The organism is Apilactobacillus pseudapinorum, assembly GCF_040369555.1.
In the GTDB taxonomy this organism is placed as follows: domain Bacteria; phylum Bacillota; class Bacilli; order Lactobacillales; family Lactobacillaceae; genus Apilactobacillus.
Window position 1 is genome coordinate 1 of the sequence record NZ_BAABVU010000018.1, and the last position, 57,671, is coordinate 57,671.

52 protein-coding genes and 2 tRNA genes are annotated in these 57,671 nt (G+C 34.6%); 22 read left to right on the forward strand and 32 right to left on the reverse strand.

Features of this window, described 5'->3' with window-relative positions; translation table 11 throughout:
• Both ABWU86_RS03250 and scrK read right to left on the reverse strand, forming a co-directional pair.
• The coding region (locus ABWU86_RS03250; protein WP_353321391.1) for a zinc-dependent alcohol dehydrogenase family protein at positions 1-792 on the reverse strand (792 nt) is incomplete at its 3' end.
• Between the two features lie 262 nt (positions 793-1,054).
• The gene (gene scrK / locus ABWU86_RS03255; protein ID WP_353321393.1) at positions 1,055-1,939 is read right to left on the reverse strand and encodes a fructokinase ScrK; all 885 of its coding nucleotides are present in this window, start codon (positions 1,937-1,939) and stop codon (positions 1,055-1,057) included.
• 211 nt (positions 1,940-2,150) lie between these two features.
• Between scrK and ABWU86_RS03260 the strand changes: the two genes are divergently transcribed.
• Together ABWU86_RS03260 and ABWU86_RS03265 are read left to right on the forward strand one after the other, a co-directional pair.
• Positions 2,151-2,534: a fluoride efflux transporter FluC gene (locus ABWU86_RS03260; RefSeq protein WP_053950606.1), complete on the forward strand. Its 384-nt coding sequence runs from the start codon at positions 2,151-2,153 to the stop codon at positions 2,532-2,534.
• The gene (locus ABWU86_RS03265; RefSeq protein WP_353321395.1) at positions 2,531-2,881 is read left to right on the forward strand and encodes a fluoride efflux transporter FluC; all 351 of its coding nucleotides are present in this window, start codon (positions 2,531-2,533) and stop codon (positions 2,879-2,881) included. Before ABWU86_RS03260 ends, ABWU86_RS03265 begins: the two co-directional genes overlap by 4 nt.
• Positions 2,882-2,906: 25 nt before the next feature.
• Here ABWU86_RS03265 and ABWU86_RS03270 read toward each other — a convergent pair whose 3' ends face one another.
• The 3 genes from ABWU86_RS03270 to ABWU86_RS03280 form a co-directional block, all read right to left on the reverse strand.
• On the reverse strand, positions 2,907-3,626 hold the full coding sequence (locus ABWU86_RS03270; protein ID WP_353321397.1) for a hypothetical protein: 720 nt from the start codon (positions 3,624-3,626) through the stop codon (positions 2,907-2,909).
• A complete protein-coding gene (locus ABWU86_RS03275; RefSeq protein WP_353321399.1) occupies positions 3,619-4,518 on the reverse strand; it encodes an XRE family transcriptional regulator in 900 nt (299 codons plus the stop codon). The genes ABWU86_RS03270 and ABWU86_RS03275 overlap by 8 nt, the downstream gene beginning before the upstream one ends.
• Before the next feature lie 299 nt (positions 4,519-4,817).
• Positions 4,818-6,413 carry an ABC transporter ATP-binding protein gene (locus ABWU86_RS03280; RefSeq protein WP_353321401.1) on the reverse strand — a complete coding sequence of 532 codons (1,596 nt, stop codon included), beginning with the start codon at positions 6,411-6,413 and terminating at the stop codon, positions 4,818-4,820.
• A gap of 212 nt (positions 6,414-6,625) precedes the next feature.
• On the opposite strand from ABWU86_RS03280, the gene ABWU86_RS03285 reads away from it, so the two are divergent.
• Positions 6,626-7,729 carry an MFS transporter gene (locus tag ABWU86_RS03285; RefSeq protein ID WP_353321403.1) on the forward strand — a complete coding sequence of 368 codons (1,104 nt, stop codon included), beginning with the start codon at positions 6,626-6,628 and terminating at the stop codon, positions 7,727-7,729.
• 54 nt (positions 7,730-7,783) lie between these two features.
• On the opposite strand, the gene ABWU86_RS03290 is transcribed toward ABWU86_RS03285, so the two are convergent.
• Positions 7,784-9,094: an NCS2 family permease gene (locus tag ABWU86_RS03290; RefSeq protein WP_293794474.1), complete on the reverse strand. Its 1,311-nt coding sequence runs from the start codon at positions 9,092-9,094 to the stop codon at positions 7,784-7,786.
• 177 nt (positions 9,095-9,271) lie between these two features.
• Entirely contained in the window at positions 9,272-10,204 is a 933-nt protein-coding gene (locus ABWU86_RS03295) for an aldo/keto reductase (RefSeq protein WP_293794471.1), read from the reverse strand.
• Between the two features lie 130 nt (positions 10,205-10,334).
• Between ABWU86_RS03295 and ABWU86_RS03300 the strand changes: the two genes are divergently transcribed.
• Positions 10,335-10,889, forward strand: a complete 555-nt coding sequence (locus tag ABWU86_RS03300) for an NAD(P)H-binding protein (protein ID WP_293794469.1) — start codon at positions 10,335-10,337, stop codon at positions 10,887-10,889.
• A gap of 15 nt (positions 10,890-10,904) precedes the next feature.
• Positions 10,905-11,261: a hypothetical protein gene (locus ABWU86_RS03305; RefSeq protein ID WP_293794468.1), complete on the forward strand. Its 357-nt coding sequence runs from the start codon at positions 10,905-10,907 to the stop codon at positions 11,259-11,261.
• A gap of 165 nt (positions 11,262-11,426) precedes the next feature.
• Here the strand turns inward: ABWU86_RS03305 and ABWU86_RS03310 are convergent, their stop codons facing one another.
• Positions 11,427-12,233: a manganese catalase gene (locus tag ABWU86_RS03310; protein WP_353318478.1), complete on the reverse strand. Its 807-nt coding sequence runs from the start codon at positions 12,231-12,233 to the stop codon at positions 11,427-11,429.
• Between the two features lie 340 nt (positions 12,234-12,573).
• Here ABWU86_RS03310 and ABWU86_RS03315 point away from each other — a divergent pair, with 340 nt between their 5' ends.
• On the forward strand, positions 12,574-16,143 hold the full coding sequence (locus ABWU86_RS03315) for a PD-(D/E)XK nuclease family protein (protein WP_353321406.1): 3,570 nt from the start codon (positions 12,574-12,576) through the stop codon (positions 16,141-16,143).
• On the forward strand, positions 16,143-19,865 hold the full coding sequence (gene addA, locus ABWU86_RS03320; protein WP_353321408.1) for a helicase-exonuclease AddAB subunit AddA: 3,723 nt from the start codon (positions 16,143-16,145) through the stop codon (positions 19,863-19,865). The genes ABWU86_RS03315 and addA overlap by 1 nt, the downstream gene beginning before the upstream one ends.
• Before the next feature lie 45 nt (positions 19,866-19,910).
• Here the strand turns inward: addA and ABWU86_RS03325 are convergent, their stop codons facing one another.
• Entirely contained in the window at positions 19,911-21,155 is a 1,245-nt protein-coding gene (locus ABWU86_RS03325; protein WP_353321410.1) for an ABC transporter permease, read from the reverse strand.
• The gene (locus ABWU86_RS03330) at positions 21,148-22,044 is read right to left on the reverse strand and encodes an ABC transporter ATP-binding protein (protein WP_353321513.1); all 897 of its coding nucleotides are present in this window, start codon (positions 22,042-22,044) and stop codon (positions 21,148-21,150) included. Before ABWU86_RS03330 ends, ABWU86_RS03325 begins: the two co-directional genes overlap by 8 nt.
• Positions 22,045-22,342: 298 nt before the next feature.
• On the opposite strand from ABWU86_RS03330, the gene ABWU86_RS03335 reads away from it, so the two are divergent.
• Complete coding sequence (locus ABWU86_RS03335) at positions 22,343-22,735, forward strand: YjdF family protein (RefSeq protein WP_353321515.1); 393 nt, start codon at positions 22,343-22,345, stop codon at positions 22,733-22,735.
• A gap of 27 nt (positions 22,736-22,762) precedes the next feature.
• Here the strand turns inward: ABWU86_RS03335 and ABWU86_RS03340 are convergent, their stop codons facing one another.
• Positions 22,763-23,782, reverse strand: a complete 1,020-nt coding sequence (locus ABWU86_RS03340; RefSeq protein ID WP_353321412.1) for a YeiH family protein — start codon at positions 23,780-23,782, stop codon at positions 22,763-22,765.
• 205 nt (positions 23,783-23,987) lie between these two features.
• Here ABWU86_RS03340 and ABWU86_RS03345 point away from each other — a divergent pair, with 205 nt between their 5' ends.
• Positions 23,988-24,233: a hypothetical protein gene (locus ABWU86_RS03345; RefSeq protein WP_353321414.1), complete on the forward strand. Its 246-nt coding sequence runs from the start codon at positions 23,988-23,990 to the stop codon at positions 24,231-24,233.
• A gap of 482 nt (positions 24,234-24,715) precedes the next feature.
• On the opposite strand, the gene ABWU86_RS03350 is transcribed toward ABWU86_RS03345, so the two are convergent.
• Both ABWU86_RS03350 and ABWU86_RS03355 read right to left on the reverse strand, forming a co-directional pair.
• On the reverse strand, positions 24,716-25,453 hold the full coding sequence (locus ABWU86_RS03350) for an amino acid ABC transporter ATP-binding protein (RefSeq protein WP_053950592.1): 738 nt from the start codon (positions 25,451-25,453) through the stop codon (positions 24,716-24,718).
• The gene (locus ABWU86_RS03355) at positions 25,450-26,892 is read right to left on the reverse strand and encodes an amino acid ABC transporter substrate-binding protein/permease (RefSeq protein WP_053950591.1); all 1,443 of its coding nucleotides are present in this window, start codon (positions 26,890-26,892) and stop codon (positions 25,450-25,452) included. The genes ABWU86_RS03350 and ABWU86_RS03355 overlap by 4 nt, the downstream gene beginning before the upstream one ends.
• A gap of 396 nt (positions 26,893-27,288) precedes the next feature.
• Between ABWU86_RS03355 and ABWU86_RS03360 the strand changes: the two genes are divergently transcribed.
• Together ABWU86_RS03360 and ABWU86_RS03365 are read left to right on the forward strand one after the other, a co-directional pair.
• Complete coding sequence (locus tag ABWU86_RS03360) at positions 27,289-29,385, forward strand: ATP-dependent Clp protease ATP-binding subunit (RefSeq protein ID WP_353321416.1); 2,097 nt, start codon at positions 27,289-27,291, stop codon at positions 29,383-29,385.
• A 103-nt stretch (positions 29,386-29,488) separates the two neighbouring features.
• Complete coding sequence (locus ABWU86_RS03365) at positions 29,489-30,256, forward strand: methylenetetrahydrofolate reductase (protein ID WP_353321418.1); 768 nt, start codon at positions 29,489-29,491, stop codon at positions 30,254-30,256.
• A gap of 63 nt (positions 30,257-30,319) precedes the next feature.
• Here ABWU86_RS03365 and ABWU86_RS03370 read toward each other — a convergent pair whose 3' ends face one another.
• On the reverse strand, positions 30,320-31,948 hold the full coding sequence (locus tag ABWU86_RS03370) for a malolactic enzyme (protein ID WP_293793933.1): 1,629 nt from the start codon (positions 31,946-31,948) through the stop codon (positions 30,320-30,322).
• A gap of 137 nt (positions 31,949-32,085) precedes the next feature.
• On the opposite strand from ABWU86_RS03370, the gene ABWU86_RS03375 reads away from it, so the two are divergent.
• Positions 32,086-32,970: a LysR substrate-binding domain-containing protein gene (locus tag ABWU86_RS03375; protein ID WP_293793930.1), complete on the forward strand. Its 885-nt coding sequence runs from the start codon at positions 32,086-32,088 to the stop codon at positions 32,968-32,970.
• A gap of 109 nt (positions 32,971-33,079) precedes the next feature.
• Positions 33,080-34,852: a lectin-like domain-containing protein gene (locus ABWU86_RS03380; RefSeq protein WP_293793928.1), complete on the forward strand. Its 1,773-nt coding sequence runs from the start codon at positions 33,080-33,082 to the stop codon at positions 34,850-34,852.
• 98 nt (positions 34,853-34,950) lie between these two features.
• Here ABWU86_RS03380 and ABWU86_RS03385 read toward each other — a convergent pair whose 3' ends face one another.
• The 5 genes from ABWU86_RS03385 to ABWU86_RS03405 all read right to left on the reverse strand — a co-directional run bounded on the left by ABWU86_RS03385 (position 34,951) and on the right by ABWU86_RS03405 (position 39,270).
• Positions 34,951-35,766 (reverse strand): transporter substrate-binding domain-containing protein, encoded by an 816-nt coding sequence (locus tag ABWU86_RS03385; protein ID WP_293793926.1) that lies wholly within the window; start codon positions 35,764-35,766, stop codon positions 34,951-34,953.
• 11 nt (positions 35,767-35,777) lie between these two features.
• Positions 35,778-36,521 carry an amino acid ABC transporter ATP-binding protein gene (locus ABWU86_RS03390; RefSeq protein ID WP_293793924.1) on the reverse strand — a complete coding sequence of 248 codons (744 nt, stop codon included), beginning with the start codon at positions 36,519-36,521 and terminating at the stop codon, positions 35,778-35,780.
• A 13-nt stretch (positions 36,522-36,534) separates the two neighbouring features.
• The gene (locus ABWU86_RS03395) at positions 36,535-37,236 is read right to left on the reverse strand and encodes an amino acid ABC transporter permease (protein WP_053950582.1); all 702 of its coding nucleotides are present in this window, start codon (positions 37,234-37,236) and stop codon (positions 36,535-36,537) included.
• A 238-nt stretch (positions 37,237-37,474) separates the two neighbouring features.
• Complete coding sequence (locus ABWU86_RS03400; RefSeq protein WP_353321423.1) at positions 37,475-38,344, reverse strand: mechanosensitive ion channel family protein; 870 nt, start codon at positions 38,342-38,344, stop codon at positions 37,475-37,477.
• A gap of 59 nt (positions 38,345-38,403) precedes the next feature.
• Complete coding sequence (locus ABWU86_RS03405; RefSeq protein ID WP_353321425.1) at positions 38,404-39,270, reverse strand: mechanosensitive ion channel family protein; 867 nt, start codon at positions 39,268-39,270, stop codon at positions 38,404-38,406.
• Between the two features lie 400 nt (positions 39,271-39,670).
• On the opposite strand from ABWU86_RS03405, the gene ABWU86_RS03410 reads away from it, so the two are divergent.
• Positions 39,671-40,225 (forward strand): TetR/AcrR family transcriptional regulator, encoded by a 555-nt coding sequence (locus ABWU86_RS03410; RefSeq protein WP_353321427.1) that lies wholly within the window; start codon positions 39,671-39,673, stop codon positions 40,223-40,225.
• A gap of 50 nt (positions 40,226-40,275) precedes the next feature.
• Here ABWU86_RS03410 and ABWU86_RS03415 read toward each other — a convergent pair whose 3' ends face one another.
• Complete coding sequence (locus ABWU86_RS03415) at positions 40,276-42,189, reverse strand: ABC transporter ATP-binding protein/permease (protein ID WP_353321429.1); 1,914 nt, start codon at positions 42,187-42,189, stop codon at positions 40,276-40,278.
• Between the two features lie 221 nt (positions 42,190-42,410).
• Between ABWU86_RS03415 and ABWU86_RS03420 the strand changes: the two genes are divergently transcribed.
• Positions 42,411-43,442, forward strand: a complete 1,032-nt coding sequence (locus ABWU86_RS03420; protein ID WP_293793908.1) for a GH25 family lysozyme — start codon at positions 42,411-42,413, stop codon at positions 43,440-43,442.
• A 198-nt stretch (positions 43,443-43,640) separates the two neighbouring features.
• On the opposite strand, the gene ABWU86_RS03425 is transcribed toward ABWU86_RS03420, so the two are convergent.
• From ABWU86_RS03425 to ABWU86_RS03435, 3 genes are all read right to left on the reverse strand, one after another.
• Positions 43,641-43,712, reverse strand: a tRNA-Asn gene (locus ABWU86_RS03425).
• Positions 43,713-43,839: 127 nt separating this feature from the next.
• Positions 43,840-43,911, reverse strand: a tRNA-Asn gene (locus ABWU86_RS03430).
• Positions 43,912-44,170: 259 nt separating this feature from the next.
• Positions 44,171-44,917, reverse strand: a complete 747-nt coding sequence (locus ABWU86_RS03435) for an SGNH/GDSL hydrolase family protein (protein WP_293793907.1) — start codon at positions 44,915-44,917, stop codon at positions 44,171-44,173.
• Positions 44,918-45,328: 411 nt separating this feature from the next.
• Between ABWU86_RS03435 and ABWU86_RS03440 the strand changes: the two genes are divergently transcribed.
• The 4 genes from ABWU86_RS03440 (at position 45,329) to ABWU86_RS03455 (ending at position 49,171) form a co-directional block, all read left to right on the forward strand.
• Positions 45,329-46,690, forward strand: coding sequence for an FAD-dependent oxidoreductase (locus tag ABWU86_RS03440; protein ID WP_293793905.1), 1,362 nt, complete (start codon positions 45,329-45,331; stop codon positions 46,688-46,690).
• A gap of 117 nt (positions 46,691-46,807) precedes the next feature.
• Positions 46,808-47,401, forward strand: coding sequence for a TetR/AcrR family transcriptional regulator (locus ABWU86_RS03445; RefSeq protein WP_353321432.1), 594 nt, complete (start codon positions 46,808-46,810; stop codon positions 47,399-47,401).
• Between the two features lie 4 nt (positions 47,402-47,405).
• Positions 47,406-48,473 carry an ABC transporter permease gene (locus ABWU86_RS03450; protein WP_293793903.1) on the forward strand — a complete coding sequence of 356 codons (1,068 nt, stop codon included), beginning with the start codon at positions 47,406-47,408 and terminating at the stop codon, positions 48,471-48,473.
• 2 nt (positions 48,474-48,475) lie between these two features.
• Entirely contained in the window at positions 48,476-49,171 is a 696-nt protein-coding gene (locus ABWU86_RS03455; protein ID WP_293793901.1) for an ABC transporter ATP-binding protein, read from the forward strand.
• Positions 49,172-49,201: 30 nt separating this feature from the next.
• On the opposite strand, the gene ABWU86_RS03460 is transcribed toward ABWU86_RS03455, so the two are convergent.
• The 3 genes from ABWU86_RS03460 to ABWU86_RS03470 form a co-directional block, all read right to left on the reverse strand.
• Entirely contained in the window at positions 49,202-49,657 is a 456-nt protein-coding gene (locus ABWU86_RS03460; protein ID WP_293793900.1) for a hypothetical protein, read from the reverse strand.
• 114 nt (positions 49,658-49,771) lie between these two features.
• On the reverse strand, positions 49,772-50,662 hold the full coding sequence (locus ABWU86_RS03465; protein WP_353321436.1) for a metal ABC transporter solute-binding protein, Zn/Mn family: 891 nt from the start codon (positions 50,660-50,662) through the stop codon (positions 49,772-49,774).
• A 91-nt stretch (positions 50,663-50,753) separates the two neighbouring features.
• On the reverse strand, positions 50,754-51,035 hold the full coding sequence (locus ABWU86_RS03470) for an ArsR/SmtB family transcription factor (protein WP_187291409.1): 282 nt from the start codon (positions 51,033-51,035) through the stop codon (positions 50,754-50,756).
• A gap of 174 nt (positions 51,036-51,209) precedes the next feature.
• On the opposite strand from ABWU86_RS03470, the gene ABWU86_RS03475 reads away from it, so the two are divergent.
• A complete protein-coding gene (locus ABWU86_RS03475; RefSeq protein ID WP_293793898.1) occupies positions 51,210-51,917 on the forward strand; it encodes a glycerophosphodiester phosphodiesterase family protein in 708 nt (235 codons plus the stop codon).
• A gap of 42 nt (positions 51,918-51,959) precedes the next feature.
• Positions 51,960-52,655, forward strand: coding sequence for a GPP34 family phosphoprotein (locus tag ABWU86_RS03480; RefSeq protein WP_293793897.1), 696 nt, complete (start codon positions 51,960-51,962; stop codon positions 52,653-52,655).
• 32 nt (positions 52,656-52,687) lie between these two features.
• On the opposite strand, the gene ABWU86_RS03485 is transcribed toward ABWU86_RS03480, so the two are convergent.
• The 6 genes from ABWU86_RS03485 to ABWU86_RS03510 all read right to left on the reverse strand — a co-directional run bounded on the left by ABWU86_RS03485 (position 52,688) and on the right by ABWU86_RS03510 (position 56,207).
• Positions 52,688-52,930: a hypothetical protein gene (locus ABWU86_RS03485; protein WP_293793896.1), complete on the reverse strand. Its 243-nt coding sequence runs from the start codon at positions 52,928-52,930 to the stop codon at positions 52,688-52,690.
• Between the two features lie 14 nt (positions 52,931-52,944).
• Positions 52,945-53,169 carry a hypothetical protein gene (locus ABWU86_RS03490; protein WP_293793895.1) on the reverse strand — a complete coding sequence of 75 codons (225 nt, stop codon included), beginning with the start codon at positions 53,167-53,169 and terminating at the stop codon, positions 52,945-52,947.
• 15 nt (positions 53,170-53,184) lie between these two features.
• Positions 53,185-53,412, reverse strand: coding sequence for a hypothetical protein (locus ABWU86_RS03495; protein WP_293793893.1), 228 nt, complete (start codon positions 53,410-53,412; stop codon positions 53,185-53,187).
• A gap of 50 nt (positions 53,413-53,462) precedes the next feature.
• Positions 53,463-53,897: an ACT domain-containing protein gene (locus tag ABWU86_RS03500; RefSeq protein WP_293793941.1), complete on the reverse strand. Its 435-nt coding sequence runs from the start codon at positions 53,895-53,897 to the stop codon at positions 53,463-53,465.
• Between the two features lie 309 nt (positions 53,898-54,206).
• Positions 54,207-54,578: an aggregation-promoting factor C-terminal-like domain-containing protein gene (locus tag ABWU86_RS03505; RefSeq protein ID WP_293793891.1), complete on the reverse strand. Its 372-nt coding sequence runs from the start codon at positions 54,576-54,578 to the stop codon at positions 54,207-54,209.
• A gap of 180 nt (positions 54,579-54,758) precedes the next feature.
• Entirely contained in the window at positions 54,759-56,207 is a 1,449-nt protein-coding gene (locus tag ABWU86_RS03510) for a catalase (protein WP_293793889.1), read from the reverse strand.
• 181 nt (positions 56,208-56,388) lie between these two features.
• On the opposite strand from ABWU86_RS03510, the gene ABWU86_RS03515 reads away from it, so the two are divergent.
• Positions 56,389-57,339: a Dyp-type peroxidase gene (locus ABWU86_RS03515; protein ID WP_293793887.1), complete on the forward strand. Its 951-nt coding sequence runs from the start codon at positions 56,389-56,391 to the stop codon at positions 57,337-57,339.
• The last annotated feature ends 332 nt before the right edge of the window (positions 57,340-57,671 follow it).

The following is a 57,671-nucleotide window of genomic DNA, read 5'->3' on the forward strand; positions in this document are numbered from 1 at the left end:
CATGCTGAATTTTTGATCAGGAGCACCTACACCGAACATTAATACTTGAGCACCTTTAACAGTTGCTTCGATAGCTTGTTCTTGAGTAGCTGGTTGACCTACGGCTTCGATAACGATGTCGTATTCAGCAGGAATTTCTTCTTTAGTAGTGTTGATAACACGGTCGATGTCTAGCTTTTCTTTTTCAGCAGCTAGCTTGTCGTCATGTCTACCAGTTAAGTCAACTGATTTAACACCGTATGAACGTAGTAATTGAGCAAAGATTAGACCCATGTAACCATCACCAATAACAAGAGCTTTTTGGTAAGGTTTGATGTTTAATAAGTCCATACCGTGAACGGCACATGAGATAGGTTCACATGTAGCAGCTGATTTTAAATCAACGTTGTCAGGTAATTTGTAAACTACTTGAGTAGGAGCAGTGAAGTATTCTTCTAGACCACCATTTCTAGTAACACCAACAGCTGATAGGTTGTCACATAGTTCTGGGCGAGCCGTACGACAGTATTCACACTTGCCACAGTAGATGTTAGGGTCAACTGTTACACGGTCACCAACTTTTAGGTCAGTAACGTCTGAACCAACAGCTGATACAACACCTGAGTTTTCATGTCCTAAAACGATTGGAGGAACAGCGTCAGCTGAACCTGGTAGACCGTTGTATAGAGCGTAGTCAGTACCACAGATACCAGCGTATTTTGCATTGATAACAACTTCATTTGCCTTTGGTTCTGGCATTTCAGTGTTTTGGATTTCTAATTTTTTCTTGCCTGTTAAAACTAATGCTTTCATAATTCAAGATCCTTTCCAAATTGAATTTTAAGTATTATTTGTTATGAAGTTGCGAAATAATTAATTCCTTCACAAACTTACAAGTATTATAATAACTCATTTTTTAAAAAAGAAAAGGGTTTTGAGTAAATTTTATAAAAACTTATCTTTTTAAAACACGTAAAAACGGCGTAAATCATTGATATTGTAATGATTTACGCCGTTATAATTTTTATAGTATTTTTTTAACTAACACACTCGATTATATTGTGCAAAACTGAACTTATTGAACTTCATGTTTGACTAAAGCATCGGCTAAGGCGAAGTTTCCGTAGGTTGCAGAGCCGTTTCCTTCAAGAGTTGGAGTCGAAATGTATTCCTCTAGATTTTTGATTTCAATATAGCCATTTAATTGCTTTGAAAATTCAAATCTAACCTTTTTGAGAAATTGTTCACTAACTACACCGCCACCGAAAATAATCTTGGCAGGTCTGAAAGTAAGTGTTGCTTGAATGGCTGCTTGAGCCACATAGTAAGCCATGATATCCCAAACATGGTTGCTTTGTGATACTTCTTGACCTTTTTTACCTAGACGTGCTTCAAAGGTAGGTCCAGCGACTAGTCCTTCTAAACAGTCTTTGTGATAAGGACAGATTCCATCGAAGTCTAGATCATCTTGATGACGTTTTAATTTAACATGACCTAGTTCTGGATGACCCATATCACCAATAAATTGACCGTTGATGATCACTCCGGCACCAACACCAGTTCCAATTGTGTAATAAACAAGTGAATCTAGACGGTGACCGTTATTTTTAAGATTAATGTATTCACCAAATACAGAACCATTAACATCAGTGGTCCAATACATTGGAATATCAAAATGTTCTTTAAATTCCCCTAAAAAGTTTACGTTAGACCATCCAAATTTAGGGGTATCGGTAATAAAACCGTATTTGGTGGAATCTTTTCTAATTTCAATTGGGCCAAAAGATGCAATACTTAATGCGGCTAAATCTTTGAATTGTTTAAAAAATTCAATTGCCTTACTAAATGTTTCATCGGGAGTAGTGGTTGGTACAACTAGAGTATCGATAACTTCATAGTCACTATTACCAACGGCACAAACAAACTTAGTGCCTCCAGCCTCAATGCTTCCCAGTAACATAGCGTGTTTCTCCTTGTTCATATTTATCTATAATTCGTTTTAATTGTTTTTAAATGTTCATTTTAATTTTTAATTTTAAAAGACGTACTCTAATTATGATAAGTTCTCATAGGATAAATGTCAAAGTAAAAATGCTAATTGGTATAGTAAAGATTTTGCTTGTGATATCATATTTAAGTAGAATTTTTCTGAATTGGGAAGGTGTTTATTAATGCGCAAGATATTATACATATTTATTCTAGCCTTTATTGGCGGCTGTTTGCGTGGCTACTTTACGTTAATTGCGGGAAACGATCACTTTATCGCAACCGTTTTTATTAATTTAATCGGAGCGTTTGTATTAGCTTTTATCACCGGAGCATTACCACATTTAATTGATATCTCAAACGATATTATGACAGGACTTAGCGTCGGATTAGTTGGTGGATTTACCACATTTTCTACTTTTTCTTATGATAGTGTGACACTTTTTGAAAATAATAAAATTGGTCTAGGTCTTTTATATATATTAGTGAGCCTCATCGGTGGTTTATTATTGGCTCATATTGGTACAAAACTAGGACAACAGTTTGAAAATAAGGAGGACCAACTATGATAACAAGTGTATTAATTGTTGGATTGGGTGCTTCGATTGGTTCTTTAATTCGATTTGGAATGACCAATCTATTGAAGGCGATGTTTAGTAAATCAGATTTTCCAGTTGCGACCTTTTTCATTAACATTACCGGATCATTCTTACTAGGATTGATTAACGCTAGATTGCCACATAATACTTTTACATTAGCGTTCTTTATCGCCATCTTAGGTGGATATACCACTTTCTCTACCTATATGAATGAAACGGTTCAATTAGGAATTAAAAAGAAGTTAATGGCATATAGTTATTATGTGTTAAGTGCGGTAGTTGGAATTGTTGCAGCGTGGATTGGCTTTATGATCTAAAAAAGACCTCGAGTGAGGTCTTTTTTTATTGGACGTCTTTTTTCATAGCTTTAAAGAATAGGAATAAAATGATTGCTACATGAATAACAAAAGTAAGTACAAATAACCAAATTAGTTTCTCATAGCTACCACTATTTTGAATAGCGTTAGCTAGTTTAATAACGTAATATCCCGGGAATATTTTTTGAATATCAGTAACGACATCAAAAAATTTGTTTTGGGCGAAAGTGTAAAAAGGCATTATTAAAAGAGCAACCACACACATAAATGGGAATCCTGCCATATCTAATAAATCGGTTTTAGCAACGACTCCAATCAAAAATCCGACAAAACTAAAGTAAATCCCCAATGGCAATAAAATAATTATTAATAATAATGTAGATAGGTTAAAGGGAATTGCGCCAAAGATTATTGCTTCCAATATCAATACACATAGGATAAGTAAATTTAGTAGAATTTGTTGCATCATCGAATCCATTATCCATCTAAACGGGGTATAAGGAGTGGTCTTAATCGCAATCAAATAATATTCCTTTGAATTTCCTATCCTTTTCCCAAAGGTAACGATTGAATTACCAATTATGCCCATAAGGGCACTAATAATGAACCATGTCATTGTTAAATTTTTCGCAAATGTGCCGATTCCTAAATCCATAAAAATAAACCAAATTGCAGGAAAAACGATTGTAAAAATAAAAAATCTTCTATTACGTAAAACTGTTTGTAAATTAATTGCATTAATCATGATTTAATCCTCCGTTATTAGTTCGATACCATTGTTCGACAGTTTGATTATGGCTGTGAATCTTATCAACTGACATATCGTTTTCAATTCTGCCGTCTTTTAACAATAGAATTCTTGAAAAGAATTTATCGATTTGGTTAAAGTCATGAGTCACCATTAATATTGATCCGGTAACATGTTCAAGATGGTTCCATAAAATATCAATGGTTTCCAAATCCATTCCTACTGTTGGTTCATCTAAAACTAGTAGCTTTGAAGGTGACATTAAACTTAATAGAAGAGATAGTCTACGTTTTTGTCCACCTGATAACGACCCAACATAATGGTTCATTAACTCAGTAAAATTAAATTCTTTTACTAGGGATTTGATGTGGTTATTGTCTTTTACTTTGTTTAGTAATTGGGTTAGTTTAAGTAGTTCACTAACCTTCATATCACTAATCAAAACGTCGTTTTGAGGCATTAGTTTTAAACCCTTTTTCTTGTTGAAACTAAATTTTACATCACCACTATCAGCATTTTTAAGCCCCGCCATAATGCTAATCATTGTGGTTTTACCAGATCCGTTTAAACCTAATAGAGCAATCCTTTCATTATCATAAATGTCTAGACTCAAATCGTTAAGTACTTGGTTGTCATATGATTTATTTATATGACTAATTGAAACTAATTTATCCTTATCTGACATGTTACCCATAATTAAGTTATCTAAGCTGGTGTTAAAAATTTCAGAAAGATTAATTAACTTATCGATGCTTGGTTCGGATTCGCCATTTTCCCATTTTGAAATTGACTGTCTAGTAACGAATAATTTATTAGCTAAGCCAGCCTGTGATAATTGATTTTTTCGACGTAAATCAATCAACTTTCTATTAAATATGTTTTTTTCCATTTAATAATTTCACTCCTTTTTTCGAATTACTTTTTATTATCACTAAAAAATTTTTTATGTATATAATATCCTGGCTAAAAGCAGATAATCCTATTTGACAACCTCGCAACCTAAAGTTGCATCGTTGTCATATCAACATTCATTATACATTTAATATGAGCAAAAAACTCTCTATATAAGCATTGTTTAGACAGATTATTTTTCTTTTTATATTTAAAAACTTTATTTTTATACTAAACAAAAAAGAACCCTTTAAGTTATTTCTCCAACTTAAGGGGTTCAGTTCATTGAGGTCTTTTTTATTTGGTCAATTCTAGAGATTCTTTAGATAGCTTATAGATTTGTAGGCTGTATTTTTGAACTAAATCTTTATCAATAACATGTGCAACTTCAACAATTGTGACAGGCATGTCATATATAATGTTTCTGATTTCATGAGCAGTATTTTCATCTAATTTAGATGTGATTTCATCTAGCAAGAATAAGCTACGGTTTCTGATTAAACCTCTAGCAATCGCAATTCGTTGTCCTTGTCCACCAGATATATTTGAACCGTTATTTTCTAACTTGTAATTTAGTGGATCCTTGCCGAATTCATCATTTAAACCAACCATTGTAAGAACTTTTAAAATTTCTTCATCCGAGAAATCTTCATACAATGAAATATTATTTCTTAGTGTATCGTTAAATATCCAAATGTCTTGTGAGATAAATGCGAAGTCGGTCGTATTGATTTTATGTCCGTTATAAGAAATTGTTCCGGACGTGGTTGGACTGATATTTGCTAGTGAGTTTAGGAATGTTGATTTACCCACACCTGATGGACCTGTAATAATAACCTTGCTTGAATCTTGGACATGTAAATTAATGTTTTGAAAAATACTATTCCCGTCAATATCAACAGATAGATTTTCCACTGATAGCCCAGAATTATCATTAGCAACGTTGTAAGAGTCTTCATCATTAATTTCTTTATACTCAATACTTCTAATGTCAGCACTACTATTAATGACATTTTGGTATGATGTAGCTTCTCTGATATTTCCGATTACTGAATCCGATGTTAAGACAAGTGAAACGATAACGCCGTTAGTAATACCTAAAACGGAAAATCTTGATAAATAAATACCAATTGCAATTGGTCCTAGAAAGCTGATCAGAGCAATCCCCCATGAAAATAATTGAATTTTAAATTGATACAATGACATTTCTCTATATGAGGATTCTTCAGAGTTTAGTTTGTTTTTAAATAATTTGAAGAATATTTTCTTTACGTTGAAATTTAAGATGTCTCTTTTTCCATTAATAAAAATGTTTGCAGAGTTAATCATCTCTCGATTATCATCTTTCCATTGATTAGTTCTAGCATTTAATGGCTTTTTACTAATATAGTTGGGGATTAATGAAAATGTAGAAAATAGTAGGTAAATAATACCTAGAACGATATTAGTATGCAGAATAAAAATAAGGGATGAAATAATGGTTATTCCCACTTGAAGGGTCATAAATAATGGTGAAAAATAGGTCTGTTCTAGTTGCTTAGACAAAGTTGTGACATCATTAATAACGTCAGAATTATCCACTTTAGAGTTAAATCCCTTATCTAAGAAGATGCTTTTTAATCTAATATTGATTATTTTGGTTGCTAAACTTTTAGCATTTAAGAATCCATAAATAGATACATATGTAATGGCATAGGCGAAAAAAGCTTTGATTAAAAACGTAGCAACTTCCGGGAAGTTATGTAAATTAATGGATACTATTTGGCCGATTATATAACCATTTAGAACAGGCTCAAAAGAACTAAAAATACATAGAAATAAAATTAATACTGATAACGATATGGGGAGGGTTTTTAAAACCCAAATAAAATTAATTTTTTCACTCTTTAGCATGCAACCACCTCTTCTTATAAATACCTTTAATATAATACTAATTAAATTATAATGCAATTTTAATGCAACGGTGTATACTGTTGTTTAAATGTTAGGAAAAGAGATGAGTAACCGTGGAAAAAAGGCAGAAAAGAACTTTATTAAAGTTACTGCTAGGACAATCACTTTTATTGGTTAGTTTCAGCGTCTTTAGTGTTGTATTGTTTTATCTGTTGGAAAAAGATTATTACGCAAATTCAATTATCCTGGGAACTTTCGGAATGATTACGGCCCTTCCGCCAGCTTTAATCGCTATCGGTGCACCGATGTTGGATAATATTAGCCATATAAAATTAAAATTAATTGTATTACAAATTGTTTCAAGTATCGGTATTTTACTGGGTGGATTAAGTTTACTGATACATTTTTCATTAGTAGTTGTGGGATTGTTTTACTTCATTATTAGTGTTACAACTACGGTTTCTGGTTCAATTGAAGTTAGTTTTATCCCAATGATCTTTGATCAAGATGAGGATAAAATCGAGCATTCAGTAGATTTACAATATTTTTTAGGCTCGGGAATAACGGTTTTGATAGGAATTATTGCTTCGATATCATTATTAAAAGTGGGGAGCTTTAATCTACTATTGATTAGTTTTATTTCAGCGCCGTTAGGAATTATTTGCTACATAAATATTCACCACAGTGAAAATCAGGTAGGGCTAAATGGTGATGAAAATGTTGATTTATCATATTTCAAGAAAATGATTAAGGAACTCAATCAATTTGTAACCACAATGCCAGCTTTTATAATTATTTTATTTGAAGCAATATTAGGTGGATTGAGTGGTTTACTAATGGATTTAATGCCACTAACAATGAAAGAGATTGGCGTTCCAATTGCCCTTTTTGCATTAGTATCATCAGTACAAAAAGCGGGTGATTTTATGGGTGGCTTTTTAGCACCATTAGTAAAAATGAAAGCCTCTAATTTCTTCATTTTAGATTATCTAGTATCTGGATTTTGTATTTATTTAATCTCGTTCAATTTACCCAATCCTGTGAGATTACTACTATTATTGGTTTCTGGAGTTGTAATGGGGATGTCTGGAAACGTCTTCGAGAAATTAATGTATAGATCCTACAATGTAGGGGATGTTTCATCAATGCATGCACTGACAACTAGTACCTTCTCCTTATTCTCTGTAATTGGATTATTCGCTGCCTGGATTAAGGTAGACACTTTAAAACTATGGCAAATTACTGGAATAGTCACAATTGTATTTGCTGTCTTATTGGTGTTAATTATGAAAAAGATTAGCCAAAAAGATATTTAGATGAGTTTAGACAAATAAAAAAAGACCTCAATTGAGGTCTTTTTATTTTTTTAATTATTCATTTAGTAACCAGAAGAAGATCACGAAGATTACTCCTAGTACGTACATTAGAGGGTGAACTTCCTTACCACGTTTAGCAGCAATCATTGAGATTGGGTAAACCACGAAACCTAAAGCAATTCCATCAGAAATACTGTATGAAAGTGGCATACCTAAAACAATCAAGAATGAAGGTGCAGCTAATTCGAATTTATCCCAGTGGATGTCACGTAGTGAGTTAGCCATTAAGATACCAATAACGATTAAAGCAGGTGCAGTAACTTGATCAGTAATAACACCCAATAGAGGTGAGAAGAATGTTCCAAGTAGGAAGAAGATACCAGTCACGATTACTGTGAAACCTGAACGACCACCGACGGCGATACCTGCAGATGATTCAACGAATGCACCCATTGGTGATGAACCTAGAACAGAACCACCAACCATGGCTAGTGAGTCAGAACCAAGTGCACGACCGATACGAGGAATCTTGTTGTCCTTGATGAAACCAGCTTGTTTAGCTAAACCAACTAAAGTACCAGTAGTATCGAAGAAAGTAACTAATAGGAATGTAAATACAACAATCCATAATTGTAATGTGTTAACAGATCCAACGTGAGTAACAGCAGCCATAAAGATTGGCTTGATGCTAGGAACGCTTGATACGACGTGAGTAGGTAAAGCGATTAAGTGGGTTACCATACCTAGAATAGTAGTAGCAACCATACTAATGAAAATAGCGGCTGGGACGCGGGCACTCATTAAAACGATAGTTAAGATTAAACCAAAGATAGTTAACCAAGTACTACCAACGTGTAGTGAACCTAAAGTAACTAAAGTTGATTTGTCGGCAACCACTAGACCACCTTGGTTTAAACCAAGAAAGGCAATGAACAAACCGATACCACCGGCAATGGCACTCTTTAAATCAGCAGGAATTGCATCAATAATAGTTTCTCTAAGTTTGAATGCAGTTAAAATCATGAAAATAACAGCAGCAATGAATGTACCTGCTAAAGCAGTTTGCCAAGGAACTTTCATACCCACACAGACAGAGTAAGCAAAGAAAGCGTTAGTACCCAAACTAGTTGATAAAGCGATTGGGTAGTTGGCGATAATTCCCATTAAGAAACAACCTAAAGCAGTTGCTAGGGCAGTAGCAGTAAACATAGCACCTTTATCAATTCCAGATGCACTCATAACGTTAGGGTTTACGAATAAAATGTAAACCATTGAAACGAAAGTAGTTAAACCAGCGATGAATTCAGTACGATAGTTAGTACCTAGTTCGTCAAAATGAAAGAAATTAGCAATTCCTTTTAACATGAAAACATTCTCCTTTAATGTTCGTATTTATTTATATTATACGTATATATTAACATATCTAGAATGAAAGTCCACTGAAAAGCGAACAATTTAATGAAAAATTAAACAAAAATCGCCTTTTTATGATAAAAAAACTCCAACGCAGGAGCAAAATCCGAACATTGAAGTTATGAATAATTAAATATTTTTAAAAGTATTATCTATTTCTTTGTATTCATCATCACTTAGTTGAACTTTTAATGCTTGAGCATTCTTTTCAACTTGTTCTGGGTGTTTAGCACCAGGGATGACAATGGAAATATTTGGATTAGCAATGTACCAAGCTAATACTAGTTGAGCAACATCAACACCATGCTTTTCAGCCATTGGTTTTAATGAGTTTACCTTTTCAACGATGCTTGCAAAACGATCACCAGTAAAGTCTGGATTACCATTTCTAATATCATTTTCAGGGAAATCAACTACTTCAGCATATTTACCAGTTAATAAGCCAGAAGCTAATGGGAAGAATGGAACAAATGAGATGTTGTTATCACGAAGATAATCGAACATGACATCTTCATTTTCACGATGGATTAGACTGTATTGATCTTCAACAACATCAACCAACCCATCTTTGTTAGCTTCTTTAATTTGATCTAATGAGAAGTTAGAAACACCGATGGCCTTGATTTTACCGGCTTCTTTTAATTCATTTAAAGCGGCAACGGCTTGATCTTTAGGAGTTTGATCATCTGGGAAGTGAATGTAAAAAATATCAATATAGTCAGTTTGAAGACGTTTTAGCGCATCTTCAACTGATTGTTTCAAGAATTCAGGGTTGTTGTTAATGGTAACATCACCATTGGAAGTATCTTGAGCTGCCTTGGTGGCAATCACGAATTTACTACGGTCATAACCTTGAATTGCTTGACCAATTAGTTCTTCTGAGTGACCCATACCATAAGCAAAAGCAGTATCTAATAGTGTAATACCATTATCTAGTGCAGTCTTTACGATTTGAATTCCAGTTTCATCTTTTAAGTTAGGGAATAAGTTATTACCGCCGACCGCGTTAGTACCTAAACCTAATGCAGTAGCGTTAACGTCTGATTTACCAATTTTAACCATGTTAGTGGCCTCCTTAAAGTTAATCTTACATCTGTAGTATGGACCTAAAAGATTAAAAATTAAACTATTTAACGTTAACGAAACGATTAATATTTGCTAAAATTAGTTACATAAACTAGGAGGACTCATGATGAAAAAAGTATTAATGATTGGCAATCAATTTGATTTGGCCAATAGAGTCAGCCAAGAATTATCAGATCAATATAATGTAGTTATTTTAGATAATATTGATTTTAATAATGAAAAAAAATACTTGGAAGCATTAGTCGATACCAATATTATCTATTTTTGGTTAAATCAATTTGACGCCGACTTAGCAATGGAATCGTTAATTGCGGCTTTGGATCAAGTTAATCCACCAATAGAACAGTTTGTTGTTTTATCAGTCGCTGGAATCGATGATGAATTGACCACCAATGCTGTTTATCCAAATATCGATAATGTAAAAGAATATTTGAATCAACAAAGATATGCAGTAAAATTGATAGATGAATACGAACTTCCGTATACCGTTTTAAGACCAGTCAAAATCGTTGATCACGCTGTGGGTGATTTAGATGTTATTGACGAAGGTCAACCAATGCCATTTGGCGAAGTATCTACAGATAGTATTGCCAAAACGGCGGCGAAAGTAGTAAAATATCAACAATTTATCAATCAATCAATCGGATTAATTGAAAGATAAGCGGGGTGCATACTAATGCCATTACAATTAAACAAAGAACAATTGAAAGAAATTAAGCAACAATTAACAGATACCCAACGTCAATCACACTTGGTAATCTTCAAGAGTGTTTCACCAGATTCAGGTGGAACTCTTCACATGATTACTAACTACGGAACTTTTGAAACATTACAAAAGCAACGTCCAGAATTAAAAATGGAAATTGTGCGTGATATCGTTCCGGTAACCGATAGTTTGGCTTATTGGGCAGTTGCACAAGATACTGCTAGCCATATTCAACCTAGTGATCCCAATGCTGCTGAAGTGGCACTACAGGTTGAAAAGTACACTAACGATGTCTTAGCAGACAACAAATTACCACAAAATAAATAGCAAAAATAAAAACGCCTTTTAAAGGCGTTTTTTTAGTGGAAAAATTTAAGAATAACTGAAATGATTTGCTCATAAATTGAAAAAGACCGGTAGATTTATTCTACCGGTCTTTTTTAGATTAATAAGTTAATTGTTAAAATTTAAATGTTAAATACCAGATTGATATTATCCTTGGTCATTGTGTAGACGAGGATCAGCTGGCTTACCCTTAGGAACGCCACCCATAGCTTCTGGGTTTTCTTGGTAAGTGAATTTTTGACCGTCTTTAGCAACTTGGCCTTCAAATGCACGTGAACCTTCACCATCAGAGAAGTTCATTAGTACGTGAGCAAATTCGCTGTGTTCAACATCATGCATGTTACCAGGAACGATAACACCGTATTTTTCTTCAAGTTCTTCTTGAGCTTTCATGAATTGTAGTTGATGTTGAGTTTCACGAGCTAATAGGAATTTCAACATGTCACGAACACCTTCGTCATCAGTCATGTCGTATAGACGACTAACTTGTAGACGAGCTTCTGATTCACGAACAACGTTGAAACGCATGTCAGCAACTAGGTTACCTGATGAAGTAACGTAACCAGCATTCCATGCAGCACCGTTAGGGTTGTTTAAACCAGCAGTTAAACCGTGAACAAGTGCATGTTCTGGGTCCATACCTGATAGTAAAGCAGCCTTAGCAGGATCGTTCTTCATTTCTTCTGAAGTCATAGTAGTTGGAGCACCTTCTAGAAGGTAACCAATCATAGTTGAAATCATTTCAACGTGACCAATTTCTTCAGTACCAGTGTCTAATAGTAAGTCTTTGTACTTTTCGTCACCAGTTGATGACCAACCTTGTGATAGGTATGACATCATACCAGTAGTTTCACCCCATTGACCACCTAGGGCTTCTTGTAAACGACGAGCCATAATTGGATCTGGACGATCTGGCTTAGCGTTGTATTGTAATGCGCGTGTATGTCTAAACATAATATACCTCTTTCTCTGATGTCAACACTCGAATTGGATTCGTATTTAACCTCAAGTTAGAGATATCCCAATAAATAAAAACCATTCGTGCCGTACATCATAATCATTTATAATTCTCGAAACACTCATACATTTTGTATTAATATTTCGTGTACGATTTAATATACCACAACCGAAAAAATCTGTCTAAGAAAAAGCTTCTTTTTTTCATTTTTTTATTTAAATAAAAAGATAGTGGTTATAAGTGATTTAAATTTTAAATTGATTAATTGAAAAGTCTGAAATGTATAGACGCGTATTATATAATTAAAGTATTAGTTAATGGAAAAGGGGTCTTTAAATGTCACTACAATTTATTTTAGGAACTGCGAGTTACGATCATGAACAAGTGATTATGGATTCATTAAGAAAAGCCATCGATACTAAAAATTCAGATGCTTTTTTCTATATTGTTCCCAACCATATTAAGTTTGAATCTGAAGTGCAAGCTTTAAAGCATTTAAATGTTAATGATGACAACATTTATGCAGAAAGTAAATTTCAAACCTTTTCTATTACTCGACTAGTCTGGTATTACATGAAAAATCATCCAGAATATCAAAAAACACATTTAAGTGAATCTGGCATTAACATGTTGATTTACCAAATTTTACTAGACCATCAAGATGAATTGACCGTTTTTCGTGGTGAAACTGATCAACCGGGTTTTATCCAAAAAATTGGGCAACAAATTGGTGAAATGCAAGCTGGTCAAATTAGTGCAGCCGATTTAAAGAGAATTGTTGATAATAACGACAAAATCAATGCCGGACTTCGCGATAAAATGCACGATTTTATCATTATTTATCGTGGTTTTGAAGAAGCTACGCAAGGTAAGTATCTATATAAATCAGATGTATTGAATCTTTTCTGCCGGTACATAGAAACCAATGAATTAGACTTATCTCACAGTCATTTCTACTTTAATGGCTTTAACCAATTTACCGCCCAAGAAGCTAAGCTAGTGGAACTATTAATTAAGCAGGCGCAGTCAGTAACAATTGGTCTTAATCTAGACCGTAAGTACCCAGATGAATTGCCACAGGGTCCTAGTTTATTCTTTCAATCAGCTAAGTGGTACCACCGTTTTTATAATATTGCGCGCGTAAATAACGTCCCAGTATTAGTGGACCAATTTGCTAAGCAACAACGAGTTAGTGATGATTTATTATCATTGGACCAATTTTGGGCGCAATCAACCGCATTGGGAACCATTGATGACCACCAATTAAAAGACAACACATCGTTGCAAATTTATAAATCTGACAATCCATTTGCTGAAGTCGAATTAATTGCCAGCAAAATCAGAAGAATGGTGGCACAACAAGGTTATCATTATTCTGATTTCTTAATCTTAACGCGTCATTTGGACCGTTATCAAAATGTTTTAAATCCGGTATTTAGTCAAATGGATATACCGGCTTTTAATGATGTCTCAAAATCAATGGCAGACCATCCACTAGTGGAATTAATTAATGCCTTATTTAGTTTGGAAGACGGGGGTCGCAAGTACCAATATCAAAACGTCATGCGTCTATTGAAGACTGAATTAATGCTTCCCAAAATTGATGATGAAAACTATTTATCAATTGAAGACTACCGTAAATACGTGGCCTTAACCGAAAACTTAGTACTTAAAAATGGTTACGAAGGCAGTCGTTGGACCCAAAAAGATGATTGGCAATATGCATGGTTATCCGACGATGACTTTGGCATTACCGCGCAACGTTTCCGTGATATTTCCGAAAAAATTAATGTGATTCGCCACTTTATTAGAGATAATTTCCCACCATTTTTCAAATCAATTAAAGCAGCTAAGACAGGTCAAGAAGCTGCCGGGATTTTATATCAATTTTTAATTAGCATGGGTGTTTCAGACCAATTAGTTAATTGGCGTAATCAAGCCATTCATGACGAAGATCTTGTGAAGGCTGGTCAATCTGAACAAGTATGGCAAACATTTTGTAATTTGTTAGATGATTATGTATCAATGCTAGGCCATCGTGAATTTGCGGCAGCCGATTTTCTAGACTTACTACAAAGTGGTTTTAGTGGTGCTAGTTATTCACAAATTCCATCCACATTGGACCAAGTTGGGATTTCAGAAAGTGGAATCGTTCAAATGAATAACCGTAAAGTCGTCTTCATGATGGGGTCCACTGATGAAGTAATGCCAGATAAGGTCACAAATGAAGCGTTATTTGGTGACGCTGACCGTGATGATTTAAGAGACTTTTTTGCTGACGACCAATACCTTCGTGAAACTTCAGAAAATCAAATGGCTAACGATCCATTTTTGAACTACTTAGACTTTTTATCTGGTAGTGAAAAGTTAATCTTCACATATAGTTTAGGCGATAGTGACGAATCATCAGTCCAAATTTCGCCATACGTGGAACGCATTAAGAACCACTTCAATCTATCGATTAACCATATTGTGAGTCAACCAAGTGCTGAAATGGATGACATAACCGCATATGTGGGAACATATCGCTCAACATTGAGTCATTTGGTACAAGCGAGTCAACATGCCAAACTAACCAATGCTAATTTATCACCCGCTTGGAATTATATTTACCAACAATTGAATCAAAATCCAAATTATAAATTACTCGCTAATAAACTATTGGGTGGGTTGGATTACAACAATACCCCAACCCCATTGAGTCAAGAAATCGTCACCGGTTTATATGGTGAACAAATCAACACTTCAATTTCGAAGTTGGAACAATTCTACAGTAATCCATATGAATACTTCTTACGCTACGGATTAAAACTGAAAGAACGAGATGTCTTCGACTTATCACCAGCTAGTACCGGACAGTTCTACCATGAATCTATGGATAGATTAATGCGAATCGTTAATGAAGAACATATTGATTTGGCAAGTATCGATAATAAAGTTTTGAACGAATTGGTCGATACTGTCGTTGCTAAGATGCTAGAAGACCCTAACGATTTCCAATACACGATTTTAACTAGTTCGCATCGAATGAACTACATTAAAAATCAATTGGTCAAAACTGTTAAACACACGATTAATACGATTCAGAAACAAAGCCAATACACGCCAATGCGTGCGAAGAAAACTGAAATTTCCTTTGGTCAAGTTGGTCGTGATGGTGATTTAGCACCATTGAGTTTTGAATTACCAAAGAGTGCCCAATTAACCACTGCCAAATTAGTTAATGTCCGTGGTCGAATTGATCGAATTGATTCAATGAATATTGATGGCACTAATTATTTAAGTGTTGTTGATTACAAATCTAGTGAACGTAAGATTGATTTCTCAAAAGTTTTTGATGGAACTTCAATGCAAATGATGACTTATATTGATGTGTTAGCACACAACCTAGGTATTATTGATGAAGAAGAAAAGGCTGCTTTAGCGGGAGCAGTTTATATGCATGTTTACAATCCTAAATACAATCGATCCGACGTTAAGTCAACGCTAGAAGATACAATCTTGAAGAAACAAAAGTATGAAGGGATTTTAGTCGATGATGGAAAACTATTGGATAAAATCGATGCTACCATCGCAGATGATAAGTACGGAACTTCCAACATCTTCCCACTATACAAGAAGAAGGATGGTAGCTTTTCCAAGAATAATTCAATCATTCAACCCGATGACTTACAATTGTTGCTAAATCACAATGAAGATTTAATTAAACGTGCGGGACTAGAAATCTTTACTGGAAATGTTGATTTAAGTCCAGCGAAGTTTGGTCCTAATTCTGATGCAATGCAATACACACCATACAAATCAATCATGCAGTTTGATCCATTGCTAAATGAAAACAATTATCGCGAAGTACCAAACTACAAGTTAGAAGACGTACTACGTAATTTAAGAGGGGAGGATAAATAATGGAATATACAAAACCACAAAAAGAAGCCGTTACTGGCCATTTTGACCGCAACGTCTTAGTTTCCGCATCTGCCGGTTCAGGTAAAACGAGAGTCTTAGTTGACCGTGTTATCAACAAGTTAATTGTTGACGGGGTTAACATTGATGAAATGTTGATTGTGACTTTTACCAAGGCTGCTGCAAAAGAAATGCGTGACAGAATCCAAAAGGCACTACGTGAAAAGCTCCGCGATGCTAAGAATAATGAAGAAAAAGCATTTTTAGTCCGCCAATTAAGAAGACTACCGGTGGCCGATATTTCTACCATGGATTCATTCTGTCAAAAAATTGTACAAAATTATTATTACATTATTGATTTAGACCCTAATTTTAGATTGCTAGCTGATCAAACCGAAAGCCAAATGTTAAAAGAACAAGTATGGGATGCGGTTCGTGAAGATTTATATGCTGATGATAAGGATGGTTCGTTTGCTCAATTAACTGATAACTTTTCTAACGACCGTTCTGATGATGGATTAACCGATTTAGTTTTTAAAATTTACGATTATGCTAATGTTAACCAAGACCCAGTCGCTTGGCTAAAAAGTACGGTGGATATTTATGATATTAAAGATGCTGATTTAGTTAGCTCTGATTTTTATCAAAAGCAACTATTACCATTTATTCAAAATGATATCCAACAACAAAAATTATCATTAGAGTCAGCGAAAAAAATTGCTGAAGATAATTTGATGGATAAAGAAATCGCTGCTTTACAAGTTGACATTGAAAAGGTGAATGGCGCAATGCAATTAGTGGCTGAACAACCTTTTGATGATTCTAGACAATCACTAAATGATTTGAAATTTGACCGTTTCCCAAGTGTTAGTAAACAAGCAGAAGATATCGAAAGAGATCTTCATGACCGAATCAAAGGTATTCGTAATGACGCTAAGGAAGGCATTAAAAAAGTCGTTAATAATTACTTTGCACAAAGTGAAGAAGAAAACTTAGCGATTATGGCTGCTTCCAAACGTTTAATTGAAAAATTAGTTACAGTAGTGTTGGCTTTTAGCGATAGCTTCCAGACTGCCAAATTAAAACGCCATTGCCTTGAATTTATTGATGTGGAACATTATGCCTACACCATCTTAGCTGGAATGGGAGACAAGTCTAAGGCGGTTAGAGAGAACTTCCAAGCACAATATAACGAAATTATGATTGATGAATATCAAGATAATAACCGTTTACAAGATGCCATTTTGACTACTTTAGCAAAACCAGAACACAGTAATATGTTTATGGTGGGGGATGTGAAGCAATCAATCTATCGTTTCCGTTTAGCTGATCCATCAATGTTTATTAGCCGTATGGAAGACGACGTCAATGAACACACGATTGTGTTACCTGATAACTTCCGTTCTGCTGAAAATATTGATGATTTCATTAACTTAGTTTTCACCCAAACGATGGATAAAAATGTCGGTGAAATTGACTATATCGGAGATGCCAAACTAAAAGCTGGTGCCAAGTACCCTGATGAATTGGAATCAAATGTTTCCGTTATGATGTATGAAAGCAAGGATGAAGAAGAAGCAGCAGTTGATGAACAATTCCAAGTACAAGACAGTGCCCATGGTCAAATTGAAATGATTGCGCAAAAGATTAATGAATTAATGCAAAAAGAAATGCCGGTCTTTGACCGTGGAGAAGGTAAAATGCGTCCAGTTCGTTATTCTGATATTGCGATTATTTCATCGACTCGTAATAACAACTTAGTATTATCCGATATCTTTGGCTCATATGACATTCCAGTCTTAATTAGTGGTGCGCAAAGCTACTTTAAAACGACTGAAATTCAAATTATGATGGCAATGTTATCTATTATTGATAATCCATACCAAGATATTCCATTAGTAGCGGTGCTACGTTCACCAATGGTGGGGCTAAATGAAAACCAATTAGCTTACTTAAGAATTAATGCTAAAACTGGTGACTACTACAATGCCATTCTTAATTTCTATCAAAATTATGAAAACATGGAACATAGTGAATTTGGTAATCAAGTATTCGATAGAATTAAGACCTTTATGGAACAATTGAAACACTTCAAGGATGTTGCCCAACAACAACCAATCGTGGAACTAATTTGGGATATTTATGAAACCACTGGATTCTTAGATTATGTTGGTGGGATGCCTGCTGGAAAACAAAGACAAGCCAACTTACATGCTTTGTATGAACGTGCTTATGATTATGAACAAACTAGTTTTAAAGGATTATTCCAATTTGTTCGATTCGTTCGTCGAATGCAAGAACGTAACGAAGATTTAGATGAAGCAAATGCAGATGATAATGATAACGCAGTATCCGTAATGACGATTCATGGTAGTAAGGGACTAGAATTTCCAGTCGTCTTCTTGATGGACGCATCTCACAACTTTAACCGTCAAGATACTAAGAAAGACTATGTCTTAAATGATCGTTTAGGATTGGGAATTACCTATACTGACCCAGAAACTAGAATCAAGCAGCCAACATTGCAACGCCAAGTGGTAAACTCAATTGAAAATCGTGGATTGTTAGCTGAAGAAATGAGAAAGCTATATGTAGCGTTAACTCGTGCGGAACAACAACTATTTATCGTTGGTGCCACTAAGCAACAAAATGAACGTAATAAGGTGATTGATGCCTGGAATAAGGCTAATAGTGGTAATGAACTATTAATCGATCCAGCATTAAGAAGTGGCGCTAAGAGCTATATTGATTGGATTGGACCAGCATTAGTTCGTCACCCTAACTTCCGTAATCAATTTGGTGATGATGTCGCATACCAAGGATTGAATAACGATCAAACTTCTTTTGATGTTGAATTTGTGAATGCGAATGATTTAGCACAAAAACACGTGACGGGAGATAGTGATACTAGTCAAAAATGGTTACATCAAATTGCTGATAAAGCCAAGAGAACTAATATCACAGACGTCAATGTTGATGATATTAATCAAGTTCTATCATTCCAATATCCTAATCAAGTAGCGACTCATACGACTGCTTATCAATCGGTTTCTGAAATTAAACGATTATTTGAAGATCCTGATAATGTTCAATTGGATAATTACCAAGATTATCAAGACCGTAAAGTTAAAAGCCGTCACACCAATGCGAAGTTAGCCACACCTAAGTTCATGCAATCAGTGGAAGAACCAAAAGCTACTGATATTGGAACCGCAACGCATTTGATTTTACAAGAATTATCATTGAACCATCGTCCAGATGAAACAGCGGTTCAATCATTATTAGACCGTTTAATTGCTGATAACGTTATTACTGAACCAGTTGGAAAACTAATTAACATTGGTGAAGTTACTAAGGTCTTTGACAGTGAAATTGGTCAAGAGATGTTAGAACACGTCGATTCACTCCATCGTGAAGCACCATTTTCAATGTTGATGAATGCCAATCAAATCTTTGAGGACTTCACAGAACAATCAGATGAAAAAATATTAGTCCATGGGATTATTGATGGTTATATCGAATTAGAAGATCATGTTATCTTATTCGATTACAAGACTGATAAAGTTAAGAGTAACGACCAAGAAAAAGGGATTGAAAAAATTAAAGACAATTATCGTGGTCAAATTAATTTATACGCTGAAGCGTTAAACCATATCTTGCACAAACCGGTTACTGATAAGTACCTATATCTATTATCAATTAATGAAGCCGTTAAAATGGATTAAAAAAATAACCCTGATCATAATTATTCAGGGTTATTTTTTATGGACTTATTTGTTGTTTAAAGATGATCTAATACGTTTGAAGAAGGTTCCTTCCTCATTGTTTAGCATAAATAGCTTGTAAACGTTTGAGAACTTGTAAGTCACAAATGCAATGAAGGCAATCGCAATCAATAGTGAAATAATTCCTTCGAATAGGTTTGCATTATGATTAATTAATCTAATTGGCATAAAGAATGATGATAATAGTGGAATGTATGATCCAACTTGTAAAATGATTGGGTCGGAAGCACCATTATTAATAAAACTAAATGAAAACCCAAAGATAACTGCAATCAAGAATACAAGTGGTTGAGATGATTTGGCAGCACCTTCGACGTTGGCTGAAAGAGAACCACAAATCGCTGCAAGAACGATTGCGATTACGAAACCAATGAAGATGAATAGTAGGTTAATACTAAAGATATTACCGATAAACGTACTGATTAATACGTGTTGGGATGTGAATAGTGAGTTGAAGAATGGATACATATTCAAGATGAAATATGTAAACACTCCGACACCACAGTAAATTGCCATTTGTGTTGACATCAAGGCAATCACAGCGCCAACTTTACCACTGAAGTATGTGCTAGGTGAGACGCTACTGAAGATAATTTCTGAAATCTTGGTACCTTTTTCCTTCGCGATAGTGGTGGACATGATGGAAGCGTAAATTAAGATAAAGAAGTAGGAAATAAAGATTAATACATAGATTGATGATGTATTAGCATTGGATGTTTGATCAGTATTTTGCTTCTTTTCCTTATTAGTGATTGATGATTTAAAAGACGGTTTTACAGATAGTTTCTTGTACTGTTCACTAGTAACATTACTGATTTTAACGTTAAGTTCAGATTGCTTTTTGTTCACAATCGCTAATAAGTCAGTCTTAACGTCGCTATCCAAAGAGATGCTTCCAACAAAATTAACCTTGTATTGATTGTTTTCCTTGGAAACTTTGATATAACCATCAATATTGTCCTTCTTAAGTTCTTTTTTAGCGGTACTTTCGGACTTGATGCTGGTATCTATGGAATCTTTATCTTTAGATACTAGTTCACTTTTAACGCTTGAATCTCCGACAACGGCGAATTGGTAGTCATCAAAATTTTGGCTTGAGCTTGCTACTAATCCACCGATCCCAGCAAAAATTAAGACTGAAATAATTGGTGTGATTAGTAATGTGATGAAACTCTTTGATTTTAAATGGAGTAGGTAGTTTCTCATAAAGATAATATTTAACTTATGCATGTTTTTCCACCGCCTTTGTTCTAAAGATTTCATCTAATGTAGGTGGTTGTTGACTGAATTCTTCGATGTACTCGCCACGACTAACGGCGTCGAAGATTTCCTTACCATATTCTTCATTGGTAAGGGTAATCTTGTAACGATTATGACCACGTCTAACCACTTCACTTACACCATCAAGTTCAGCTAGTTCGTTTAACGACATATCAGTTGTTACAAAGACGTGCTTCTTACCGAATTGGTTTCTGATTTCATCAACGCTACCGTTTAGGACTACCTTTCCGTTTCTAAGCATGACAACGTGATCACAAAGTTCCTCAACGTTGTTCATGTCGTGACTTGAGAAGATGATGGCGGCACCACTTTCCTTAGTTCTAATGATTTCTTTCTTTAAAAGATCAGCGTTAACTGGGTCTAAACCACTAAATGGCTCATCTAATATTACCAACTTTGGTTCATGAATTAAGGTACAGATTAGTTGAACCTTTTGTTGGTTACCCTTAGATAGTGATTTAATTTTGTCTTTTGCTTCTCCCTTAACTTCGAAGCGTTTTAACCATGAGTCGATGCGTGCCTTGACCCATTTTTTGTCGCGTCCCTTTAGTTCCGCAAAATATGTAATTTGATTTTCAATTGTTAGGTTTTCGAATAGACTACGTTCTTCTGGAAGGTAGCCGACTTCGTTGAAGTCCTTAACAGTGATTTCATGATTGTTTAATGTAATTTTCCCATCAAATTCTATAAAACGCAGAATGCTGTGAAAGGTTGTTGATTTACCAGCACCGTTTTGTCCGATTAGTCCTAGAATTTGGCCATCTTTTGCTTCAAATGAAACGTTATTTAAAGCATGGACTTTGGGAAATAATTTGGAAATATTTTCAATCTTTAAGATAAGATCATCTCCTCTGTTTTTATAAGCCTAATAATATCATAATGAAATTCAAATTAAAAACTAATTTTTATCGGTAAAACTAGACGTCTATTATGGTTATCATTATTAAATTCGGTATTAAGAACCGAGGTACTTATCTCAGATAAAAAGATCCTCGATTGAGGTTCTTTTTTATTAAATTAACATTTATATAAAACATCAATAATGATATTATAAGGACATAAATTTATAAGGATTTATCATTTTCTAAAAGGGGGTATTCGTTATAAATAAACCTGTTAAAGGCAAAGCTAACATAATATTCGAACCGCCTTTTTATAGATTGATTGTTGAAAATTACGTTGATGATCATTATGAAGTGGCTAAATTAACTTTAGGGACATCAGAACCATCGGTATATGTTATTAATGATCTTATTAACAAGAACTGGGATAAATTAAAGTTCTATCGCCAATCAACTGATGAAATGAGAATTTCAGATAAGCGGATTAATCCCAAAAGACTACAAAGAATTAGTCGAAAAGAAGTTAACAATGGCATTGGGACAAAAGCACAGATTGCATTAAAAGAACAAAGCCAATTAGAAAAGAAAGCTAGTAAAAAGAAAAAGAGTGAATATTTAAAAGAGAAGAAACAAAAGACCTTTGCTATAAAGCAACAAAAGAAAGCTGCCAAGCACAAAGGACACTAAAAAAGAACCTCAATTGAGGTTCTTTTTTTATGCGATTAATAATTTAATTAAGATTAGTGCGACAATCGTTTGAATTAATCCAACTGAGACACTGTAAATTGCAAATCGTTTTCCGGCTTGTAGAAATGCTTTTAAGTTTAAACGCAATCCAATGGCTGCTAGAGCTATAATTTCACACCATGAACTTAAGAAATGAGCTGTTGCTGATACGAATGTAGGTAGAGTGAATAAACTATTTAAAATACAGAATATTAAGAACCAAAGTACGTACCAAGGAAGGAAATCGATTTTACTTTTCTTGATTTCTTTTTCAATCTCTTTTGTAGTAGATTGCTTTGCTTGATTACTAGCATGCATTTTAGCGAAAACAGTAACTACTACCACTAACATGATAATACGCATGATCTTGAAAAGAGTGGCGTATTGAACGGTTGATTGGTTTACCATCGTAGCACTGGCAATTACTTGACCCACTGATTGAACGGTTCCACCGATTAATGCCCCTCTAAGTAGATCGACATGACCAAAGATGATAGTTCCTAGAACTGGTAATACTAACATCATGACAGTTCCCATTAAGTTAACAAGGGTGATGCTCATACCAGCATCATCATCAGAAGCATTAATTACTGGTTTGATTGATGCAATTGCTGATGAACCGCAAACAGCGTTTCCACCAGCCATACAAAGATAAATTCCTTCTCCGAAGTGAAGCCACTTACCAATTAAAATGGCTGAGACTATGGTAACGGCCATTTGAATAATAATGAAGATTAAACCAGACCAGTGTAGTTTTAAAATCGTTTGGAAAGTAATGGTTAATCCAAGTAGCATAACTGAATATTCCAAAAGCCGTTTTTCGGCAAATTTAGTTCCAGCATTTAAGATTGGTTGAGTTAAAAAGGTGTTACCTAGGAAAATCCCTAAGATAATCGCAATTGTTGCTCCACCAATATTGGGGATGTAAATAGTTAAAAATTGACTAATAACAGCGATTAAACCGGCTGTAATAAAACCAAAACTGCGTTCTTTGATGGTTTCTAACATATGTAAAGACTCCTCTATAAATAATATTTTTATTATAACACTTGATTATGATTATACAAATGTTGATTTAGCAATGTTTATAATGATTTTAAACGTTTGATATAAATAAAATAAAATCGCTAATACATCCATTTACAAGTGGTATCACTTTAATAATCGCTATAAATCACGTATAATAATAACTAATAGGAGTGATTACTTATATATGTGGAATATAATTGCGATTCTTTTAGTAATTTTTGCAATATATCAAATTGTCCGCAATCTTTTAGATGGCGGGATCGTTAGAGACGTCTTAAACAATCGAGAAAATGTTGAACGAATTAGACAAATGATTGCTGAAAATGATGACGATAACGAGGTAGCGGAACAAATTAGAGATGAATTTAATATTCGTCGCTTTTATCCAGCTACAAAGATTTTAAGTAGTGTTAAGAAAATGAAACATTAACTGATGAACTAGTGCTTTTCAGCACTAGTTTTTTTATTGAATTTTTTTGAGTTAAATGGTTGACGTTGATTAGAGAATGAGTATAATTACATTAAAAATCAATGAGAAAAGAAAGGAGGCGAACGCCATGGCAAGCATTGAAACAATGGTTAAAAATCCGAAGGAGATGAGTGTAATGGCAAGAGATGAAACATAAAGACATATAGATAGATGACAGTTTAAATTGAAAAGAAGATGATAAAATGTCAAGAGATCAAGTAATTGAAAAAGTAATTAAAAATAGAATTCAAACCTACGTAACCGAAGTCGTTGTGAGCACCGGTGAATTACTGCGAAACGTAGGGTCAAAAATTAAATTAGCAGCAGAACTTTCAAAACCCACATCAGAATGTTAGGAGGTAAGTCCACCATTTTGTTAAGCGTTTTATCTCACAACTAAAAAAACCTCAACAGGATTTCTGTTGAGGTTCTTTTTTAGTTAACTAGACTTCTAAAACTTTTGATAAGAATGATTTTAGACGTTCGTTACGAGGGTGGTTAAAGATTTCGTCTGGAGTACCTTCTTCTTGGATAATTCCTTGATCTACGAAGACAACTCTATCAGCAACTTCTTTAGCGAAGCCCATTTCATGAGTAACAACAACCATTGTCATACCGTTATCAGTAGCTAGTTTCTTCATAACGTTTAATACATCACCGACCATTTCAGGGTCTAGAGCTGATGTAGGTTCGTCGAATAACATAATGTCAGGGTTCATAGCTAATGCACGAGCAATCGCAACACGTTGCTTTTGACCACCTGATAGTGAGTTAACAGGAGCGTCGAATTTGTTTTCCAAACCAACGACTTGTAGTAACTTCTTAGCTTGTGTTTCGGCTTCTTCCTTTGAAAGCTTACCTAATTCAACAGGGGCTAGCATAATATTTTTACCAACTGTTAGGTTGTTAAATAGGTTAAAGTGTTGAAAAACCATTCCAATTTGTTCACGTACTTTATCGATGTTAACACCTTTTTTAGCAATGTCAGTTCCATGAACGACAACTGAACCTGAAGTTGGTTCTTCTAATTTGTTTAAAGTTCTTAGTAATGTTGATTTACCTGATCCAGAAGGACCGATGATAACAACTACTTCGTTATCTTTAACTTCTAGGTTGACACCCTTTAATACGTGGTTGTCAGCATATTGTTTGTGTAAATCAGTAACTTTTATTTTACTCAAATTTTAGCCCTCCTTTTAACCCAGTTTGATAGCCAAGTTAGTAAAGTAATGATTACTAAGTAAATGATAGCAACCATTGCCCATACCTTGAATCCTTCAAGGTTTCTGGCGATGATAATCTTACCAGTTTGAGTAAGTTCCAAAATACCAATAACAGATAGGATTGAAGTATCCTTCAAAGTAATGATGAATTGGTTAATGAATGATGGAACCATTAACTTAACACCTTGAGGTAAGATAATCTTTCTCATTGACTTACCAAATGGTAATCCAAGTGAGCGAGCGGCTTCCATTTGACCTTTATCAACTGATTCAATTCCACCTTTAACGAATGCAGCAATATATGCACCTTCATCTAACATCAAGGTGATAACCCCAGCAACGAATGCAGGAATCTTAGTACCAGTTAGGGTAGGAATACCAGTGTAAATGAATAAAGCTAATACTAGTAGTGGCATACCTCTAAATAGGTAAATAACTGTTGAAGATAATCCACGGAAGAACTTAATTGGTAATACACCAAATAGTCCGAAGATTACCCCAAAAATAGTAGCAAACACGATGGAAATAATAGTTAACCATAGAGTTTGTAGGAAACCTTCCCATAGAAAAGTCTTGTTTTGTTTTAGGATACCCCAGAATGAGTGAGTATCTTCAGCACTCTTTTTAACATTTAAGTACTTGTCTAGAATCTTTTGGTATTGACCGTTCTTCTTTAAGTTAGCAAGACCAGTGTTGAATTTCTTTAATAGTTCAGCGTTGTGACCTTTTTTAACCCCGAATCCCATTGGAGTACCTTCAGCAGGTTTGGTAACAACTTGTAGCTTAGTACCTTGAGTAATAGCGTACTTTAATACAGGTTCGTCATCAAAACAAGCAACTGAGTTACCAGTAAGCACGTTTTCGTAGACGTTACTTGAATCATCAAAAGTTGAAATGGTGAAACCATATTTCTTTTGAATTGATTGTGCATATTGAGCACCGGTAGTACCAGTCTTTACGGCAACGTTTTTACCACGTAAATCAGAAAGACTCTTAACTTTGCTGTTTTGAGCAACAGCCATTACAACTCCTGAGTTGTAGTAAGGTGTTGAGAAATCAAATGATCCCTTACGTTCAGGTGTAATGGACATACCAGCAATCATACCATCAATTTGGCCTGATTGAACGGCTTGGATAGCACCGTTAAAACCGATTGGTTTAATGTCGACTTTAAAATGTTGGTCCTTAGCAATGGCCTTCATAAGGTCAATATCGATACCAACATATTTATTGTTATCGTTTGCGTATTCAAATGGAGGAAATGTAACATCCGTTCCAATTTGATAGGTCTTTTCAGCAGCACTAGATTTTAGTGGAGCTGCGAATAGTCCCAATGCAACGATGATTCCGGCAGTGAAAGCGATCAGCCAGCGGAATGCTTTTGAATGTTGCTTCATTAGAAAAACCCCTTCTCATGTAAATTCTTTTCCACGTTACGTTTCATAACATTGTATAAAGATATAATACCAGACCCTGCTATAAAAGTATATTTAGAAATCACAATTTTTTAAAATTTTTAATTTTACATGTAATAAGATATAACATGGTATAATTCGAAATGTTATTGGTCAATAAAAAGTCAAAAAAATTTTACTCTTAAAAATGCTATTATATCAATGGTTTTTAACTATTTTATAAAAATATGGTCAAAAAAGGTCAAAAATATATTGCATTATGTAAAATAGGTGATAATATAGATTATGGATAAAGGATGAAAGAAACAAAGATAACATCCTTATCCAATATGACAGCCGTGAAGGCTGACAAATTTATAAAGAAGGCAGGGATGCACTATGGCAAGAAGTCCATTTGATCCATTTAACGATGATTTTGACAGAATTTTCAATCAATTTATAGGAGACGCTGGTAGTAGCAATACCCAACGTCGTTACATGATTAACGGTCAAGAAGTGACCCCAGAACAATTAGAACAACTAAGAAAAAGTGGTCAACTAAGTAATGGCCAAGGTAATACTCAACCAAAAACTACTTCTAATAAAGAAGGGATTTTAGACAAGTTAGGTCGTAATCTTACTCAAGAAGCTCGCGACAACAAGTTGGATCCAGTAATTGGTAGAGACAAAGAAATCCAAGAAACCACTGAAGTTTTATCAAGAAGAATTAAGAACAATCCTGTTTTAGTAGGAGATGCTGGAGTTGGTAAGACTGCAGTTGTAGAAGGATTAGCGCAAGCAATTGTGAATGGTGATGTACCAGCATCAATTAAGAACAAGGAAGTTATTAGCATTGATATTTCCGGACTAGAAGCTGGAACTCAATACCGTGGTAGCTTTGAAGAAAACATTCAAAACTTGATTAAAGAAGTTCAAGCTAAAGGCAATGTGATCTTGTTCTTCGATGAAATTCACCAAATTTTGGGTGCTGGTAACGCCGGTGACGAAAGCGGATCTAAAGGTTTAGCTGACATCATCAAACCAGCATTATCTCGTGGTGAAATCACTGTAATTGGTGCTACTACTCAAGATGAATACAGAAACACTATTCTAAAGGACGCAGCATTATCTCGTCGTTTCAACGAAGTGCAAATTAAGGCACCAAGTGAAGAAACTACTTTGGCAATTCTAAAAGGGATTCGTCCTTTATATGAAGAACACCACAATGTTGTTTTACCTGATGAAGTCCTAAAAGCTGCGGTAGACTACTCTGTTCAATACATTCCACAAAGAAGTTTACCAGACAAGGCAATCGACTTGGTCGACATGACAGCTGCTCATTTAGCTGCACAACATCCAGTTGTAGATCAAAAGGCAATTGAAGATGAAATCGCAGCTGAAAAGGATGCACAGGCACAAGCCGCTGAAAAAGAAGATTATGAAGCAGCTCTAAATCACAAGAATAAGATAGAAGAATTACAAACTCAAATCGACAACAAGAGCGATGAAACTAAAGTAACAGCAACTATCAATGATGTTGCAGAAGCTGTTGAAAGATTAACTGGTGTTCCAGTTGCTAAATTGAGTAGTAATGATATCGAACGTTTGAAGACTATGGGCGACCGTCTACAAGGTAAGGTTATCGGTCAAGACGAAGCAGTTGCAGCAGTTTCTCGTGCTATCAGAAGAAACCGTGCTGGTTTTGATGAAGGTAACCGTCCAATTGGTTCATTCTTATTCGTAGGTCCTACCGGTGTAGGTAAGACTGAATTGGCAAAACAATTAGCTAAGGATATGTTTGGTAACAAGAACAACATTATTCGTTTAGACATGTCAGAATACTCTGATGTAACTGCGGTATCAAAATTAATTGGTGCTTCAGCAGGATACGTTGGATACAATGACAACAATAATACTTTGACAGAAAAGGTAAGAAGAAACCCATACTCAATCGTATTATTGGATGAAATTGAAAAGGCCAACCCTCAAGTTTTAACACTTCTATTACAAGTGCTAGACGATGGTCGTTTAACTGACGGTCAAGGAAATGTGGTTAACTTTAAGAACACAGTTGTGATTGCTACTTCAAACGCTGGATTCGGTAATGAAACATTGATTGGTGACAAAGATGAAGATAAGAAGTTAATGGATAAATTATCTCCATACTTCCGTCCTGAATTCTTAAACAGATTCAATGCGATTGTTGAATTCTCACACCTAACAAAGGATGACTTGAAAGAAATTGTCGAATTAATGCTAAGTGACGTTAACGCAACTTTAGCTAAGAAAGACATGGATGTAGTTGTATCTGATGAATTTAAGGATTACTTAATCGAACAAGGATACGATGAAGCCATGGGAGCTCGTCCACTACGTCGTGTTGTAGAACAAGAAATTAGAGACAAGATTACTGACTTCTACTTAGACCATGAAGACATTAAGCACTTAAAGGCTGATATGGAAGATGGTAACGTAGTGATTAGTGAAAATAAGTAATTGAAAAAGACACCGCTTTAAGCGGTGTCTTTTTTTGTGTGCATCGTTAAAAACAAGATAGTAGGATATAATTAAACTATCAATTCAGCCAAAGGAGATTCGCATGCCCTTACAATATTCTTTTGAAATTACTCCCAATATCGATCAAGATAACCTCGATGGTTTATTAACACTGCATCCGCAGTTTATTTCAATTACCGATCGCAATCACGATATGGATAATTTAATTCAAAGTATTAAAATTGCTGATTATGTTCACGCACATTCTGATGTAGATGTGATGATTCACCTCACTGGAATTGATAAAGACTACGATACCGTTAAACAGATGATGGATTTAATGCAAAATCATGATGTTAATGATGTATTAGCATTGCGAGGAGATAAGTTATCACAAAATGATTCCGCAATTATCTTTTCGCATGCAGATGAGTTAGTTGAATTTATTAAAAAAGAATATCAACATGTAAATATCGCAGGGACTTGTTACTTGAATAGTAACGATGAAGAATTGCATTGGCTAAAACACAAGGTAACTAAGGGATGTACTAATTTAATTTCGCAGTTTAGTTTTGATGTGAACGATTATGTTGATTATTTAAATCGAACTGATGTTACAACGCCAATTTGGTTTGGTATCATGCCGGTCATCTCAAAAACACAAACGCAAAAGATGCTGGATTTAACTCATGCGACCACTCCTGACAAACTAATTGCCTTGATGAACGCATCAGAAGAAGAGTTTGGTGAAAAGGGAGTTATATACACTGCTGAGATGATTAATAAGCTTGAACAAGCCGGTGCTAACCATATTCATCTTTATTCTCTCAATGATGCTGAAAACACAAAACAAATTATTGAACAAATTTAAACCACAAAAAAAGACGCCATTGTTCGGCGTCTTTTTTTACACACATCATCTTTAAAAGAGAGATTAATACTTAGGTTCCCACTTAGTGTCTTCGATAGCTTTGTCAACATCTTTGATGTCTTCGCGGGTAAGACCACGTTTTACAGCACTATCGGCAACGGCCTTAGCTACAGTAGTTGAGAATTGATCCAACTTAGAAACTGGAGGTAAGACAGCAGCACCTGGTTTGTCAGTATCGACAATACCACCAAGTGAGTGGGCAGCTGCAGAAATCATTTCGTCATCTAGGACAGTGGCAGTAGCGGCAATCGCACCAAGACCTAAACCAGGGTATACTAACGCGTTGTTAGCTTGACCGATTTGGTAAACAGTGCCATTGTATTCAATATCGTTAACTGGGATACCAGTACCGATAAGAGCTTTACCGTCAGTCCATTTTAGTAAGTCTTCAGCCTTAGCTTCAGCCAACTTAGTTGGGTTTGAAATAGGGAAGATAATTGGACGTTCAGTGTGAGCAGCCATTTCCTTAATGATTGATTCGGTAAATGAGTTTGGTTGAGTTGAAGTACCAACTAAGATAGTTGGGTGAACTTCTTTCACAACAGCTTCTAGAGTAGTTAATGAATCTGGGTTAGCAAATTCATCACGACTTCTAGCAAATGGTTTTTGTTGAGGAGTCAAAGTATCGTCGTCATCGAACAATAGACCTTGCTTATCAACTAGGTAGAAGTGTTTCTTAGCTTCTTCTGGATCCATACCTTGTTGTACGAATTCATCGTAAACACGTGAAACAATACCAGTACCGGCTGAACCTGCACCAAATGATACGTAAGTTTGGTCCTTCATTTCTTCACCAGAAATGTTTAGGGCACCTAATACACCGGCTAATACGATAATACCAGTACCTTGGATATCATCATTAAATACAGTGTACTTGTCTTTGTATCTGTCTAAGATGTCAGCAGCGTTGCTACGACCAAAGTCTTCGAAATGTAAGTACATTTCTGGGAATAGACTTTCAGCATCTTCTACGAAAGTATCAACAAACTTGTGGTATTTTTCACCGTAAACACGTTCGTGACGGTTACCTAAGTACATTGGGTCCTTAAGTAGTGATTCGTTGTTAGTACCAGCATCTAAAACAACTGGTAATACTTGGCTAGGGTCAATTCCTGCAGCAGCAGTGTAAACCATTAGCTTACCAACAGCGATATCAACACCGTTAGTAGCCCAGTCACCGATACCTAAGATACCTTCAGCATCAGTAACTACGATTAAACGAATGTCGCGACCTTCAGCAGCATTCTTTAATGAAGTTTTGATTGAATCTAAATCATCATCAATTGATAGGAATGTTGCGTTTTGTGGTTGAACGAATAGTTCACTGTAGTTTTCGATAGTTTCAGCAATTGTTGGATCGTATACGATTGGCATAAATTCAACAACGTGTTGTGAGAATAACTTGTAGAATAATACGCGGTTTTCATTGAATAAAGTCATTAAGAAAACACGTTTTTCTAAATCTGAAGGTTTAGTTTGGAATTGAGCATAAGCTTGATCCACTTGTTCTTGTAATGTTTGAACGTATGGTGGAAGCATTCCTTCTAAACCAAGTTCTTTTCTTTCTTCTTTAGTAAATGCAGTACCTTTGTTCTTGAAAGGATTGTTTAAAATATCATATCCAAAAGACATAGGACTTACCTCTTTTCTTAATTAATATCTAGATATTAATACATGATAGTTCAGATAGTCAAAAGTTAGTGTTATAATAAATATAATTTATATCTAAAATTAAAACCCTTTTAAATCAATGCATGGAGGCATTTTTTATGAACACACGTGATCTTGAATATTTTATAAGCTTAACAAAATTAAAAGTTTTTTCTAAAGTTGCTGAAGAATTTAAGGTCAGCCAACCAACCATTACTTTTGCGTTGCAAAGATTGGAAAAGGAAATGGACACTAAATTAATTATTAGACATAGAACTCATGGTGAACTCATTGTAACCGATAGTGGGAAACAATTGTTAAACCACGCTCAAGCTATCATCCGCCATTTTGATGTTGCGAAGCGCAATATAGCTAATTTAAAGGCAAAAAAAATATCGATTGGATTGCCACCAATTATTGAAACTAGATACTTTCCACAAATTGCGCAATTTTTAAAAGAACGCAGTTTGTTAAATAACATCATTACCTATGAATATGGTTCTGAAACAACTAAGGAATCATTAAAAAATGGAGAATTGGACTTAGCGCTATTAGGTTCTAATAACCCATTAGATGATCCTTCAATCGAAACAGAAGAAATTGAAAGAATTCCATTCTGTGCATATGTTTCTAAAAACCATCCACTAGCTAGTGAAGGTAAAATACATTTTGCCGATTTAGCGAAAGAAGATTTTATTTTGTTCAAGCAAGGGTTTGTTCAAAACGAATCATTTAATCAATTAGCAAAACGAAATGCATTTCATCCTAACGTTATTTTTAGATCAAATGAAAGCAATAACATTATGAGTTTGATTAAAAATAATGTCGGGGTTGGATTCTTTAATTCATTAGTTAATACTCCAGAAGGAGTCGTAAAACTAGATTTTTTAGATGAAGACATGCCTATGTTTGTGACTAACTTAGTTTATCTAAAATCACATTACTTTAATGATTTTCAAAAGGAAGTATTGGAAGTAATTAGAGAATCATTGAAACAAAAATAATTGAAATAAACCTCCAAAACTCTTAATTAAAAATTAAGGATTTTACTAGTGAAATGATATCAGTAAAATACTACAATTTACATATGAACTCACTATGGAGGTATTTTTAATGGTATTTAATAAAAATCAAAAAACAATATTAAATGTTAATAATAATTCTAAAACCAAAAAAGTTGCCACTGGACTCGTGGCGCTAACTCTTCTAGGAGTCTCATATGAAAATGTTGTTAACAACTCTCAGAATGTTAACGCTGCTTCAACATCGTATGATGATTCCTCAATTTCAAGCAGTGATTTGAGCAGTCCGAATCCTGTAACTATTAATATCAATAAAGATAATTTTTTGAATTATTTCGAACTAGTAGGAGATGCATCTTATAATCAAAGCACTGGGACTATTACCCTTACGCAAGATGCTCAAAATGAATCTGGTGGTGTTACTTTAAAAAATAAAGTATCTCTTACTAGAAGTTTTTCAATCACTGGATCCATTTATGCTGGTAATAAGTTAGATACAGAAGGTGGAGCTGACGGGTTAGCGATATTTTTCCATCCAAATCGTGTTGGATTCCCAATTAGTACTGGTGGTGCGGTTGGAATGTATCAAGTTCCAAATGCATTTGGATTTAAGGTAGATACTTTTTATGACAAACGTGATGGAGACCCTACTAATAATAAAAATCAAGATGTTTTAGACGGTCAAGGGGCATCTCCATTTGGAGCATTTACCTACACTAATGATTCTGGACAAGTAGAACAATTAGAACATGAGCCCACAGTTAGTTATTTAAATAAAGATGATTTCTTAAACAGCAAAGCGGATTTCGTTCCATTTATATTGAGATATGATGCAAGCACTAAGGAATTTCAAATGGTAATGGATGGATATACTTGGACAAAAGAATATACAGGTTCTTATAGTGATTTAGCATTAGTCATTAGTGCAGCGACGGGTTTAAGTCATAATTTACAACAAGTAAGACTAGATACATTTTCATATTCAGCATCACCAATATATTTGGCACAACAAAAGTCAATGGATGCTTTGAAGAATGAAGCACAAAATGTTGTTAATACAATTAATAATGATAGCAATCTATCTTCTGATCAAAAGCAACAACAAATAACTAATATTAATAACGAGTTGCAAAAAGGATTGGATAATATTCAAAAGCAAACAACTGTAGACGATGTGCAATCAGTTGAAAATAAAAGTAAAACTGATATTGATAATCAATATCTACCTGGTCATCCAGCGCAAAGTTCATCAGATAACAGTGCTAGCTCAAGCTCACAAAGTAACACAAGCAGCTCAGCGCAAAGTTCATCAGATAACAGTGCTAGCTCAAACTCACAAAGTAGCACAAGTAGCTCAGCGCAAAGTTCATCAGATAACAGTGCTAGCTCAAGCTCGCAAAGTAGCACAAGTAGCTCAGCGCAAAGCTCATCAGATAATAGTGTTAGCTCAATCTCACAAAATAGCACAAGTAGCTCAGCGCAAAGTTCATCAGATAACAGTGCTAGCTCAATCTCACAAAGTAACGTAAGTAGCTCAGCGCAAAGTTCATCAGATAACAGTAATAGCTTAAATGCACAAAGCAATGCAAGTAGTTCAACACAAATTGTATCTATTAGACCAAACCACACCAATAGCTCATCCGGTACCGGTAATAATAAAGTGGACAATCACTTTAATGACGGATTTAAAGATCATAGGAATAATCGTCATAAAGTTAAACACCCATCAATTGATAAAAATGAAAAATCATTACCTCAAACCGGTGATCAGACTAACAAAAAATCATTGGCAATTGTTGGTTTGATAATTGGATTGATCGGATTAGGAATGGCTACGATTGGATTTAGAAGAAAAAATAAATAATAAGATCTAAAAAAGGACTATTAAAGTCCTTTTCCTCAAAATAAATAGGTAAATAAAAAAGCCACTCATTAATTTGGATGGCTTTTTCTTATTTAATATTAATCTTGCTTTGTAGTGATGTCAGAACCAAAGTACTTCATTGAAAGTTTCTTCATAGTGCCGTCTTTTCTTAGTTCATCTAAAGCTTGGTTGATTTTCTTTGTTAAAGCAGATGATTTCTTGTTTAACATAATAGAAGTTTCAGCAGGAGCTTGTAGTTTAGTAGGTACATCGATTTCTTTTAGACCCATTGTTGAGTTGTGTTTTGCGAAGTATTTCCATGCAGGAACTGAGTTCACAGTACCATCAGCTCTACCTTGTTGAATTAGTTGGTAACCAGTAGCGTTGTCAGGAGTTGATGAAACGTTAGCACCAAACTTCTTAGCAACAACGGCATTATCGGTACCAGCACCATCAACGATGTTCATTCCTTTGATATCCTTGATACTCATCATCTTGCTATCGCTCTTAGTGATAAGTGTGTAGTATGAGTAAGCATATGGTTCTGAGAACTTGTAAAGCTTTTCTCTTTGTGGAGTAACAGTCATGTTGTTCATAACAGCATCGTATCTGTCACTGCCTAGACCAGCAATTAAACTGTCCCATTTAGTTTGAACAAAGTTAACTTTTAAACCTAATTTCTTAGCAACATCAGTAGCTAAGTCGACTTCAAAACCAGTTAATTTACCACCTTGTCGGTATGAATAAGGTGCATAAGTACCTTCTAAACCGATAGTAAGCTTGCCACTTTGAGTTAAATCAGATTTGTAGTCTTTTGAATTTGATGAACTGTTACCGCATGAAGCTAAGATAGCTCCAGTACCTAATACAGCAAATGCAACAGTTAGTGATTTCATTAATTTGTTGAATTTCATGATAAATCTCCTTAAATATTTTGTAATGTCATCGCTGCTAAGAAATCTTTAATTCTTTTGTCTGTTGATTCAAAGAAGTCTTTAGTATCACCATCAAAGCCAACTTTACCATCTTCGATAAAGACGATTTTATCAGCGACACGTTGAGCAAAAGTAAGATTATGAGTAACGATAACTAGTGATTGTTTTTCTTTAGCCAATGCTAGTAGTACCTTTAGGACTTCTAATTCAATTTCAGGATCCAAAGCGCTTGTAGGTTCATCTAGCAAAATATATTCTGGATGCATTGCAAGTGAACGAGCAATCGCAACACGTTGTGCTTGACCACCAGATAATTGACTAGGATAAGCATTTGCTTTATCCAACATGCCGACCTTCTTTAGTAGTTGTTCAGCAGTTTCTTTAGCTTCTTCCTTTGTCTTGTTGAGTACTTGGACTTGCCCTTCCATTACGTTTTTTAAAACTGTAAGATGAGGGAATAAGTTAAAGCTTTGAAATACCATACTGGTTTTTCGACGAATATTTAATACAGTTTTAGAACTGATTTTTTCAGAAAAGTTTAAGCTTAGGTCGCTAAAATCATATTCACCAGCTTCAGGTGTTTCAAGTAGGTTCAAAGATCTAAGTAGTGTGGACTTACCAGAACCGGATGGTCCAACAATTACCGTAGTCTTATTTTCTGGGAATTGAAGGGAGATGTTATCTAAGGCATGTTGATTATCAAATGTTTTAGATACGTTTTTTAAATTAATCATTTAATACTCCTTTCTAATTACTTACAGAATAACGAGAAACTCGTTTTTCTAGGTAACTTTGTAAAATAGTAAGAACACTACAGATAACTGCGTAGATAGCAGCTACTAAAATGTACATAATTAGTGGTTGGTAGTTTTCGGCAGCGATTTGTTGACTGACTTCAAACATTTCCACAATCGTAATTGAAGCGGCTAGTGAAGTATCTTTTACCAAACCAATGAACTCATTGGATAAAGGTGGAAGTGATACTCGACTAGCTTGAGGTAGGATAATTCTCCAAAGCACTTTACGCTTAGTCATACCAAGTGAGTATGCTGCTTCCCATTGACCATCAGGGATTGATAAAATCGCACCACGAATAGTTTCAGAAGCGTAAGCTCCAGTGTTAAGAGAAAAAGTAATGATCCCAGCTACGATAGGAGTCAATCTAATTCCGTCAGGTAAAATTCCCGCAATTCTTAGGTATGGAAGGCCGAAGAATACGATGAATAATTGAACCAAAAGTGGGGTACTTCTAAATAACCAAACATAGAAATAGAAAATGGCTTTGACGATATTAAATAGCCCACCGCGAGGAGAAATCTTAACCAAAGCAGTAATAACAGCAATGGTTAGACCAATAATAAATGACACAATCGCAATTGGAATGGTATAAGCAATACATGCAGCAAGCAATTGCGGTGTAGAGTCACGAATAATTTCCCAAGCACTCATATTTTGTCTCCTTTGTTTTCTAACTAAAAAAGCATTGGAAATGCATATTTAAATCCAATACTATTTTACACTATTTAATCGTAGTTTCAATTAATTTGTACACAAAATAATCGAAATTGTTAACAACTTCTAAGAAGTCTATTAAATAGCGGGTAGTTAATGATTAATTTAATACTATCAATCAATAAATTAGGTGTCAATTAAAAGGATGTGTAACGATTAAATCTTAATTAACCCTTTATTTTTGGGGGATAGGTGTAATTAATTTATTATTTGGTAAAGTAATTCCAGCATCATTAATTGCTTCTAAGTATAATTGAAGGAATTTGAATTGAACGGTAAATTTAGCGGTGTCTTTACATGGAATCCATTCCTTAACTGCTATAGTGCCATCACCTAAATCAACAGTTCCTAATAGTTGGGGTTCATCGATGATGCCGTCGGTAATTGGAATGTTTTTGGCGTTCACTTCTTTAACGATATCAATGATTTGTTGAATTGGGCTATTAGGGTTAACACGAATGTTAATTTCAGCCTTCAAACGATCTTTAGACATGTTACATATGTTAGTGATATATCTATTTGGAACGAAGTTTAGCGAGTCATCAACTCCGCGAATTTGAGTAGAACGAAGCCCAATTTCTTCAACGGTTCCAGTGATGGTATCTAAAACAACGAAATCACCAACGTCAATTTGATGTTCGAATAAAATGAAAAATCCAGTGATGATGTCGTTAGCCAAACCTTGGGCACCTAAACCTAATGCCACTGTTAACAAACCTGCTCCTGCTAGCAGTGAACCGACAGGAATACCAATGACGGTTAGGACTGAATATAGCCAGAAAAATTCCAAAATATAATTAAACGTATTGGTAGCAATTGATTTCAATGTGCCTTCACGCTTTGGACCAATTTTCTTTTCCTTTTGTAAATATTTACCGAATAAATGATTTACTAATGATTGACCAATTAATTTGATAATTAAAAAGAAGATTGAAACTAAAACTAAATCGATAATGATAAATGTTAAGTTATGAAGAATGTGTCCCCAGTTAAAACTATCCACGTATTGTTTCAAGATGCTGGGATTAGTTGCTAATTTAAACATATAAAAACTTCCTTTCGAATATTGATAGTAAAAAACGCCCGAAAGAGGGCGTTGAGACTTTATTTAGAAATATCAGCGATAACTTTGTTGTTTGGTAATCTAATACCGGCTTTTTGAATTGCTTCTAAGTATAGTTGTAAGTATTCAAATTGTACATCAAAGCGGGCTTCGTCGGTAGTAGGGATGTATTCTTTAACGGCAATAGTCCCGTCGCCCATATCAACTGTTCCTAATAATTGAGGATCTTCGATAATCCCCTTAGTCTTTGGAACATATTCTGCGTTAATTTGTTTGATGATATTAATTACTTCAGTAATTGGAGTATCAGGGTTAACACGAATGTTGATTTCGGCCTTCATGCGATCCTTAGACATATTACAAATATTAGTGATATATCGGTTGGGAATGAAGTTTAATGCATCGTTATTGCTTCTTATTTTAGTGGTTCTTAGACCTATTTCAGAAACAGTACCAGTAACATCTCCGATTGTTACGTAATCACCAATGTTAATTTGCTTTTCAAATAAGATGAAGAACCCATTGATAATATCGTTGGCCAAACCTTGAGCACCTAAACCAATTGCTACAGAAAATAAACCAGCCCCAGCTAATAGGGTTCCGATTGGTACACCGATGAATGTTAAAACTGAATAAATCCAAAAGAACACCAAAATGTACATGTAGGCATTAGTGGATAATGAATGAAGGGTTTTAAGCCTATTTTCTGCTACGCCAGTTTGTTTTTTTGCGTAGTTATTGAATAAGTGATTGATCACTTTCTTTCCAATGGATTTTAAAATTAAAAAGAAAATGGAAATTAAAATAATATCAATCACAATATTAGTAATGTTATGTAGAATCTCGTCCCAATTAAAGCTTAAAAAGTATCTTTTAATAAAGCCGGGATTAGCTGCAACTGTCAACATAATCGACACTCCTTACTATTATTATTGTTATATTAATATCCTAACATCACATTAAGTGTTATAACAGTTATAGGATGTTTTCTTAATAAAATGTTAAGGTCTTATCTGATTAAATTGATGATAGAATGAACAATATAAAGTGACTATCAACGTAATAAGAAACTATAATTACAATTGCTGATACTAAGAAACAAAAAATATCCATTTTAATAGGAAGTTTTAGATAAATTCTTCGCAAGATAATTGATAAAAATGTGAGTAATGACAAGATACCCACTAAAAATAAAATTAAACCAGACATTAATTCAACGTCTAACATTTAAAACATCTCTTTTCTATTGATGTTTTTATCATACCACGGTCCATACATGATTTAATAAATAATGGAGGATATTGAATTTTGAAATATGAAAAGAAACGCCAATTAACGCAAGATAAAATCATAAAAGCATTTGTTTCCATTGCTAGAGAAAAAGGCGTTGCATCTGTCACAGTCAGTGACATTATTAAACGAGCTGAAGTAAATCGTAGTACTTTTTATCGCCACTACATCGATAAATTTGACTTGATTGAAAAAGTCGAGGACGGCGTGATTGAACAAATTAGAAACGCGAATGAATTTTTCCAAGAAACTGATGTTGAACATATAGATACTGCTGCCGGTAAATTTGTATATAGTTTTTTAACTGTAATTGAAGAAAATCAGCCCATCTTAAGTGTTTTAATAAGTGAAAAAGGGGAAATCCAATTTGCAATTAAACTGCTCCAATTTTTTAATGAACTAGTTGAGTCAACAACAGAAGTATTTAGTGAAGAAATGGATCCGAAGAAAAGAAAACTATTCGCGGCATATAATTCTGCAACCGCATTAGGGGTTATTATTTTTTGGATTCACCATTTTGAAGACTATGATAAAGAATATGTGTATGATTTCTTAATGCACCGAGGGTATTAAAAAAACACGCTATTTTAAATAGCGTGTTTTTTGTATTGGGGGACATTTAATTATTCAGCGCTTAAACTTTCGATAGGATCTAGTTTAGCACCCTTGTTTGATGGAAGAATTGATGCAAGTAAGTTAATAATAACAGCAATTACAATTCCGAAAATAGCATTTCCTGCAGTTACTTGAATAATTGAGTAATCAATCATTCCATGAACAGCTGAGTTAATTCCAAATTGAATTAGGTAGGAAAGAACCACAGCTGATACTGATGAGAAGATACCTAGGAATAGAGCTTGGCTAACGAATAACATTCTGATGTTACCCTTAGTAGCACCTAAAGCACGTAAAATCCCGATTTCTTTAGTTCTTTCAGCAACACTGATGTATAGAACAACGATAATCATGATTGCTGAAACTAATAGAGAAATTCCAGCAATGGCAGCCAATACGTATACAGCAAGGTTAATGTAAGTGTTCAATGTTGAAACAATCGCACCAGCCCCTTGGATGCTGTATAACTTCTTACCATCAGCTGATAGGGCTTTAATTCTGTTTTGAACTGGGGTTACGTTGCTTACACCACCTGAAATGTTAACGTTTAAGAAGTTTAGTTCAATCTTAATACCGTTAGCAGATAAGGCTTTTCCTAAAGTGGTGTAACCAATAATACTGATAGGACTTTGTGAATCAGCGATTCCCGAAACCTTAAGGTTAGTAGTGATTGGGTATGGTTTACCATCCTTCATAGCGTTGAATGTTACTTGGATAGTTTTACCAACTAATGCGTAAGGGTTGTTTTTATTGAACGACTTAGCAGTAGTTTTAGTGATTAAAATTTCACCATCTTTAGGAGTAGTTCCTCGTTTGATGTTGTCAGTGTTAATAGTAGCAATGCTTGAAGTCATGTATGCAACTTGCGCTGACTTTTTACCATCTTTAACTTGGACACCGCTTGAAGCGTATGCTTTGTCGACAGATTTAACACCTTTGACGTCTGATAAACGGCTTACATCAACATCTTTAAATGATGAATGATCATTTGTGTTTTTGTGAGAAATTTGAATACTGTTAGGATTTACTTGTGAGTAAATTTCGTGATTAATGTAACCGCGAATCCCATTACCTAGCCCTAACATGAAGACCACTGAGAAAATCCCGATTAAACCACCAAAGATGATTAAAAGGTTTCGCTTGGAGTTGTACTTAATGTTATCCCAGGTCATCTTAACAATTGACTTGAATGATAGTGTCTTTGATTCTAGAGTTTCTTCTTTGCTTTCAGCATATTTTTCACGAAGAGTACGATCTTCGTCAATTTTACCGTCAGTCATGTGAACAACACGAGTTCCGTAATCAGCAACTTTTTCAGAGTGGGTAACAGTTAAAACTAATTTACCTTCTTTAGCGATGTTGTCTAAGATTTGTAGGATTTCAGTTGTGTTTTCTGGATCCAATGCACCAGTTGGTTCATCTGCGATTAACATTTCTGGATCGCCAGCTAAAGCACGGGCGATTGATACACGTTGTTTTTGACCACCAGATAACTGGTTGGGGAATTTGTTCATGTGATCTTCTAGACCCACTTTAGCTAATAGTTCCTTTGCACGAGCAACTTGTTCTTTCTTTGAAAGATTAGTCATTTCTAGTGGTACTAATACGTTATCCAAAATAGTTAAGTGACTAATTAAGTTGAAACTTTGGAAAATGAATCCAATGGTTTTACGACGGTATTCGTCTAGTTGTTTGTCAGTATCATGTCTTAACGATTCACCATTTAGTAAAACATCACCAGAGTATTTACTATCTAAACCACCGATAATGTTCATTAAAGTGGATTTACCTCCACCAGATTCTCCTAAGATGGATACCATTTCACCTTTTTCAAAAGATAAATCGATTCCTTTTAAAACTTTAAATTCATCTTTGCCAAGGTAGTATGATTTTTCGATATTTTTTAATTCTAAGAATGACATGTTTTTCACTCCTTATTCATAATTATTTTATTTGTAATGACTATTATAGGGATGATTTTGATATAAACAATCATCAAAATGAGTAAAAGTGTTGCATTTTGTCATTAAATCCTTAAGAAAAGGTTAAATTGTCATAATTTGTAATATTCCTATATCATTCTTGAAATATTTGGCAGTTATACTGCAGGTATATAACCAGTTAGAAATAGGAGTGTGGTATATTGATTAAGTTTAAATCAATATTGATGATGTTGATCACTTCAATCGGACTATCAGGAGCCGTCGTTGCAATGGGTAGCTATGCTACAGCGCACGCAGCAAGCACTGATAATGTTTACGATTTGTCAGAATGGCAAGGAAAATTAAGCGACAACAAAGCCAAGAAGTTAAGTAACGAAGTACCATTTGTTATTTTAAGAGTTCAATATGGTACAAGACATTATGATAAGACTTTTAATCATAATAAAGCGATGTTAGAAAAATATGGTGTTCCATATGGAGTATATTCATATAGTAGATATACATCAAATGCTAGTGCTGCTAGAGAAGCTCGTGATTTATATTACAGAGCACCAAATGCTAAGTTTTATGTAAATGACTTCGAGTCTACTCATTTAGGTCGTAGCACAGCAAGAGCTGCTACCTTAAAATGGGTGCAAACCCTACGTCCATTAGTTGGTAACAAAAAGATTTTATTCTATTCTTACCAAAGTTTCATGAAGACTTACGCTAAATCAGCACTTAGTTCATACGATGGTTACTGGTTAGCTGCTTATACCAGACATGAACCTTCAGTTAGTCATGTTTTATGGCAATACACTGATCGTTATTATTCTGCAGCCTTAAATAAAAAGGTTGATGCAAGTAAAATGAGACAAGATCAAAGTTGGTTTATCGGGGATGTGATTGTAAAAGCAAATAACTCCACTAATTCAACACCAACTACTCAAGTTCAATCACAACCATCAGCTCCAACTACTACTACAACTACATCAACAAATACTTCATCAAGTAGTACTCCTGCCATCCAAAAGATGGATACTAAGGTTATGACAATTGCTGCTAATGCAATGGATTCAATTTATGGTGATAATCAGGCAACATTACCAGTTGATAACACTATTAATTACCAAGGCAAACAATTCGCGATTGTTGCTCAATCTAAGTACAACGGCAAGACTTACTATGAAGCTACATCCGTATATAGCGGAGGCGTGGTTGGATGGATCCCTGCTGATGCATTCAATAAATAATAAGCAAATTAAAAGCATGGCAATGAGCCATGCTTTTTTAATGCCAAAAATTTAGCTCAGTAAAAAACAAAAGAACTTAGCGGGATAGCTAAGTTCTTTTGTTATGTGGAATTATAGATAATTATGAATAAAAATATGGAAAAGCAATTTGCTTTATTAGTTAACATTGGGATAAAGCTAACTTGGGATTTCTCCCAACTGCTCTAGCTGGACTCGAACCAGCAACCATCGCATTAACAGTGCGCTATTCTACCATTGAACCATAGAGCAATAAATAAAGGGGTGTTAATAATTCGAACTGATTTTCTATTGAAAAGGGGTTGAATATCAGTTCCTGCAATTAGAAAGATACCGTATCGTTAACATCTCTAATTATGTTGAGTGAATAATCACTCAACTGCTCCGGCTGGACTCGAACCAGCAACCATCGCATTAACAGTGCGCTATTCTACCATTGAACCACGGAGCAAAAATGAGAGAAAAATGTGAGTAGTCATTTTTCTTATAAAACTAATAACATAAAAATTATGCAGTTAATATGTGCTACCAAATCAACGTTTGAGGGTTAATTTGGTAAAAATGTAACTTGATGCTATGTCTTTGTCATTGACTATAATAATACACTATTATTAAAAAAATACAACCTTTTTTCATCAAATTTTAATAAAAATAAAAATATGTTGACAAAACACCTTTATATTAAGGTTTATCGTCGACATATTTTTTGGTTATTCTATCATTTGATCTAATTCTTTTACGAAAATAGGAGTCCAACCATAACGATATCCAGCACATGTAGGGTGAGTATCATCTAACATGAAGCTAGGATTTTCTTCGTTCATTTTCTTTAAAGTCTTATTGTTCCAAATATCAATAATTGCGAAGTGCCATTTCTTTTGTAGTTCGAATAATTTATCTCTTAGAAATTCGTAACCAGGTTCTGGTTTTCTCAAACAAGTATAGAAGACTAATGGGCAATCCCATTCTTCTTGGACAGTCGCAGCGATGTATTCGATTGCGCCGATTGTAGTTTGGGTATCGAAGTCATTAGGGTCATATGACTTACTGATGTTGCCTATGTCGATACCATTTCTTTGATCGTTAGTAGATAGTTGGCAGGTGAATAAGTCATAGTGAGCGTCTTGGCTCAAATTCTTTTTCATTCGACTTACGTAAGAATTGTCATTAATATCCGCTAAAGTAGTTCCGCTAACGGCTTCTTTAATTGCGTGAACGCCATGTTCAACGCGTAAGAAGTCAACAAAAGAAACACCTTTAGAAGCTAACCCAGCAGTTACAGATGAACCTAAGAAAACAATTTTTTTACCGTTAAGGTTGCCATCAACAAAGAAATCACGAGAGGGTCTATAGATTTCACTGTTAGCTTTTCTAATATCAATGCTTTTTTTAGATACCTTCATTAAGGCAGCACCTGCCGCTGTAACTAATGCAGTTTTAATAAACCCGTATTTCAATGAGCTTAACTCCCTTTCAATTATTATCTATAACCAATTTTACTAGCATTTTGGGTGCGTAACAATTAATCGTGGGAAACTTAATCAATATTTAAACATTTATATCAATCCTTAACATTTCTATTAAAAAGTTTGTGATAAAAGTAGATAACTGATCATATTTATCGGAATAAAACATTCTTTTTAAGGGAAGTATAAAAATCAATTTCTAGAATTAATAGGAATATTATTATATGAAGAAAGTGATTTTAATTTATTGTGTGAAAAGATTAAAAAAGTTTTAGTATTTTGTAAATATTGCTTGCTAAATAATCGGGCAAAAGGTAAAATATTGGTTGTAAAGTAATGTGATAAATATCACAAAGTTAAATTATAGAAATATTATATAAAAATTATTAGGAGGCCACACTAATGAAAGTTATCGTAGTCGGTTCTTCACACGGTGGATACGAAGCCGTTCGTGGAATGCTTTTAGAAAACCCAGAAGCAGAAATTCAATGGTATGAAAGAGGAGATTTCATCTCATTTTTATCATGTGGTATGGAATTATACCTAGAAGGTACTGTAAAGGATGTAAACACAGTTGCATATGAAACTGTAGAAAACGCTGAAAAAGATGGTGTACATGTATTTGTACAACAAGAAATTGCAAGTATTGATGAAAAGAACAAATCAGTTCATGTTAAGAACTTAGCTGATGGTTCAGAACGTGATGAAAGCTACGATAAGCTAATCTTAGCTATTGGTGCTACTCCTCGTCGTTTAGACATTCCTGGTAAAGACCTAGAAAACCTATACGCTATGCGTGGTCGTAACTGGGCAATCAAGCTAAAACAAAAGATGGTAGATCCTGACCTAAAACACGTTTTTGTTATCGGTTCAGGTTACATTGGAATCGAAGCTGCTGAAGCTTTTGCTAAAGCAGGTAAGGAAGTTACTATTGTAGACCACAATCCTCGTCTATTAGGTAACTACCTAGATTCAGAATTTACTGATAAATTAACTCAAGAATTCAAAGAAAACGGTGTTAACTTCGTTGGTAGCGTAAACGTTGCTGAATTCGTTGGCGAAGACGGTAAAGTTAAAGCTGTTAAGACTGACCAAGGTACTTTTGATGCTGAATTAGTTGTTGAAACTGCTGGGGTTATTCCAAACACTTCATTAGTAGAAGGTTTATTAGACCTAGATGAACGTGGTCGTATCAAGATTGACGAACACCAAGAAACTAGTGTTAAAGATATTTACGCTGTTGGGGATGCAACTAAGGTTCCATATGCACCAACTGGTGAATTATCATCAATTGCTTTAGCATCAAACGCTCGTCGTCAAGGACGTACTGCTGCTGCTAACGCTGCTGGAAGAGAATTAAAGATGACTGCCGTTTCAGGTTCATCAGCACTTTCAGTATTTAACTACCACTTTGCTTCAACTGGTGTTAAACAAGACACTCAAGAAAAATGTGGTGTTACTAACGCTCAATCAGTATTAGTAGAAGACTGGGCAGTTCCAGCATTCGTTTCAGAAGAAGCTGGAAATGCTAAGGTTTACTTCAAGATTACATTTGATCCAACTGATGGTCGTATCCTTGGTGGTCAAATCATGTCAACTAGAGATGTGACTGCAAACATTAACACTATCTCATTTGCAATCCAACAAAAAGCTACAGTTTATGACTTAGCTTACGCTGACTTCTTCTTCCAACCTGGATTCGATCGTCCATGGAACATTATGAATGATGCAGCTCAAGAAGCCGTAAGACAACTTAACAAGTAATTTTAAAAAGATGGAATGATTTCCATCTTTTTTTGTGCACATATATTGACACCGTGTCACCTAGGCTGTAATATATTAAAAATGACACGATGTCACTTAGTCGAAAAGGAGAAAAGAATGCCAACAACAACGTTTTTAAACTTAAATGAAGATAAACAAAATCAAATCTTTCACGCTTTGATTAAGGAGTTTTCTCAATATCGATTAATGGAGGCGCAAGTAGCCAGAATCATTAATGACTGCTCAATCGCTCGTGGTTCATTCTATAAATATTTTGAAGATATTCATGATAGTTATCGCTATGCTTTAAAAAGAGTCTTGAAAGAAGTTCACTTTGATGTTTTCCAACAAATCAGAGCCGAAAAGCAAAATTCACTACAAGCTTTTTATGATGCAACCACTTCTTTTATTGAAGATTTGAAAGGAACCCAATATGAATTTTTTTATCAAAAGTACGTTGTCTATAATCAGTTTGAGTTAAAGCATAAGGAATACGATTATCGCAAAATGCCTGAAGAATATTTAGTGCTGTTAGTTGATGGGAGACCAGTAAGTGATAAAGAACAAATTATCATCACTTACAAATGGGCAACTAGTGCCGCACATGAAACAATTAGAAATGTACTCAGTGGTGGTAACCAAGAACAGTTATTCAGTGACTTCGCTAGTCTTTTGAAATTATTGAATAAGGGATTAAGAAATAGGGGATAGTAGGATGTTTTTATCAATTCAAGAAATTAAAAAGAATAAATTAAGATACAGTTTAATTTGTTTAGTAATTATCATGATTGCATACTTAATCTTTATTTTGACTGCATTAGCCAACGGGTTAAGCAATGCTAATCGTCAAGCAATCGATTCTTGGAACGCAGAAAAAATCGTTTTAAATGCTGATGCGAATGGATTATTAGATCAATCGACAATTACCAAAAAACAAGCTAAGCAATATCCAACTAACAAACGTGCCGACATTACGCAAATGAGTGCGAATGCCCAAACACTTAAGGATGATAACAAGGTTGGTTCACAAATTATTGGTTTAAATAGAAATCAATTCATTTATAAAGATTTAAAAATTACTTCAGGTCGCACATTTAAACATGCGTATGAAGTGGTTGTCGATGATAGTTTAATCTCACAAGACCATTATCGTTTGGGCGAAAAAATTAAGTTTAGTAGTAATGGTCACCAATTTAAAATCGTGGGAACAGTTAAAAATAATCAATTAAATGTTGCACCAGTAATTTATGCGAGCGCACAAAATGTGCAATCAGAAAAGTTTGGCAAAAACGATCAAGCGATGATTAGTGCAATTATTTACAGAAATGACCCTAAGAAGACGGTTAGTGGGACTCAAGTAATGGGAATGGAAGATTTCATTCAAGACATTCCGGGATACAGTGCGCAAAATTCAACTTTTGAATTTATGATTGTCTTCTTGCTACTAATTACACTAGTAGTGATTTCAATCTTCTTATATGTATTAACAATGCAAAAAATACCATATTTCGCAGTAATGAAGGTACAAGGGGTATCCAACTTCTACCTTGCAATGAATGTCATCTCAAATGCACTTATTTTGGCTGTTGGTGGTGTCGCAATTAGTGCACTACTAACATTCCTAACTGCAATTTCAATGCCAGCTGCTGTACCAATGACATTCGATCCTGCATTAATGATATTTGTATCGATTATGATTATTTTAATGTCAATCATTGGAGCATTAATTCCAATGAGAACGGTCACTAAGATTGACCCAGCAACTGCAATGGGAGGGATTTAATAATGGCTACAATTGAATTAAATAACGTCAATAAAGTTTTTGGTGTCGACGAAGCTGCTACTAAAGCGTTAAGCAATATTAATTTTTCTGCTAATAAGGGTGAAGTTATCGCTATTACCGGACCATCTGGTTCGGGGAAATCAACTTTCATGAAAATTTTAGGTGGTATTCTTTCTGCCACTAGTGGTGAAATTATGATTGATGGTGCTAACTATGGGGACATGAACGCTAAACAACAAAGTCGCTTCAGATTAGACCACATCGGGTTTATCTTACAAGCATACAACTTATTACCTTACCTAAAGGTCAAAGATCAATTTAGACTAGTGGATAAAGTTAAAAAGTCAGGGAATTTGACCGTTGATGAATGTAAACAATTAGTCGCTCAATTGAAAGTGACTGATTTAATGAACAAATACCCAGATGAACTTTCTGGTGGGCAACAACAAAGAGTGGCGATTTTAAGAGCGCTTTACACTAACCCAGACATTATCTTAGCGGATGAACCCACTGCTGCTTTAGATGGTCAAATGGCGATTAAATCAATGGAAGTATTACAAGAACTAGCGCATAAACAAAATAAGACAGTCATCGTGATTACCCATGACGCTAGATTATTGAGTTATGTTGATAAAAACTATCGAATCGTAGATGGACAAGGTGAATTCATCGATACTGATGATGCAGTTTTAGTATAAAAAAGAAGATAGGCACAATGCCTATCTTCTTTATTTTTGATGTTGTTGTTCAACGTGATTAGTAATATCGTTGTAGAAACGTTGTTCTAGTGAAGAAGAACCAGAACTCTTGAATGCTTGCCAACTACCGACTAAATCAATGCTGAAGATGGTGATTTTATCATCAACTAAAAATTCTTTTTCTAACGTAGATTTTAAATCTTTAACGATTTCTTTAGTACGATCTAAGACTTCGAATTCTTTTTCGTTAATGAATGAAGATTCGAATTCTTTTTGGTACTTGTTTAAGAAGTTACTCATTACTTCTTGTAGTTCTTCATCGTATTTTTCGATGAATTTACGTTTACCATCTTCGAATTTATGGAAACCATCATCAACTAGAAATGATAATTTAAACCATTCAGTATATCCGTCTCTGGAATCCTTGTAACTTAAATCAGGATCGTTAAATTCATTAAACATTTCATTTACTAGTGCAATTGCCATGATGGTTAAACTCCCTATTCTGAATAGTATTTTATATCTACATTATATACTAATATTTTCTCCAAATGACTTCAAATAAAAAAACATTTATCCAAATAGATAAATGTTTTTCAATTACTTTTTGTTTTGAATAGCTTGAATTTCTTTATATTGGTTTTGCATCCATGAGATGTAAGTTGGTTCATCACTTGGTTTAGTTTCAGTCACAGAGACTACTGGCACATTGTTTTGCTTAGCTAGTTTAACTAAGTTAGTGACAGTCTTGCTGTTAACTTGCTTGTTATATACGAAGAAAGCTAATTTATGGTCTTTAATATCGTTTTGAATTTCACGAATACTCTTAGGGGATGGATCGTTATCCTTTTCAGTGGCTTCTTCAAATGATTTATCAGAAACGGTGTAGCCCATGTTAGATAGTGAATAATCAAAAACTGGTTCTGAAACGGCTACCGGCTTGTTGATTTTATTCTTCTTGATGTCAGCAAGTTGAGTGTTGAGTACTTTTAGCTTATCGATGTATGCTTTGACGTTATTTTCGAAATCTTTTTTGTGATTAGGTTGTAACTTGGCAAACTTAGCAGCTAATTCGTTGGCTAATTTTTCCATGGTAGCAACGTTGTACCAGATGTGTGGATTATCACCGGTCTTTTTACCCATTAGGCTACCAACGTTGATTGAATCAACATTTTTGTTACTACCTAATAGCTTTTGTGCCCATGAGTCGTAACCTAAACCATTATAGATAACTAAGTTAGCTTGGTAGACGTTCTTAGCATCTGAACTGGCAGGGTTAAAATCATGTGGATCAATGTTAGGGTTATTGATGATTGAAGTTACTTTACCGTATTTTCCTAAAACATTTTTGGCAACTTCGCCATAGAAGTTAACTGATGAAGTGACGTGGATACTCTTCTTAGCATCGTTCTTGCTGGCTGAACATCCAGTTAAGATTAAGACGAATGTCGCGATGAAGACGATCAAACTAAGCGCTTTAATTTTTTTCATAATTTCCTCCAAATAAAAAATATATCTAATTCTGTTATATAACAAATATAGTTATATAACTAAAATAGATATATGTCAAGAATAAACCTTTTTAATCGTTAATATGTGTTTTTAATGTTGCTAGTAGTTGTGAAACATGGTTATCGCTAAGTTGATAAATGCGTTCTTGGCCATCTTTTTGGCTGTAAACTAAGTTAGCATCAGCTAATATTTTTAGATGACGAGAAATATTAGGTTGAGAAGTTTCAAAGTAATTCATTAAGTTGGAGACATTACTTTGTTGATTATCTTCTAAGTAATAGAGGATTTGAATTCGTAGTGAATTATCCAATGCCTTAGTAATCATATGTAGTTTTTTGTCATTTATGATCATAATTTCCTCCGCGTTAGTTGATATATAAATTATAACGTTAAACGCTTGAAAAGAAAAATTATTCCAATAAATATTTACTATAAAATAAACGCTAATTAATTGAGTAATTATATTGCAAAATAAAAAAATAGATTTATTATTAATGGAGAGGAAACAAAAGGGGGATATTTTAAAATGAAAACATTGGTTTTTGGTCATCGAGGGGTACCAGATTTGTATCCAGAAAATTCACTACAAGGATTTCGTTATGCGCTGTACCATCACATTGATGGACTAGAATTTGATGTTCATTTAACAAAAGATAATATCCCAGTCGTTATTCATGATGAACGCATTGATCGTACCACGGACGGACGTGGCTTGGTTAATAGCTATACTTATGAAGAATTATCACAATTTTCACTTGAAAATTATGAACGCATTCCTAAGTTAGAAGAATTATTAGCACTAATTGAAGGACGCGACGTATTAGTTAACCTAGAATTTAAAACTGATAAAATTCATTACCCTAATATCGAAAAAATCGTTGTCGATATGGTAAGCAAATTTGAATTGTTACACCCAGTGATTTATTCATCATTTAATTTGTCATCAGTCAAAATTGTCCAACAACTAGTAGATGACGCGCAATTTGCATATCTAACTGACCGCAGAGTGGATAATCCAAAGGAATTCTTGTTAACTAATCACTTGGATGCATTGCATCTTCAATTTTTCCAACCAGATATCGAAAACAAAGAAAGAGTGTGGACAGTTAACGGATCACTACGTTTACGTTTCTTAATTAAACACGGTGTGGCGGCTGTCATTACTAATAATTTTGAACGCGCAATGAAGATTCGACAAAGCGTTGCAAATAAAAAGGTTAACAAAAAAAGATAAGAAGTGTTAGAATACTTTTATTCTACTCATGGAGGCTATACAATGGCACTTACAACTGCTGAAATGTATTTTTTAATTACCAGTAAGTCCAAAGATAGTCGTGTAATGTTGAAAAACGTACGTCTACGCGCCTATTTAGTAGACAGTTGTTTATTAGATTTAGCAGCTGCTGGAGTAATTAAATTAAATGAAGATAACCGCATTGAAATCATTGATGCATTACCACATAAACTATATTTCTTAAATTCATTTATGGATTTAATTGAAAGAAATAAAGATGCTGATGTGGACACAATGATTGCGAAGTTATTGCAAAATGTCGATGTAATGAAACATACTTACATGGCATTAGGTGAACAATTCTTTGAAGGTGGACACGTGCTAGAAAAGAAAAAGGGATTAGTGCATAAGGTGAGAACCTTCGTCCCTAAGTCACAAACTAACCAAGATATTATTGATGAAATCTATGATCAAATGATGGGTTCTGCACCAATGACAGTAAATGTATACTGTTTGGCTAAGATGTTAACCATTAGTCGTCAATTGAAGTTATGCTTCAAGAGTCGTGAACGTCGTGCAATTGCGTTACGCATGGCACATTTAATGGAACATCCAGAATTCGCTCATATTCAAGACTTGATTGATGAATTTGGTGTTCACATGCGTAAAGTGTCAGCACTAGTCGCAAAAGAACAACCAGCATCATATATGAATCGAACTAAAATTAATACAATTTAAAAGACCCAGCCAAAATGGCTGAGTCTTTTTTGTTATCCTTTGAATTCTAAAATGAACTCTTTATCGTTAGTCTGTTTGATTTTAATATTCCAAAGTGGTGTAAATACGATCCCATCATCGTATTCAACTACTAGTTGTGCATCGTCATATGCTTTGCCGCCCGCATTTTCAGCTAAGTATTTTACAAATAAGATGGCGTCTCTTTTTTGATCAAAAAAGGGTAGCATATGCTCTTGGTAGTAGATGGTGTAACCATGAAAAGTGATTTGAGGCATTGAATTCTCCTAGTTTAAAAGTCAGATTTTAGTTCGTAATGTGTTGCATCGATTTCTTCAATGGAAACATAGTCGCCACCATTGGGATGAAACGTTAATTCGTCGTTATCGATGTCGACGGCTAGCAATAAATCGCTGCCAGCTATGAATGCCAGTCTTTCGTTACTTTTGTCGAAATAACCGTCAATTTGATTATCGTCGTATCTCAAATGGTACTGTCTGATTTGAACTTCTCTCATTTAGCTCTCCTTGCCCTAAACGGGTTGGTATTCGTTGGCGATGATGTGGTATGTCTTATCATCGGCTTTTTTAATGGTAACGCCATATTGTGGTAGCAATACAAGACGTTCATTTTTGAATCTAATTTTGATTCTAACTTCACCATCTAACATAAAAAAGGTTAACCCTTCGTCGTTGTTGGTATAAGTAGAATGGTCAGGATTAAACAAAAAAGTGTAATCCATAAATTGCAATTTATCCATTGTAATTTCCTCTCTATTTATTAGACATGATGTTAACATGTTATGTCTAATTACTCAACGGCGATTAGGTTAACCTTGTTGGTGCCATCAATTTCATTGATATCATTCATTAAGTCATCGACTGAACTGTCAATATTACTTAGTTCTAATGAAATCACGACGCTGGCTGAATCGTTAATCGGAATGTTTTGGTTAATAGTTAAAATGTTGGCGCCACGATGTGAAATCGCGTTTAACACTTGGGATAAAATCCCACTCTTATGATCTAGTAGAAAAGAGATAACTGCTTTGCGTTGCCATGAAGATTGTTGGGCTTCATATACATAATCTTTATATTTATAGTAACTGGCACGACTGATACCAACTGCTTTAACGGCCTCACTAACATTCTTAACTTCACCGTTGTCAATCATCTTACGAGCTTCAATTACTTTCCCAAAAGCTTCAGGTAATAAAGAGTCATCGACAATATAATATTTACTAATTGTCATCACCGCCTAGTTCATTATTTCTACGTTTTTAATTTTTAAATCAATTCTAACATTATTTACAATTTTATCACGATTATTCTATAAGTTGCCAACCATCGATAGTGTATATAAGACATTAATATATATTAGGTAATAATATGATTTTTATTTCTTGAATGACATTTACTATATTGTTAATTATGAAGTATGGTTCATGTTTTTTTACCAGCTATATTATCTCTGAATTGTTTTCTACCAAAACATGTTTTCAAACATATAAATAATAGCAATAAAAAACACCTAGTGGTTAACTAGGTGTTGTGATTAATACCAATGGTGTTGTTGCCAGAACTTCTTAGCGTTTGACCATGAACCGTAACGACTTGCAACGTATTTGTTAGCAGTTAGTTCTTGGTTTTTCTTTGAGTGGTCACCGTGTAGGTAACTAACGTCTAGTTGGAACTTACCGTAACAGACACCGTTTTTTGCGTAGTATCTGTTTGATGATTCATGGAATGAGATCCAACGTCTAGCAGCGATATCTTTTTTGCTTAGACCTTGTTCAGCAACGTGTTGCCAGTTTACTGAGGCACTTGCTGAAACGTTATTTTTAGCAATGTTGAATGCGAATAGAATTAAAAGTGATGTAAATGCGATTACTGAGAATTTGATAAAAGTTTTGGTAATTTTATTCAAAATAAAATCTAACTCCTTTTGTTTTTAATACTTCGATTTCTTTTCTATGTTTAATACTATATCGAAGTAATATATCAAACGCGTTAGTGCAACTTTACAGTTATATTATTAAATATTACATTCTTGCAACAAAAGACATAAAAAGGCCGCTATATCAACGATATAGCGGCCTTTTTATGATTATTCTTTAGTGATTTCGTCCATATCTAATCCGATTGCATTGGCAACTCTAGTACCATAATCATGATCAGCCTTGTAGAACATTCTAGTTTCTAGGACTTTGTTTTCATGGTTTTCGATACTACCTAAACGACTGGCAATCGTATCTACTAAGCGCATTTTTTCTTCTTCAGAGTAGATGTTATATAGTGCACCTGCTTGTGAGTATGGGTCATCATCATAAGTCTTGTAGTTGCCCACTTGTCCAGAAACATCATAAGCATGGATATGTGCATGTGGATCTTCACGAGGACTATCTTTTTCAGTTGGTTCGTAGTTAACAGAACCATCTTGTCCTTGTGCCATGAATCCATCACGAGCATAGTTATGAGCACCATTCTTTGGACTGTTTACTGGAAGATGTTCATAGTTAGCACCTAAACGGTATCTAGCAGCATCTTTGTAAGCAAATAGACGACCTTGAAGTAACTTATCTAATGAAGGTTCGATTCCTGGGACTAAGTTAGCAGGAGAGAATGAAGCTTCTTCGACATCGTCAAAGTAATTAGCAGGATTTTCGTTTAATACGAATTCACCAATTTCTTGTAGTGGATAATCTTTATGTGAGACAGTCTTAGTAACATCAAAAATATCGTATTTGTAATTTAATCCTTCTTCATATGGAATTAATTGAACGCAAACCTTCCACTTAGGGAATTCACCGTTCTTAATTCTGTCATATAGGTCTTGGATTAGGTAATCGGTGTTTTCTGAAGCCACTTTTTGGGCTTGTTCTTCAGTCATATTCTTAACACCTTGTTCTGAGATAAAGTGATATTTAACCCAGAATGCTTCACCTTTGGCATTAACCCATTTAAATGTGTGAGAACCATAACCATTCATGTTGACATAACTGGATGGATTACCACGATCACCCATTAAGTAAGTAACCTGATGTAATGATTCTGGAGAATGGGCCCAGAAATCCCATTGCATATCTTCTGAACGAAGATGGGTAGCAGGATCTCTTTTTTGTGAATGAATGAAATCAGGGAACTTCAATGGATCATTAACGAAGAAAATAGGGGTGTTGTTTCCAACAATGTCGTAATTTCCTTCATTAGTATAAAATTTCATTGCGAATCCACGCACATCTCTAATGGTATCAGGGTAACCTAATTCACCAGCCACTTCTGAAAAACGAATGGTTAGTGGAGTTTGCTTACCTTCTCCATTAAATAAATCAGCCTTAGTGTAGTCACTCATATCTTTAGTTAAAGTGAAGACACCTTTGGCACCAGCACCTTTAGCGTGAACAACCCGTTCTGGAATTCGTTCGCGGTTAAAGTGTGCAAGTTTTTCAATTAATTGGTAGTCTTGTAATAAAACAGGGCCACGATTTCCGGCAGTTAAAGAATGATTGTTATCTGCCCATGGTTGACCTTCATCAGTAGTTAATTTATTAGTCATGGTCATTCCCCCTCTTGGTTTAATACAAGGTCATTTTAAACCCATTTGGTTGAAATCCATAATACGATGGTTATAATTTAATAAAATTTTAAAAAAGATTTGAAAACAATTAGATTTTCAGAGTATAATAAGATTGTTTCTTATTTTAGAATGATTATAAATTACGAAAGAGGGTATCAATATGCCATTTGATCCAACAGATGCACAAGATGTGTACAAAGATGCTGGTAAAAACGTATTATTTACAACTTTAACTATTAATAAAAGTAATCCTGATGAAGACCGTGAAAAGGTGGCCGAGCTAGTATCGAGAGAACAAGCAATCTTACGTTCAATGAATATTAGATACCCAGAAGAACACTTAAAAGTATCTTTTGGTTTTGCTAATTCAGCTTGGGATTACCTATTTGCTGATTACAAGAAGCCACAAGAATTAGAAGACTTCCAACCAGTCAAAGGACCTAAATATACCTCACCAGCCACTCCAGCTGATTTATTTATCCACATTCGTGCGAATTCAGAAGCGGTCGTATATGAAGTAGCAAGTCAAATTAGAAATTACTACCGCGACTTCACGACTGTCCAAGATGAAACCAAGGGATTCAGATACTTTGAAGGCCGTGCGATTATCGGTTTTGTTGATGGAACCGAAAATCCAGAAGTACAAAAGGCGTCAGCATACGCGATTATTGGGGATGAAGACCCTGACTTTGAAAATGGTTCATATGCTTTCGCGCAAAAATACATCCATAATATGGATGCTTGGAATGCATTAAAGACTGAAGACCAAGAAAAGGCGATTGGACGTAAAAAGTATTCTGACTTGGAATTAGAAGATGACGAAAAGCTAGAAAATGCTCATAACGTTGCTTCTCAAGATAATGATGATGGAATCGAACACAAAATCGTTAGAATGAACGTGCCATTTTCTAACCCTAGTGAAGGCACTACTGGAACTTATTTCATTGGCTATGCTAGACACTGGAGTGTTACTAAACGCATGCTAGAAAACATGTTTGGCCAATCAGATCGCTTGTTAGATTTCTCTAATCCAGTGACTGGAAATATGTTCTTTATCCCATCTCTAACAACCTTAGATCAAATTGTAGAAGATGAATTACCAACTAAATAATTAACCTAAAAGCATTGATTAGAAATCGATGCTTTTTTATTTTGATTTTACGAACGATAACTTAATTTTGTATAATAATCTTTGTGAAATTTTTATTCACAAGTTTTCACAAAGAAAAAAACATACATTCGGTGTATAACTAAAAAATCGAATGACTAGATGATGTATATTTTTTATTGATATATCAAGTAATTATGCGATTTTTAAGTTATTCACCCATTGTGGATAACTATGTGGATAAAAGTGTGGAAAAGAAAGTTCCACGCTAAATTGACACCTTTAAAACGTTGATACTATAATGGTTTGAAGATGTTACACACTTATTTTTGACT

Bases quoted from the DNA above. Each gene is read 5' to 3' on its own strand.
- scrK (WP_353321393.1), bottom strand. From the start codon at position 1,939: ATGTTACTGGGAAGCATTGAGGCTGGAGGCACTAAGTTTGTTTGTGCC.
- ABWU86_RS03260 (WP_053950606.1), top strand. From the start codon at position 2,151: ATGCGCAAGATATTATACATATTTATTCTAGCCTTTATTGGCGGCTGT.
- ABWU86_RS03265 (WP_353321395.1), top strand. From the start codon at position 2,531: ATGATAACAAGTGTATTAATTGTTGGATTGGGTGCTTCGATTGGTTCT.
- ABWU86_RS03270 (WP_353321397.1), bottom strand. From the start codon at position 3,626: ATGATTAATGCAATTAATTTACAAACAGTTTTACGTAATAGAAGATTT.
- ABWU86_RS03275 (WP_353321399.1), bottom strand. From the start codon at position 4,518: ATGGAAAAAAACATATTTAATAGAAAGTTGATTGATTTACGTCGAAAA.
- ABWU86_RS03280 (WP_353321401.1), bottom strand. From the start codon at position 6,413: ATGCTAAAGAGTGAAAAAATTAATTTTATTTGGGTTTTAAAAACCCTC.
- ABWU86_RS03290 (WP_293794474.1), bottom strand. From the start codon at position 9,094: ATGTTAAAAGGAATTGCTAATTTCTTTCATTTTGACGAACTAGGTACT.
- ABWU86_RS03295 (WP_293794471.1), bottom strand. From the start codon at position 10,204: ATGGTTAAAATTGGTAAATCAGACGTTAACGCTACTGCATTAGGTTTA.
- ABWU86_RS03300 (WP_293794469.1), top strand. From the start codon at position 10,335: ATGAAAAAAGTATTAATGATTGGCAATCAATTTGATTTGGCCAATAGA.
- ABWU86_RS03305 (WP_293794468.1), top strand. From the start codon at position 10,905: ATGCCATTACAATTAAACAAAGAACAATTGAAAGAAATTAAGCAACAA.
- ABWU86_RS03310 (WP_353318478.1), bottom strand. From the start codon at position 12,233: ATGTTTAGACATACACGCGCATTACAATACAACGCTAAGCCAGATCGT.
- ABWU86_RS03315 (WP_353321406.1), top strand. From the start codon at position 12,574: ATGTCACTACAATTTATTTTAGGAACTGCGAGTTACGATCATGAACAA.
- addA (WP_353321408.1), top strand. From the start codon at position 16,143: ATGGAATATACAAAACCACAAAAAGAAGCCGTTACTGGCCATTTTGAC.
- ABWU86_RS03325 (WP_353321410.1), bottom strand. From the start codon at position 21,155: ATGCATAAGTTAAATATTATCTTTATGAGAAACTACCTACTCCATTTA.
- ABWU86_RS03340 (WP_353321412.1), bottom strand. From the start codon at position 23,782: ATGTTAGAAACCATCAAAGAACGCAGTTTTGGTTTTATTACAGCCGGT.
- ABWU86_RS03345 (WP_353321414.1), top strand. From the start codon at position 23,988: ATGTGGAATATAATTGCGATTCTTTTAGTAATTTTTGCAATATATCAA.
- ABWU86_RS03355 (WP_053950591.1), bottom strand. From the start codon at position 26,892: ATGAAGCAACATTCAAAAGCATTCCGCTGGCTGATCGCTTTCACTGCC.
- ABWU86_RS03360 (WP_353321416.1), top strand. From the start codon at position 27,289: ATGGCAAGAAGTCCATTTGATCCATTTAACGATGATTTTGACAGAATT.
- ABWU86_RS03365 (WP_353321418.1), top strand. From the start codon at position 29,489: ATGCCCTTACAATATTCTTTTGAAATTACTCCCAATATCGATCAAGAT.
- ABWU86_RS03370 (WP_293793933.1), bottom strand. From the start codon at position 31,948: ATGTCTTTTGGATATGATATTTTAAACAATCCTTTCAAGAACAAAGGT.
- ABWU86_RS03375 (WP_293793930.1), top strand. From the start codon at position 32,086: ATGAACACACGTGATCTTGAATATTTTATAAGCTTAACAAAATTAAAA.
- ABWU86_RS03380 (WP_293793928.1), top strand. From the start codon at position 33,080: ATGGTATTTAATAAAAATCAAAAAACAATATTAAATGTTAATAATAAT.
- ABWU86_RS03385 (WP_293793926.1), bottom strand. From the start codon at position 35,766: ATGAAATTCAACAAATTAATGAAATCACTAACTGTTGCATTTGCTGTA.
- ABWU86_RS03390 (WP_293793924.1), bottom strand. From the start codon at position 36,521: ATGATTAATTTAAAAAACGTATCTAAAACATTTGATAATCAACATGCC.
- ABWU86_RS03395 (WP_053950582.1), bottom strand. From the start codon at position 37,236: ATGAGTGCTTGGGAAATTATTCGTGACTCTACACCGCAATTGCTTGCT.
- ABWU86_RS03400 (WP_353321423.1), bottom strand. From the start codon at position 38,344: ATGTTTAAATTAGCAACTAATCCCAGCATCTTGAAACAATACGTGGAT.
- ABWU86_RS03405 (WP_353321425.1), bottom strand. From the start codon at position 39,270: ATGTTGACAGTTGCAGCTAATCCCGGCTTTATTAAAAGATACTTTTTA.
- ABWU86_RS03415 (WP_353321429.1), bottom strand. From the start codon at position 42,189: ATGTCATTCTTAGAATTAAAAAATATCGAAAAATCATACTACCTTGGC.
- ABWU86_RS03440 (WP_293793905.1), top strand. From the start codon at position 45,329: ATGAAAGTTATCGTAGTCGGTTCTTCACACGGTGGATACGAAGCCGTT.
- ABWU86_RS03445 (WP_353321432.1), top strand. From the start codon at position 46,808: ATGCCAACAACAACGTTTTTAAACTTAAATGAAGATAAACAAAATCAA.
- ABWU86_RS03450 (WP_293793903.1), top strand. From the start codon at position 47,406: ATGTTTTTATCAATTCAAGAAATTAAAAAGAATAAATTAAGATACAGT.
- ABWU86_RS03455 (WP_293793901.1), top strand. From the start codon at position 48,476: ATGGCTACAATTGAATTAAATAACGTCAATAAAGTTTTTGGTGTCGAC.
- ABWU86_RS03460 (WP_293793900.1), bottom strand. From the start codon at position 49,657: ATGGCAATTGCACTAGTAAATGAAATGTTTAATGAATTTAACGATCCT.
- ABWU86_RS03465 (WP_353321436.1), bottom strand. From the start codon at position 50,662: ATGAAAAAAATTAAAGCGCTTAGTTTGATCGTCTTCATCGCGACATTC.
- ABWU86_RS03470 (WP_187291409.1), bottom strand. From the start codon at position 51,035: ATGATCATAAATGACAAAAAACTACATATGATTACTAAGGCATTGGAT.
- ABWU86_RS03475 (WP_293793898.1), top strand. From the start codon at position 51,210: ATGAAAACATTGGTTTTTGGTCATCGAGGGGTACCAGATTTGTATCCA.
- ABWU86_RS03480 (WP_293793897.1), top strand. From the start codon at position 51,960: ATGGCACTTACAACTGCTGAAATGTATTTTTTAATTACCAGTAAGTCC.
- ABWU86_RS03485 (WP_293793896.1), bottom strand. From the start codon at position 52,930: ATGCCTCAAATCACTTTTCATGGTTACACCATCTACTACCAAGAGCAT.
- ABWU86_RS03490 (WP_293793895.1), bottom strand. From the start codon at position 53,169: ATGAGAGAAGTTCAAATCAGACAGTACCATTTGAGATACGACGATAAT.
- ABWU86_RS03495 (WP_293793893.1), bottom strand. From the start codon at position 53,412: ATGGATAAATTGCAATTTATGGATTACACTTTTTTGTTTAATCCTGAC.
- ABWU86_RS03510 (WP_293793889.1), bottom strand. From the start codon at position 56,207: ATGACTAATAAATTAACTACTGATGAAGGTCAACCATGGGCAGATAAC.
- ABWU86_RS03515 (WP_293793887.1), top strand. From the start codon at position 56,389: ATGCCATTTGATCCAACAGATGCACAAGATGTGTACAAAGATGCTGGT.